At 65.6% G+C, this 57,550-nt stretch carries 45 protein-coding genes, 2 tRNA genes, 2 pseudogenes and 1 riboswitch (1 of these 50 running past the window's edge); of the genes and pseudogenes, 17 read left to right on the top strand and 32 right to left on the bottom strand.

What is annotated here, in order from left to right:
* On the top strand, positions 1-186 hold a 186-nt coding region (locus tag NG701_RS10425; protein WP_252567164.1), incomplete at its 5' end, for a hypothetical protein.
* Positions 187-347: 161 nt separating this feature from the next.
* Here NG701_RS10425 and NG701_RS10420 read toward each other — a convergent pair.
* Genes NG701_RS10420 through NG701_RS10410 form a run of 3 tightly spaced genes read right to left on the bottom strand, consistent with a single transcriptional unit; the run spans position 348 to position 7,913 of the window.
* Positions 348-4,037, bottom strand: a complete 3,690-nt coding sequence (locus tag NG701_RS10420) for a 1,4-alpha-glucan branching enzyme (RefSeq protein WP_252567162.1) — start codon at positions 4,035-4,037, stop codon at positions 348-350.
* A 1-nt stretch (position 4,038) separates the two neighbouring features.
* Positions 4,039-5,835, bottom strand: a complete 1,797-nt coding sequence (gene treS, locus NG701_RS10415) for a maltose alpha-D-glucosyltransferase (protein WP_252567160.1) — start codon at positions 5,833-5,835, stop codon at positions 4,039-4,041.
* Entirely contained in the window at positions 5,832-7,913 is a 2,082-nt protein-coding gene (locus NG701_RS10410) for an alpha-1,4-glucan--maltose-1-phosphate maltosyltransferase (RefSeq protein WP_308292594.1), read from the bottom strand. Before NG701_RS10410 ends, treS begins: the two co-directional genes overlap by 4 nt.
* Before the next feature lie 152 nt (positions 7,914-8,065).
* On the opposite strand from NG701_RS10410, the gene glgP reads away from it, so the two are divergent.
* Entirely contained in the window at positions 8,066-10,684 is a 2,619-nt protein-coding gene (gene glgP / locus NG701_RS10405) for an alpha-glucan family phosphorylase (protein ID WP_252567158.1), read from the top strand.
* Positions 10,685-10,699: 15 nt separating this feature from the next.
* On the opposite strand, the gene NG701_RS10400 is transcribed toward glgP, so the two are convergent.
* The 8 genes from NG701_RS10400 to NG701_RS10365 all read right to left on the bottom strand — a co-directional run bounded on the left by NG701_RS10400 (position 10,700) and on the right by NG701_RS10365 (position 18,489).
* Entirely contained in the window at positions 10,700-11,056 is a 357-nt protein-coding gene (locus NG701_RS10400; RefSeq protein WP_252567156.1) for a barstar family protein, read from the bottom strand.
* Between the two features lie 8 nt (positions 11,057-11,064).
* The gene (locus NG701_RS10395) at positions 11,065-11,550 is read right to left on the bottom strand and encodes a guanyl-specific ribonuclease (RefSeq protein WP_252567154.1); all 486 of its coding nucleotides are present in this window, start codon (positions 11,548-11,550) and stop codon (positions 11,065-11,067) included.
* Positions 11,551-11,568: 18 nt separating this feature from the next.
* Entirely contained in the window at positions 11,569-13,680 is a 2,112-nt protein-coding gene (glgX, locus tag NG701_RS10390; RefSeq protein ID WP_252567152.1) for a glycogen debranching protein GlgX, read from the bottom strand.
* Positions 13,681-13,977: 297 nt separating this feature from the next.
* Complete coding sequence (gene rlmB / locus NG701_RS10385) at positions 13,978-14,967, bottom strand: 23S rRNA (guanosine(2251)-2'-O)-methyltransferase RlmB (RefSeq protein ID WP_252567151.1); 990 nt, start codon at positions 14,965-14,967, stop codon at positions 13,978-13,980.
* A 68-nt stretch (positions 14,968-15,035) separates the two neighbouring features.
* Positions 15,036-16,493 (bottom strand): cysteine--tRNA ligase, encoded by a 1,458-nt coding sequence (cysS, locus tag NG701_RS10380; protein ID WP_252567149.1) that lies wholly within the window; start codon positions 16,491-16,493, stop codon positions 15,036-15,038.
* A 73-nt stretch (positions 16,494-16,566) separates the two neighbouring features.
* Positions 16,567-17,064, bottom strand: coding sequence for a 2-C-methyl-D-erythritol 2,4-cyclodiphosphate synthase (gene ispF / locus NG701_RS10375; protein WP_252567147.1), 498 nt, complete (start codon positions 17,062-17,064; stop codon positions 16,567-16,569).
* A 2-nt stretch (positions 17,065-17,066) separates the two neighbouring features.
* Positions 17,067-17,873, bottom strand: a complete 807-nt coding sequence (ispD, locus tag NG701_RS10370) for a 2-C-methyl-D-erythritol 4-phosphate cytidylyltransferase (RefSeq protein ID WP_252567145.1) — start codon at positions 17,871-17,873, stop codon at positions 17,067-17,069.
* Between the two features lie 133 nt (positions 17,874-18,006).
* Positions 18,007-18,489: a CarD family transcriptional regulator gene (locus NG701_RS10365; RefSeq protein WP_026266570.1), complete on the bottom strand. Its 483-nt coding sequence runs from the start codon at positions 18,487-18,489 to the stop codon at positions 18,007-18,009.
* Between the two features lie 270 nt (positions 18,490-18,759).
* Here NG701_RS10365 and NG701_RS10360 point away from each other — a divergent pair, with 270 nt between their 5' ends.
* Positions 18,760-19,305: a hypothetical protein gene (locus NG701_RS10360; RefSeq protein WP_256475738.1), complete on the top strand. Its 546-nt coding sequence runs from the start codon at positions 18,760-18,762 to the stop codon at positions 19,303-19,305.
* A 107-nt stretch (positions 19,306-19,412) separates the two neighbouring features.
* On the opposite strand, the gene NG701_RS10355 is transcribed toward NG701_RS10360, so the two are convergent.
* Both NG701_RS10355 and NG701_RS10350 read right to left on the bottom strand, forming a co-directional pair.
* Positions 19,413-20,093 carry a response regulator gene (locus NG701_RS10355; RefSeq protein ID WP_056342479.1) on the bottom strand — a complete coding sequence of 227 codons (681 nt, stop codon included), beginning with the start codon at positions 20,091-20,093 and terminating at the stop codon, positions 19,413-19,415.
* The gene (locus NG701_RS10350) at positions 20,090-21,298 is read right to left on the bottom strand and encodes a sensor histidine kinase (protein ID WP_252567191.1); all 1,209 of its coding nucleotides are present in this window, start codon (positions 21,296-21,298) and stop codon (positions 20,090-20,092) included. Before NG701_RS10350 ends, NG701_RS10355 begins: the two co-directional genes overlap by 4 nt.
* 202 nt (positions 21,299-21,500) lie before the next feature.
* Here NG701_RS10350 and phoU point away from each other — a divergent pair, with 202 nt between their 5' ends.
* On the top strand, positions 21,501-22,154 hold the full coding sequence (gene phoU, locus NG701_RS10345) for a phosphate signaling complex protein PhoU (RefSeq protein ID WP_252567141.1): 654 nt from the start codon (positions 21,501-21,503) through the stop codon (positions 22,152-22,154).
* Positions 22,155-22,225: 71 nt separating this feature from the next.
* On the opposite strand, the gene NG701_RS10340 is transcribed toward phoU, so the two are convergent.
* Complete coding sequence (locus NG701_RS10340) at positions 22,226-22,972, bottom strand: phosphoglyceromutase (protein ID WP_252567139.1); 747 nt, start codon at positions 22,970-22,972, stop codon at positions 22,226-22,228.
* 99 nt (positions 22,973-23,071) lie between these two features.
* Between NG701_RS10340 and NG701_RS10335 the strand changes: the two genes are divergently transcribed.
* Positions 23,072-23,950 carry a class I SAM-dependent methyltransferase gene (locus NG701_RS10335; RefSeq protein ID WP_252567137.1) on the top strand — a complete coding sequence of 293 codons (879 nt, stop codon included), beginning with the start codon at positions 23,072-23,074 and terminating at the stop codon, positions 23,948-23,950.
* Positions 23,951-24,061: 111 nt separating this feature from the next.
* On the opposite strand, the gene NG701_RS10330 is transcribed toward NG701_RS10335, so the two are convergent.
* Both NG701_RS10330 and NG701_RS10325 read right to left on the bottom strand, forming a co-directional pair.
* Positions 24,062-24,412 carry a DUF2516 family protein gene (locus tag NG701_RS10330; protein WP_252567135.1) on the bottom strand — a complete coding sequence of 117 codons (351 nt, stop codon included), beginning with the start codon at positions 24,410-24,412 and terminating at the stop codon, positions 24,062-24,064.
* Positions 24,413-24,421: 9 nt separating this feature from the next.
* Positions 24,422-25,612, bottom strand: coding sequence for a trans-sulfuration enzyme family protein (locus NG701_RS10325; protein ID WP_252567133.1), 1,191 nt, complete (start codon positions 25,610-25,612; stop codon positions 24,422-24,424).
* Positions 25,613-25,665: 53 nt separating this feature from the next.
* Between NG701_RS10325 and tmk the strand changes: the two genes are divergently transcribed.
* From tmk to NG701_RS20985, 5 genes are all read left to right on the top strand, one after another.
* Complete coding sequence (tmk, locus tag NG701_RS10320) at positions 25,666-26,322, top strand: dTMP kinase (RefSeq protein ID WP_252567131.1); 657 nt, start codon at positions 25,666-25,668, stop codon at positions 26,320-26,322.
* Positions 26,319-27,461, top strand: a complete 1,143-nt coding sequence (locus tag NG701_RS10315) for a DNA polymerase III subunit delta' (RefSeq protein ID WP_252567129.1) — start codon at positions 26,319-26,321, stop codon at positions 27,459-27,461. Before tmk ends, NG701_RS10315 begins: the two co-directional genes overlap by 4 nt.
* A 21-nt stretch (positions 27,462-27,482) precedes the next feature.
* Complete coding sequence (locus NG701_RS10310; protein ID WP_252567127.1) at positions 27,483-29,048, top strand: alpha/beta hydrolase; 1,566 nt, start codon at positions 27,483-27,485, stop codon at positions 29,046-29,048.
* A gap of 108 nt (positions 29,049-29,156) precedes the next feature.
* Positions 29,157-29,229: transfer RNA gene (locus NG701_RS10305), tRNA-Thr, on the top strand.
* Positions 29,230-29,489: 260 nt separating this feature from the next.
* Positions 29,490-29,843 carry a zinc-binding dehydrogenase gene (locus NG701_RS20985; RefSeq protein ID WP_308292593.1) on the top strand — a complete coding sequence of 118 codons (354 nt, stop codon included), beginning with the start codon at positions 29,490-29,492 and terminating at the stop codon, positions 29,841-29,843.
* A gap of 40 nt (positions 29,844-29,883) precedes the next feature.
* Here NG701_RS20985 and NG701_RS10295 read toward each other — a convergent pair whose 3' ends face one another.
* Positions 29,884-30,381, bottom strand: coding sequence for a hypothetical protein (locus NG701_RS10295; RefSeq protein WP_252567123.1), 498 nt, complete (start codon positions 30,379-30,381; stop codon positions 29,884-29,886).
* Between the two features lie 55 nt (positions 30,382-30,436).
* On the opposite strand from NG701_RS10295, the gene NG701_RS10290 reads away from it, so the two are divergent.
* On the top strand, positions 30,437-31,420 hold the full coding sequence (locus NG701_RS10290) for a hypothetical protein (protein WP_252567121.1): 984 nt from the start codon (positions 30,437-30,439) through the stop codon (positions 31,418-31,420).
* Between the two features lie 39 nt (positions 31,421-31,459).
* Entirely contained in the window at positions 31,460-31,645 is a 186-nt protein-coding gene (locus NG701_RS10285; protein ID WP_252567119.1) for a hypothetical protein, read from the top strand.
* Between the two features lie 20 nt (positions 31,646-31,665).
* On the opposite strand, the gene NG701_RS10280 is transcribed toward NG701_RS10285, so the two are convergent.
* The 9 genes from NG701_RS10280 to NG701_RS10240 all read right to left on the bottom strand — a co-directional run bounded on the left by NG701_RS10280 (position 31,666) and on the right by NG701_RS10240 (position 41,434).
* Positions 31,666-32,145 (bottom strand): hypothetical protein, encoded by a 480-nt coding sequence (locus NG701_RS10280; protein WP_252567117.1) that lies wholly within the window; start codon positions 32,143-32,145, stop codon positions 31,666-31,668.
* Between the two features lie 8 nt (positions 32,146-32,153).
* On the bottom strand, positions 32,154-32,858 hold the full coding sequence (locus NG701_RS10275; protein WP_252567115.1) for a bacterial proteasome activator family protein: 705 nt from the start codon (positions 32,856-32,858) through the stop codon (positions 32,154-32,156).
* A 99-nt stretch (positions 32,859-32,957) separates the two neighbouring features.
* Positions 32,958-33,161: a YbdD/YjiX family protein gene (locus NG701_RS10270; RefSeq protein WP_252567113.1), complete on the bottom strand. Its 204-nt coding sequence runs from the start codon at positions 33,159-33,161 to the stop codon at positions 32,958-32,960.
* A complete protein-coding gene (locus tag NG701_RS10265) occupies positions 33,158-35,461 on the bottom strand; it encodes a carbon starvation CstA family protein (protein WP_252567111.1) in 2,304 nt (767 codons plus the stop codon). The genes NG701_RS10270 and NG701_RS10265 overlap by 4 nt, the downstream gene beginning before the upstream one ends.
* Positions 35,462-35,661: 200 nt before the next feature.
* Entirely contained in the window at positions 35,662-35,946 is a 285-nt protein-coding gene (locus tag NG701_RS10260; RefSeq protein WP_252567109.1) for a DUF1540 domain-containing protein, read from the bottom strand.
* Positions 35,947-36,085: 139 nt separating this feature from the next.
* Positions 36,086-38,983 carry a hypothetical protein gene (locus NG701_RS10255; RefSeq protein WP_252567107.1) on the bottom strand — a complete coding sequence of 966 codons (2,898 nt, stop codon included), beginning with the start codon at positions 38,981-38,983 and terminating at the stop codon, positions 36,086-36,088.
* 1 nt (position 38,984) lies between these two features.
* Positions 38,985-39,722, bottom strand: a complete 738-nt coding sequence (locus NG701_RS10250) for an ABC transporter ATP-binding protein (RefSeq protein ID WP_252567105.1) — start codon at positions 39,720-39,722, stop codon at positions 38,985-38,987.
* Positions 39,719-40,330, bottom strand: coding sequence for a PadR family transcriptional regulator (locus NG701_RS10245; protein ID WP_252567104.1), 612 nt, complete (start codon positions 40,328-40,330; stop codon positions 39,719-39,721). The genes NG701_RS10250 and NG701_RS10245 overlap by 4 nt, the downstream gene beginning before the upstream one ends.
* Before the next feature lie 120 nt (positions 40,331-40,450).
* Positions 40,451-41,434, bottom strand: coding sequence for an NAD(P)H-quinone oxidoreductase (locus NG701_RS10240; protein ID WP_252567102.1), 984 nt, complete (start codon positions 41,432-41,434; stop codon positions 40,451-40,453).
* Between the two features lie 109 nt (positions 41,435-41,543).
* Here NG701_RS10240 and NG701_RS10235 point away from each other — a divergent pair.
* The 3 genes and pseudogenes from NG701_RS10235 (at position 41,544) to NG701_RS10225 (ending at position 47,326) form a co-directional block, all read left to right on the top strand.
* A tRNA-Ser gene (locus tag NG701_RS10235) sits at positions 41,544-41,631 on the top strand.
* Between the two features lie 148 nt (positions 41,632-41,779).
* A pseudogene (locus NG701_RS10230) lies at positions 41,780-42,546 on the top strand (VOC family protein).
* A gap of 238 nt (positions 42,547-42,784) precedes the next feature.
* Positions 42,785-47,326 (top strand): ExeM/NucH family extracellular endonuclease, encoded by a 4,542-nt coding sequence (locus NG701_RS10225; protein ID WP_252567100.1) that lies wholly within the window; start codon positions 42,785-42,787, stop codon positions 47,324-47,326.
* A 159-nt stretch (positions 47,327-47,485) separates the two neighbouring features.
* Here the strand turns inward: NG701_RS10225 and NG701_RS10220 are convergent, their stop codons facing one another.
* From NG701_RS10220 to NG701_RS10200, 5 genes and pseudogenes are all read right to left on the bottom strand, one after another.
* Complete coding sequence (locus tag NG701_RS10220; protein WP_308291938.1) at positions 47,486-48,838, bottom strand: LLM class flavin-dependent oxidoreductase; 1,353 nt, start codon at positions 48,836-48,838, stop codon at positions 47,486-47,488.
* Positions 48,835-49,692 (bottom strand): annotated as a pseudogene (locus NG701_RS10215) (TauD/TfdA dioxygenase family protein); the annotation flags it as partial. The pseudogene NG701_RS10215 and the gene NG701_RS10220, both read right to left, overlap by 4 nt.
* Positions 49,693-49,730: 38 nt before the next feature.
* On the bottom strand, positions 49,731-51,023 hold the full coding sequence (locus NG701_RS10210) for an IS256 family transposase (protein ID WP_252567098.1): 1,293 nt from the start codon (positions 51,021-51,023) through the stop codon (positions 49,731-49,733).
* A gap of 116 nt (positions 51,024-51,139) precedes the next feature.
* Entirely contained in the window at positions 51,140-51,922 is a 783-nt protein-coding gene (locus NG701_RS10205) for a hypothetical protein (protein WP_252567096.1), read from the bottom strand.
* A 69-nt stretch (positions 51,923-51,991) separates the two neighbouring features.
* Complete coding sequence (locus NG701_RS10200; protein WP_252567094.1) at positions 51,992-52,759, bottom strand: NlpC/P60 family protein; 768 nt, start codon at positions 52,757-52,759, stop codon at positions 51,992-51,994.
* Positions 52,760-52,762: 3 nt separating this feature from the next.
* Positions 52,763-52,958: riboswitch (cyclic di-AMP (ydaO/yuaA leader) on the bottom strand.
* A gap of 133 nt (positions 52,959-53,091) precedes the next feature.
* Between NG701_RS10200 and NG701_RS21375 the strand changes: the two genes are divergently transcribed.
* On the top strand, positions 53,092-53,460 hold the full coding sequence (locus NG701_RS21375; protein ID WP_374208675.1) for a heavy-metal-associated domain-containing protein: 369 nt from the start codon (positions 53,092-53,094) through the stop codon (positions 53,458-53,460).
* Positions 53,461-53,946: 486 nt separating this feature from the next.
* Here NG701_RS21375 and NG701_RS10195 read toward each other — a convergent pair whose 3' ends face one another.
* Positions 53,947-55,941, bottom strand: a complete 1,995-nt coding sequence (locus NG701_RS10195; protein WP_252567092.1) for an FAD/NAD(P)-binding protein — start codon at positions 55,939-55,941, stop codon at positions 53,947-53,949.
* Positions 55,942-56,016: 75 nt separating this feature from the next.
* On the opposite strand from NG701_RS10195, the gene NG701_RS10190 reads away from it, so the two are divergent.
* A protein-coding gene (locus tag NG701_RS10190; protein WP_252567090.1) for a prolyl oligopeptidase family serine peptidase crosses the window boundary here: on the top strand, positions 56,017-57,550 show its 5' portion. It continues 737 nt past the right edge of the window; 1,534 of the gene's 2,271 nt are visible here — the first part of the coding sequence; its start codon is at positions 56,017-56,019; the stop codon falls past the right edge of the window.

The following is a 57,550-nucleotide window of genomic DNA, read 5'->3' as shown; positions in this document are numbered from 1 at the left end:
ATCAACAAACTTGGCACACTATTGAGTTCTCAAACAACAGACACACCCGGCACCACCACAACCAACCATTCGGCCGTGGATCGCTCCGGAGCAACTTTTCAAACTTACCGGCTGGTCTCACTCTTGTCAAACCGGCATCCGCGACCTTCTCAGCCTGAGGCTTTCGTGTCGGTTTTTTCGGTCTGACTCCGTGGAGCAGCGCGGAAATAAACTCTACCACCACTTTGCCGGGATGGCCAACCAAGCCCCGAACAGCCCCGTGCACCCCCACCCTGAGGGCAGCAAAAAGCCCGGAATCTCAAGGAATTCCGGGCTTTTCGCCGCGCACTTAAGAGAGCGGGTTCACACTATTCGGTCAGCTTGGCCGCCAAAGGAACGGGCTTGAAGTAGGCCGCACCCAGGGGCGGCAACGTTACGGTCAACGATGCCGGCTGGCCATCAAGCCCTTCGTCCAGGGCAATCAGCTCACTGCCATTCAAAACACCTGAGCCGCCATAGGCCGCAGCATCAGTGTTGAGCACTTCGGTCCAGGCCCCGGCAGCCGGAACGCCGAGGACATAGCCAACATGCGGACCGCCGGAGAAGTTGATGGCGCACACCAAGGGATTGCCGTCCTTGTCCCAGCGGACAAACGTCAGGACATTGCGGTCGGCGTCCCCACCGTTGATCCACTGGAAACCACCGGGCTCGTTATCCCGCTCGTACAGGGCCGGCGTCGAGCTGTAGAGCTCGTTGAGGTCCTTGGTGAGGAGCTGCAAACCGCGGTGCGCCGGAATGTCGGCCAGGTACCAGTCCAGTCCGTGCTGCTCGGACCATTCAGCCTCCTGGCCGAATTCGGTGCCCATGAAAATGAGCTGCTTGCCCGGGTGCGCCCACTGGTAGGCAAAGAAGGCGCGCAGGTTGGCCAGTTGCTGCCAGCGGTCCCCCGGCATCTTCCGGAGCATGGAGCCCTTGCCGTGCACTACTTCGTCGTGGCTGATAGGAAGCAGGAAGTTCTCGGTGAACGCGTAGACCATCGAGAACGTCAACGTACCGTGGTGCCACTTCCGGTTGACCGGGTCCTCGGAGGCGTACTTGAGGGAGTCGTGCATCCAGCCCATGTTCCACTTGAGCCCGAAGCCCAGGCCGCCGTGGCTTGTGGGGGCGGTGACACCGGGGAAAGCCGTGGACTCTTCGGCGATCATCACCGCGCCGGGGTGGGTCTTGTAAACGGTGGCGTTGACTTCCTGGAGGAAGGAAATGGCTTCCAGGTTCTCGCGTCCGCCAAAGCGGTTGGGCGACCACTGCCCGTCTTCACGCGAATAGTCCAGGTACAACATCGAGGCCACCGCATCAACGCGGAGTCCGTCGATGTGGAACTCATCAAGCCAGTACAGCGCGTTGGACACCAGGAAGTTCCGCACCTCTGTGCGGCCAAAGTCGAAGATCAGCGTTCCCCAGTCGGGGTGCTCGCCCAGGTTCGGGTCGGCGTGCTCGTACAGAGGTTCGCCGTCGAACTGAGCCAATGCCCAGGCATCCTTGGGGAAGTGCGCCGGAACCCAGTCCAGCAGCACGCCGATTCCGGCCTGGTGCAGGGAATCCACCAGGAACCGGAATTCGTCCGGATGGCCAAAGCGCGACGTCGGCGCAAAGTAGGACGTCACCTGGTAGCCCCAGGAGCCGCCGAAGGGGTGTTCGGCCACAGGCATGAACTCAACGTGCGTGAAGCCCAGCCACTTGACGTAGTCCACAAGCTCCTTGGCCAGCTCGCGGTAGCCCAGGCCAATGCGCCAGGATCCGAGGTGGACTTCGTAGGCGCTCATCGGCGAATTGTGCGGGTCACGCTGGCCGCGAGACTCCATCCATTCGGCGTCCTTGAACGCGTAGGACGGCTCCACCACCCGGGACGCCGTCAGCGGCGGGACTTCGGTGCCGAAGGCCAGGGGGTCTGCCTTTTCGACCCAGTGGCCGCTCTTGGTCTTGATCTCGAATTTGTAGCACGCCCCTGCTAAAACGCCGGGAAGGAAGACTTCCCACACGCCTGAGGAGCCCAGCGAGCGGAGCGAATTTTCGCGGCCGTCCCAGGCGTTGAAGTCGCCTTTGACGCGGACCGCCTGCGCGTTCGGCGCCCAGACGGCAAAGGAGACGCCGTCAACATCGCCGAGGGAGGACTTGTAGTGCTGGACGTGCGCGCCCAGGACTTCCCAGAGCTTCTCGTGCCGGCCCTCGCCGATCAGGTGCAGGTCCACTTCACCCACGGTGGGCAGGTAGCGGTAGGGTTCGTCCACGGTCAGCGGCGCGGCACCAGGATAGGTGACCTCCAGCCGGTAGTCGGGCACGTGGCCGGCCTGCAGCGGTTCGAGGACTGCCACCCATACACCGTTGCTTTCGTGGGTCATGGGCACTGCACCCACGGCAGTCACCACGCTCACTGCCTCCGCGAGGTGCTTAAGCGTCCGAACCGTCACATGGCCATGGTCGTCCAGGTGGGCGCCGAGCACTGAGTGCGGCGCGTGGTGTTCGCCGTTCGCCACGCGGGCCAACGTGTCCGGGTCCACGTGAAGAGGCACCCGGGGCCGGTCTGTACGTGCTGAGCCTGTCATTTTGATACCTTCCGATGCTGCCCCGGCCTGATCGCCGGAGCCTTTAACGCTGAGGAGCCGCCTGGACGCATTCGTTGGAATGGCCAGCCAGTCAGGTCTGTTCCGTAATTCATATACGACTTCGTAGAGGGCCTTGTCCAGCCACAATGCCACAAAGAGCGGTGAAGTCCGGTCGATGGTGCCGGGTGTGACTGCGGCATACCCGGCAAGGAACGCGTCCGCGCAATCATCGACCCAGGACGCCGGAACGCGGGCACCCTGATATTCGCGTTCTGCCGCGCCTGCCGCGTAGTCGAAGGAACGCAGCATTCCCACCACGTCCCGGAGCGGAACATCGGGGAAGTTGCGTTCGGCGATGGGCCGCAGTGGCTCACCTTCAAAATCAAGGATGGCCCACCGGCCGGGCTGGCCGCCGTGGCCGGGGACCTGCAGGATCTGGCCGAGGTGGAGATCGCCGTGGATCCGCTGCAGCGGCCCTGCCGGCACGCCGTCGAGCTGGCCAAGCAGAGCCCCTAGTGCGTCGTCGTAAGGCCCGACGGCGGCACTGGCTTCCGCCCATGCCTGCCGGACCCGCTGGGCTACTCCGGGCGCAATGAGCTGACCCGGCGCCGGTTCAACCGCTGTGCCGAGGGCTTCCGCCAGCCGGCGGTGGACCGTTGCTGTGGCAGCGCCAAGGGCATGCGCCTCGGCGGTGAAATCGGCACCGGTGCGCGCGGCATCCACGGCAAGGCGCCAGGCATCGCGGCCGCCGGCGAGGAATTCGTGGGCTACGGCAAGCTCGCCTTGCGATGGCGCCTGTGCCGGGAGCCCCGGTGATGCCGGCGCTTGCCATTCCCCGCGGACCCACCCGAGCGTGGCCGGAACCTCGAGGGTGCCCTGGGCCGTCAGCGCCGCCCCTACCTCGACCTCAGGGTTGATCCCTTCGGAAAGGACGCGGAAGAATTTCACGATCGCGGCGGACTCGCCGTCGTCAACAATGACAGAGCTGTTGGACTGCTCGCCGGACAGGACTTTGACCATTCCGTGGGCGGTAGGCAGTCGGTGCTCCGACCGGGTGCGGTGGCCAGTCGCCGAGCCGGTGCCCGAGCCTGCTTCGGACCGGATCAGCTCCAGCCAGGAGGACACAAAGGAAGGATCGTGCACGGCGTCGTAGATCCAGGCCATGCCGGTCTCGGGAGCTTGGCCGACCAGTGCCCGCTCCGCTCCGGCAAGCGGACTTGCCCGGTAACTCAGCGGGACCTGGACCACGTCAGTCCGGAGACCGCCGTCGGCCGTCCGGGAGGAAACAGCCAGCAGGAAGATCTCCAGCCGGGCCTGCCCGGCGGCATCTTCAAGGCTCAGGCTGCCCGCCTGTGCCAGCGAAAAATCGGCTGTCTTCACGGGGAACCACCGCTGGCGCGGAAGCCATTCGCGAAGGACGGCGCTCAGTGTGGCTGTGAGGGTGGGCTGGGCCATGTCAGTTCTCGATGGACAGGATGGGCAGTGCCTGCGTGTACGGGGAGGCTGGATTGGACGTCGCCGAGCGGACCCGCAGCCAGAAGAAATCATGGCTTCCCAGCGTCAGCGTCAGTGATCCGTCGTCGTCGATCCCGGGGAACGGCTGCCCGCCGAACACATCGCGCAGCCCGCGGCCGGCAAACTGGGGAATCCGCAGTTTTGCCGCCACGGGGTGCTGCGAAAGGTTGAAGGCGCACAGAATGGTTTCGCCGGGCAGCCCTGCAGTGTTGTCATCCGAAAGTTCCCGGAGATACGCCACCACGGCGTCGTGGTCCGCTTCGACATGTTTGAACGCGCCCAGCCCGAAGGCAGGGTGGTTCTTGCGGACGCTGAGGATCTGCCGGGTCCAGCGGAGCAGGGAACCGGAGTGGGCGGCCTCGGCTTCCACATTGGCCATGCCGTAGCTGTACACCAGCGACTGGATGACCGGCAGGTAGAGCTTGCCGGGATCAGCGTTGGAGAATCCTGCGTTCCGGTCCGGGTTCCACTGCATGGGGGTGCGCACAGCATCGCGGTCATCGAGCCAGATGTTGTCCCCCATGCCGATCTCGTCCCCGTAGTACAGGAACGGGCTGCCAGGCAGCGACAGCAGTAGGGCATTGATCAGTTCGATCTCGGCCCGGGAATTATCCAGCAACGGTGCAAGCCGGCGCCGGATCCCGATGTTGGCGCGCATCCGGGGGTCCGGCGCGTACCAGCCCAGCATTGCCGCACGCTCGTCGGCCGTGACCATCTCCAGCGTCAGTTCATCGTGGTTGCGCAGGAACGTTCCCCACTGCGCCCCTTCGGGGATCTCCGGGGTGTCATGCATGGTCTCGATGATCGGAGCGGCCTTCTGGTCCCGCAGGGCGTAGTAGAGGCGCGGCATGATGGGGAAGTGGAAGGCCATGTGGCATTCGGGCTCTTCCGCTGTTCCGAAGTACTCCACCACCTCGTTGGGCGGCTGGTTGGCCTCGGCGATGATCACGCGGCCCGGGTAGCCTTCATCCACCATGGCCCGCAGCTTGCGCAGGAAGTCATGGGTGGCCGGCAGGTTTTCGCAGTTGGTCCCTTCTTCCTCGAAGAGGTACGGGATGGCGTCCGCCCGGAAACCGTCGATGCCCTGGTCCAGCCAGAAACGGACCACGTCAAAGAGCGCTTCGATGACCTTGGGGTTTTCAAAGTTCAGGTCAGGCTGGTGGCTGAAGAAGCGGTGCCAGAAGAATTGCCGGCGGATGGGGTCGAAGGTCCAGTTGGACTCCTCCGTGTCCACGAAGATGATGCGGGCGTCCTGGTACTTCTCGTCAGTGTCGCTCCACACGTAAAAGTCGCCAAAGGGACCGTCCGGGTCCTTGCGCGATTCCTGGAACCAGGGGTGCTGGTCCGAGGTGTGGTTCAGCGGCAGGTCAATGATGACCCGGACGCCGCGGGCATGGGACTCGGCCACTAGCCGCTTGAAGTCGCTGATGGTGCCGAACTCATCCAGGACGGAGTTGTAGTCCGAAATGTCGTAGCCGCCGTCACGTAGCGGCGACTGGAAGAACGGCGGCAGCCACAGGCAGTCCACGCCAAGCCACTGCAGGTAGTCCAGCCGGTCGATCAGGCCGGAAAAGTCGCCCGAACCGTCGCCGTTCGCATCCGCGAAAGCCCGCACCAGCACCTCATAGAACACAGCTTTCCGATACCAGAGCGGATCGTGGGCCAGGCCAGGGGCGTTCAGCTCAAACGTACTCTTGGGGGTGAAATGCTGGCTGGAACTCTGCGGGTTAAAGCTCACTGATGCAATCTCCTCACGCTCAGGATGTGGGCGGGTTCAACGTGCGCATCCAGGCGGACGTAGTTGTATTCGCCCCATTCCCAGGATTCGCCGGAAATGAGGTCATCCACCCGGAACCCGCCGTTGGGCGACAGGTCCTCGGGGTCAAGTTCCAGCGCAGCCAGATCCAGTGAAATGGTGCTCTCCCTGATGCCGTGCGGATCAACGTTGACCACCACAATGATGGTGTCTTTGGTGCCGTCCGGCAGGGTTTTGTGCTTGGAGTACACCACCGTGGCGTCGTCGGTGCTGTGGTGGACCGTGAGATTCTGCAGGTCCAGCAGCGCCGGGTGGTTGTGCCTGATCGCGTTGAGCCTGGTCAGGTACGGCGCCAGGGTCCGGCCTGAGGCAGCGGCAGCGTCCCAGTCACGGGCTTTGTATTCGAATTTCTCGTTGTCGATGTACTCTTCCGCTCCGGGGCGGGCAACATGTTCATAAAGTTCGTAGCCGGCATAAACGCCCCACAGGGGGCTGGCGGTGGCGGCCAACGCCGCACGGATCTTGAACGCCGCCGGACCGCCGAACTGCAGGTATTCCGTGAGGATGTCCGGCGTGTTGACAAAAAAGTTGGGCCGGAAGTATGCGGGCGATTCGTGGCTGACCTCCGTGAAGTAGGTTTCCAGTTCCTTTTTGGTGTTCCGCCACGTGAAGTAGGTGTAGGACTGCTGGAAGCCCGCCCGGCCCAGGGCGTGCATCATGGCAGGGCGCGTGAACGCTTCCGCGAGGAACACCACGCCAGGGGTCTTTTTGTTGACCTGGCCAATGAGCCATTCCCAGAACCACACCGGTTTGGTGTGCGGATTATCCACCCGGAAGATCTTCACGCCATGGCTGACCCACAGCAGCACGACCCGCAGGATTTCCTTCGCAAGCCCTTCCGGATCATTGTCGAAATTGAGCGGGAAAATGTCCTGGTATTTCTTGGGCGGGTTTTCCGCGTACGCGATGCTCCCGTCAACCCGGGTAGTGAACCATTCCGGGTTGGACTCCACCCAGGGGTGGTCCGGCGCGGCCTGCAGCGCCAGGTCCAGGGCGACTTCCAGGCCAAGTTCGTTGGCGCGGGCAACAAAGGCGTCGAAGTCCTCGAACGTGCCCAGTTCCGGGTGGATGGCGTCGTGGCCGCCCTCCTTGGCGCCGATGGCCCAGGGCGAGCCGGGATCATGCGGGCCGGCAATCAGGGTGTTGTTGGGGCCTTTGCGGTGCTGGATACCGATGGGGTGGATCGGCGGCATATAGAGAACGTCGAAGCCCATTTCCGCCACCGCGTCCAGCCGCTTCGCCGCGGTCCGGAAATTCCCGGACGTCCACGCCCCGGTGGTGGCGTCCCTGACGGCGCCTTCGGACCGGGGGAAGAATTCGTACCAGGCTCCGCGGCCTGCGAGATCGCGCTCCACCAGCAGCGGGAACTGCTCGGAAACGGTGATCAGTTCGCGGATCGGCTGGCGGTTCACCACGGCGGCCACGTCCGCGCCGAAGCCGGCTCCCAGACGCTCCTCATCGGTGAGGGACCCGTTGCCCAGGATGGAAGACGCCATGCGCAGGGTACGCCGGTCCGACGCATTGCGGGAGGCGTCGGCGGCCGCTTCCGAGAGCAGCGCCGATCCTTCGGCGAGCATTAATTCGACGTCGATGCCTGCCGCCACCTTGACTTCGGCGTTGTGGTGCCAGGTTCCGTAGCGGTCGTGCCAGGCCTCGATGAAAAACGTCCAGTTTCCAACGGCCGACGGCGTGAGGATGCCCTCCCAGCGGTCGGTACCGAGGCCGCGTTCCCCCTTGGGCGGCGCCAGCCTGACGCGCTGGCGTTCCTTCCCGCGGGGATCCAGGAGGACCGCGCTGACACCCAGTTGGTCATGCCCCTCCCGGAAAGCGGTGGCGCCCACCACAATTCCCTCCCCCGGCAAGGCCTTGGCAGGATACTTTCCGCCCTCCACCACAGGCTGCACGGCGGTGATCGGAAAACGGCCGAATCTTAGCCCGTCGGTGATTTGGCCTTTCGGCTTTTTCTTTGAGGCGGCAGGGGTTACTGAGTTAGTCGTCACAGGCTCGACGTTAGCGAGAAATGGTCCAGATTGCTAAGCCTGCGCTGCTTTTTGTCGCGGCGATTCGTCTTATCCGCCACGCCAACTGTCATTTACCTAAAAGAAAGCCAAAGCAGTTCCAGACGTTGATGTTGTCGGTTAGTGTGGCGCAGGTGAAGGCAATCCGCAGATTTACCGTCAGAACTGTCCTCCCGGAACCCATCAGGCCGCTGGCCCGGTTGGCCACCAACCTGCGCTGGTCCTGGCACCGGCCCACCCGTGAACTTTTCGCTGGCCTGAACCGCCGCATCTGGGAGGAATCCGACCAGGATCCCATCAGTTTCCTGGGCCGGGTCAGCCGCGAAGAGTTCCAGCGCCTCGCCGCCGACCAGTCGGTGGTGGACCAGGTCCGCGCCGCCGCCGAGGACCTCGACCGGTACCTTGAGCAGCCCCGCTGGTACCAGAGCCTGGGCGAGGATGCCCCGGCCGCCATTGCATACTTCTCCCCCGAATTTGGCATCACCGAAGTCCTGCCGCAGTACTCCGGCGGCCTGGGCATCCTGGCCGGCGACCACCTCAAGGCCGCCTCGGACCTGGGTGTGCCCCTGATCGGGGTTGGCCTGCTGTACCAGGCAGGCTACTTCAAGCAGTCCCTCTCCCGCGACGCCTGGCAGCAGGAAACGTACCCGGTACTCGACCCTGACGGCCTCCCCCTCACACTGCTTCGTGAGCCGTCCGCCGATGGCAACGGCCGTCCCCTGCAGATCTCGCTCCCGCTCCCCAACGGGCGCCGGCTGCTGGCACACATCTGGCGTGCCGACGTCGGACGCGTTCCCCTCTTGCTGCTGGACTCCAACGTTCCCGGCAACGACGACGCCGCCCGCGGCATCACCGACCGCCTCTACGGCGGCGGCGGAGACCACCGGCTCCAGCAGGAGCTCCTGCTGGGCATGGGCGGAGTCAAGGCGCTGCGGGCGTACCAGCAGCTGACCGGAACCGCGGCGCCCGAGGTGTTCCACACCAATGAGGGCCATGCCGGCTTCCTGGGGATTGAGCGCATCCAGGAACTGATGGCCGGCGACGCCGCCCTCAGCTTCGACGAAGCCCTCGCCGCCGGCCGGGCGTCCACGGTCTTCACCACCCACACTCCCGTTCCGGCCGGCATCGACCGTTTCGAGATTTCCCAGATCCACCACTTCTTCCAGGCCGGGCTTGCGCCCGCGGTACCCGCGGACCGGATCCTGGAGCTGGGCCGGGAAAACTACGCCGACGGCAATCCGTCAGTCTTTAACATGGCGGTGATGGGACTCCGTCTGGCACAGCGGGCCAACGGCGTCGCCAAGCTCCATGGAGAGGTATCCCGCGGGATGTTCTCGGCCCTGTGGCCGGGGTTCGACCACTCCGAGGTGCCCATCACGTCCGTTACCAACGGCGTCCACGTGCCCACCTGGGTCGACGGGCGCATCTCCCGGCTCGCGAGAGAACAGTTCGGCACCGAGGCCGAAGCCCTGGGCCGCTGGGACCTCGCCTATAACGTCAGCGATGCTGACGTCTGGGCGCTGCGCCGTGAAATGCGCACCGCGTTGGTGGAGGACGTACGCCGCCGGCTCAGGGCTGCGTGGAAGAAACGCGGCGCCGCCGACGCCGAGCTTGGCTGGACCGACAGCGTCCTGGACCCCGATGTGCTGACCATCGGCTTCGCCCGGCGCGTCCCCACCTACAAGCGCCTGACGCTGATGCTTCGCGAGCCGGACCGGCTCAAGGCGTTGCTACTGCATCCGGAGCACCCGATCCAACTGGTGATCGCCGGAAAGTCCCACCCGGCAGATGATGCCGGGAAGAAGATGATCCAGGATCTGGTCCGCTTCACCGACGACCCCGAGGTCCGCCACCGCATCGCCTTCCTGCCGAACTACGACATCGCAATGGCCAGGACGCTTTTCCCGGGCTGCGACGTGTGGCTCAACAACCCGCTCCGCCCCCTGGAGGCGTGCGGCACATCGGGCATGAAGGCCGCCATCAACGGTTCGCTGAACCTTTCGGTGATGGACGGCTGGTGGGATGAAATGTACGACGGCGAGAACGGCTGGGCGATCCCCACCGCCAACAACGACGCGTCCCCCGAAGAGCGGGACGACATCGAGGCGGCGGCGCTGTACGAACTCCTGGAAACGCAGGTGGCGCCGCGCTTCTACGGGAACACGGTGTCTGACAGCGCAGGTGCTGCCGGGCCGTCCACCACGGGCACCGAGAAAGTCCCGACGCACTGGGTGTCAATGATCAAGCACACGCTGTCCCACCTAGGACCGGCCGTTTCCGCGGAGCGCATGCTGCACGACTACGTCAACGTGCTCTACCGGCCCGCGGCCGAGGCCGGACGCAGAGCCGTTGCCAACTCCTACGCGCAGGCCCGTGTGCTGGCGGCATGGACTGCCAAGGTACGTTCGGCGTGGCCTCTGCTGCACGTCGAACATGTGGACTCCGTAGGCGTTTCCGAGGACCCGCAGATCGGGGACACCCTGCAGGTGAACGCCTACATCGCGCTGCACACTCTCTCACCGGAGGACGTGTCCGTGGAGGTGGCTTATGGCCGTGCCGAGGAAAGCGACACCCTGGCGGACATCACCCTGATGGAGTTGAACTCGAAAGAGGACCTCGGCGAGGGACGCCACCTGTTCAGCGGCTCGCTGGTCATCGACCGCTCCGGTCCCTTTGGCTACACCGTCCGCGTCCTGCCACGGCACGAGGCATTGGCTTCCAAGGCGGAGCTGGGGCTGATCGTCAACGCCTGAGCACCAGCGTCATACCTAGAGGAGCACGGCCGTGACCGCGAGGTCACGGCCGGCGTAGCTTTCGGCATCCTGGAGGACCTCGCAGATGATCCCGAAGGACCGGTCCCCACGGAACGCTGCGGCCACCTGCCAGAGGACCGTGACCGGGGAACTGCCGTTCTCGCCGATGCTGTCCGCGAAATCGTGCAGGGAATCGTTCAGGGCGTCCATGTTCACGCCGTAGTGCTCAGGGAAGGCGAGCACTTCGCCGAAGGTTTCCAGAACAGCCTTCTTGCTGTCGGCAGCGGGGACCACCAGGCTGCGGCGGCCGGCGTCGGCGACCTGTTCCTGGAGTTCTTCGATGGTCCAGGTATCGGCGGAGTAGATTTTCATGAGGGTGTTCAGCTGCCTTCTGCGATGAATTTGAACGAGTCGTAGTGGTCCTGCGTGTAGTACTTCTCGCCCTCGGAACCGGTGACGATGCGGCGGGCTCCCCTGTCGGATTCACCCGGAGTGGGCACGGTGTACTCGCGGTAATAGCCTGAGCCCTGCCGCGGGAGAATGCGCTCGAAGTTGCCGAACGTCTTATTGTCCTGGCTGTAGCGGTAGGGGCCGCCGGCACGGATGGTGGCGAGGGTAGTCCGGGCTTCGGCCGGCAGTTGGGATTCCTTGATCGCGGGCAGCCCGGACGGGTTGGCGGGGACTACCGCCGGGGCCGGAACCTCCGCAGGGCCCGGGACGGGAGCGCCCGGGACCGGGGCCGCGCTGGAACTTGCTGCCGGAGTCGTACTTCCCGTTAAAGTCTCAAGGAGTCCGGGGCCGCCGAAAGCGAACACCGCTAGGGCCAGCAGCCCGGTCAGCAGCAGGGCAATGGAGCGGTTGCGCAATTTTGGTCCCCTCCGCAGTTAAGTGCGGTAGATGTTAATCGAGTTCGCCTCGATGCTGTCCGTCTCGCCGGACGCCACGCGGCTGCCCTGTCGAAGCTCGTGAAGCGGCGACGTTGTCAGCCGGAGTTCGAACATCCTGCGGGGCGTTCCGTCGTCGTTCTTGAGTTCCGGAAGGGTGATTTTCACGTCGGAGCCGCTGCCGTTGACCACCACGAGGCCCGCCAGCGTGCCGTCATCGGAGCCAAGCAGGAGCTGCATGACCCGGTGCCGGGGATCATTCCACTGATCCATGGACATGGGCTGTCCCGAGTGATCAAACCAGTAGATATAGGACTGCTCATCCCGAGCCGGAAAATCATGGGGTTGGCTTGCCAGGAACTCCTTGCGCAGCCGGACGTAGCGCTTGGTGCTGCGGAGCATCTCTGCGGATTCCGGCGTACGCGTCCAGTCGAGCCAGGCCAGTGGGTTGTCCTGGCAGTAGGCGTTGTTGTTTCCCTGCTGCGTGCGTGCCAGCTCGTCGCCGGCCGTGATCATCGGCACACCGAGCGAAATCATCAGGGACGCCATGAGGTTCCGCCGGGACTGCGACCGCTGCGCCAGGATGCTCTCGTCCTCGCTCCTGCCTTCGAAACCGTGGTTGTAGCTGCGGTTGTCCCCGTGCCCGTCCCGGTTCTGCTCGCCGTTGGCCTCGTTGTGTTTACGGTCGTAGGACACAAGGTCGTTAAGGGTGAAGCCGTCGTGTGCCGTGATGAGGTTAACCGACGCCAGCCTGGAACGGCCCGATGCTTCAAAGAGACCGGCAGACCCGGACAAGGCATCAGCCAGCCGCGCCACGGACCCGCCCTGCCCGCCGGCTTCGATGGCCGCCCGGTCCGCAAGCCAGAAGGAGCGGACGCCGTCCCGGAAGTGGTCGTTCCAGTCAACCCAGCCGCCCGGGAACCGTCCCGTCTGCCAGCCGCCGTAGCCCACGTCCCAGGGCTCGGCGATCAGTTTTACGTCAGACAGCACCGGATCGGCGGCCACAGCCACCAGGAACGGGTGGCGGGGATCAAACTCGTTGTCCGCGTTCCGGCAGAGCGTCACGGCCAGGTCGAAGCGGAAGCCGTCGATGTGGAATTCGTCCACCCAATACCGGAGGGAATCCAGCACCAACTGGACCACCCGGGGCTGGCCGAAATTCAGGCTGTTGCCGCAGCCCGTTGTGTCGATGTACTTCCCGTGGCCATCCGTTCGGTAGTACGTGTCCTCACCGAGTCCGCGGAAGCTGATGGCCTGGCCGGCCGGGCCGCCTTCGGCAGTGTGGTTATAGACGACGTCGAGAATCACTTCAAGCCCTGCCGCGTGGAGCAGCTTGACCATTCCCTTGAACTCGTCCTGGACGGCGTGCGGTCCGGAGTTCTGCGACGCCTGCGTCGCATAGGCCGCGTGCGGTGCGAAAAACGCGGCCGTGTTGTAGCCCCAGTAGTTGGTCAGGCCGAGGTTCTGCAGGTGCAACTCATCGAGGTGGAAGTGCACCGGGAGCAGCTGGACAGCGGTTATGCCCAGGCTCTTGAAATGCTCGATGATGGCCGGATGGGCCATTCCGGCGTAGGTGCCGCGCAGTTCCTCGGGGACATCGGGATGCAGCATGCTCTGGCCGCGGACATGGGCCTCGTAGATGATGGTGTTCCGCCACTGCGTCCGGGGCCGCTCGTCGGTGCCCCAGTCAAAATCGCCGGCCATCCGGACGCTCGTCAGGAATCCTTCCCGCTGGTCCACCGCCCGGCCGTAAGGATCGAGCAGAAGCGGCTGCCCGCCGTCGTCGTCCAGGTCCACGATGGGGACCGCCAGCGGCAACGGGTCCGCCTTGGACGTGGCGCGGAAACCGTACAGCGATCCGTACGGGAAATCCTCAACAATTCCGTGGTGCACGCCGTGGGTGACGTTGGGCAGGGTCTGCAGATGCCACTCGCTGCCGGGGGCCTTGTAGGCAATCTCAAGGTTCTCCACGGCCGGGGCGTACACGGCGACGTTGGCGCTGGACTGCACGCCGTAATCCGCTCCCGATCCCGGGCGCGGGACGCTGACACCGAGCGGATATGCCGAAGAGGCATCCCGGGTGGAAGCGGTATCGAAAAGCGGCATGACCATCACGTCCATGGTAGCGGCCAGCGGCTGTTGAACTGCACTGGCGCTTTTATGACGTCACCCGGACCCACCACGCTCCAACGCTCTCGCAGTTTTCGCGCCTTAAACCGAAACGCTGTCTCACCGGGTGAGAGAGCGTTTCTGTTTAGGTTGCAGGAACTGCGAGAGCGTTGCTGTTATACCCGCCAAAGGTGGGAGAGCGTTCGCGGAACGGCGGGCATCCGGAAGCGTGCGTCAGAGCGACGAAGGAGCAGCACGCGGAGGATGTCCGCCGTGCCGCCCCGCGCCGCGGCTCAGCTACTACTTGACGGCGCGCTGCCTCGAGATTTCGTACAGCGAGATACCAACGGCCATGGACGCGTTGAGCGATTCCATGGCGGAGTTGATCGGGATGGAGACGATCTGGTCGCAGTTTTCGCGGACCAGGCGGCTCAGGCCCTTGCCCTCGGAACCGACCACAATGCAGACGGGCTCGGTGGCCAGCGTGAGGTCAGGCAGCGAAACGTCGCCGTCGCCGTCGAGCCCCAGGACAAAGATGCCCATGTTCTTGAACTGCTTCAGGGCACTGTTCAGGTTGGCGGCACGTGCCACGGGAACACGCACGGCAGCGCCGGCGCTGGTCTTCCAGGCCGAGGCTGTGACGCCCACGGAGCGGCGTTCCGGGACGATGACGCCGTGGCCGCTGAAGGCCGAGACGGAGCGGATGATGGCACCAAGGTTGCGCGGGTCCGTGATGCCGTCAAGGGCAACGAACAACGGGGCGTTGGATACGTGGCCCTTCTTCCAGCGGTCCACGGTTTCCTCGGCCAGGTCATAGGCGTCCTGGTACTCGTAAGGCGGGATCTGCAGGACCAGGCCCTGGTGGATGGCGTCGTCCGTCATGCGGTCAAGTTCGGGCTTGCCGGTCTCGAGCAGCGGGATACCGCGTTCGGCGGCGATCTTCAGCGACTCCTTGACACGGTCATCCATTTCAATCCGGATGGCGATGTGCAGGGCCTTCGCGGGGATCCCGGCGCGGAGGGCTTCCACCACGGAGTTACGGCCGGTGACGACTTCCTCGGTGGCGCGGCCCTTGGGGCCCGTGCGGGAGGCGCCGGCGCTGCGGGCGCCCGTACCGCGCTTGGCGGCCGAACGCTCGGACAGCTGCTTGCTCTTGTGCGCCTTGTGGTAAGGGCGGTCCTCCGCCTTGGGCGTGGGACCCTTGCCTTCCAGGGCCTTACGGCCATGACCACCGGTTCCGATGGTTGGCCCCTTCTTTGCTTTGACCGACCGGCGACCGTTGTTGGCCATGATTTTCCACCCTTGATTGTTTGACTGAGTCTGCTTACCAGTCTACTGAATCAAGTAAAATCTCCGGTTCAGTCCCGTTGCAGGCTCCAGGTAGCGCCATTTGGGCCATCTTCGACGACGACGCCGGCCGCCTTCAGCGTGTCGCGGATGGCGTCGGAGGCAGCCCAGTCCTTGGTGGCCCGGGCCTGGGTGCGGGCAGCGAGCTGGGCTTCCACCAGGACGTCGAGGGCGGCCGACTCCCGGGCGTCCGACGCCGGGCCGGAAGCCACCGCATTCAGGCCCAGGACCCGCAGCATGTCATGCACGCTGTGCAGGGACTGCTGTGCGTCCTCCAGCTTCCCCTCCGTCAAGGCAGTATTTCCGGCACGGACTGTTTCGTGGACCACGGCGAGGGCCTGCGGCACGTTGAGATCGTCATCCATGGCGTTCTCGAACGCCTCGGGAACCTTGCCATAGGTGGCGAAGGTGTAGTTCCCACCAGCGGCGAGCACCCGAACGGCGCGGCTGATGAAGCCGTCGATGCGTTCGACGGCGGCGGCGGCCTCTTCGAGCGACGTGGGGCGGTAGTCCAGCACTGAGCGGTAGTGGGCCTGCCCGAGGTAGTAGCGGACCACCCGCGGTGACGCGAGGTCCAGCATCTCCGAAGGGCTGATGGTGTTGCCGATGGACTTGGACATTTTTTCGCCCTGGTAGGTGACCATGCCGTTGTGCATCCAGAAGTTGGCGAAACCGTTCCCTGCGGCCTGGGACTGGGCCATTTCGTTTTCGTGGTGCGGGAAGCGCAGGTCCAGTCCGCCGCCGTGGATATCAAATTCGGTGCCGAGGTACTTGGTGACCATGGCCGAGCACTCGAGGTGCCAGCCCGGGCGGCCGGCGCCCCAGGGCGAGGCCCAGCTCGCCGTCGTCGGCTCTCCTTCTTTGGAGCCCTTCCACAGCGCAAAGTCTCGGGGGTCCTTCTTGCCCCGGGGATCCGCATCCGGGGCGCCCTGCATGTCGTCAATGTTCTGGCGCGTCAGTGTCCCGTACTTGTCCCAGGACCGTACGTCGAAGTAGACGTCGCCGGAATCGTCCAGCGCCGGGTAGGCGTGGCCCCGGTCGATCAGCTGTTGGATCAGCGCATGCATTTCGGGGATATGGCCGGTTGCCCGTGGCTCATAGGTGGGGCGGGAAACGCCGAGCGTGTCGTAGGCCTGCAGGAACGCCTGCTCGTAGCGGTAGGCCAGGGCCCACCATTCCTCCTCGCGGACAGCGTCCGGTCCGGCTTCGAAGTCCGGTCTGAACGATTCGGCAGACTTGGCGAGGATCTTGTCGTCGATGTCCGTGACGTTGCGGACCGCGGTGACCCGCAGCCCCCGGTACTCAAGCCAGCGGGTGAGCTGGTCAAAGGCGATCGCCGAGCGGATGTGGCCAACGTGCGGCATGCCCTGCACGGTGGCTCCGCAGTAGTACAGGCTCGCTTTTCCCGGGACGAGGGGAACGAAGTCACGGACTTCGGCGGACGCGGTGTCATAGAAGCGGAGAGTCACCGCTCCAGATTAGCGGAAAAGGCCTGCGTGCCGGCCCCCGCGGGTTATCCGGCCTGCGCAGCGCCGGGTTGAATCACCGGGGATAGACCAAAGCGGTGGCGACGGCGGAAATTCCCTCGCCCCTGCCGGTGAAACCGAGTCCGTCGCTGGTGGTGGCCGTGACGCTGACCGGCGCCCCGGCCGCGTCGCTCAGCACGCGTTGGGACTCTTCCCGCCGCGGGCCGAATTTGGGCCGGGTAGCCACGAACTGCACTGCCACGTTGCCGATCTCAAAGCCGGCCGCACGGACAATCCTCGCCGCCTCGGTCAGGAGCGTGACGCCGGAGGCTCCGGCGAACTCCGGACGGTCGGTGCCGAAATGCGTGCCGAGGTCCCCGATGCCGGCGGCCGAGAACAGGGCGTCGGCGGCGGCGTGGGCCACCGGGTCCCCGTCCGAATGCCCGGCCAGTCCACGCTCGCCTTCCCAGAACAGCCCGCCCAGCCAGAGCGGACGGGGAAGGTCAGGGGACGCGTAGGCATGGACATCCAGGCCGATACCCGTACGCGGCAGGATCATCTTGGCTTCACTCATGCCTAACCCTCCACCCAGCGGATGCCCAGCGGGCCTTCCAGCAGCCCCTCGGCAATGATCAGGTCCAGCGGTGTGGTGATTTTTAATGACTGTGTGGAGCCATGGACGGCGTGCACGGGAACTCCCAGGAGTTCCACCAGCATGGCGTCGTCGGTGACCGCCGCAGCCTGTTTCTCGTCAAAGTCCGCCGCCGCCTGATGCGCCTGGATCAGTGTGGACAGGCGGAAGCCTTGGGGCGTCTGGACCGAACGGAGTTCCTCCCGCGGCGCGGTCCCGGTCACGAGTTCCGGGGCGATCCTGCTGTCCTCACCGCTCGTGGGAGCAACCATCTTCACCGTATCCACCACCGGTACCGCAGGAATCACTGCAACGGCGCCGGCCGCCAGCGAATCAACGACACGGTGGAAGACATACTCGGGCGTCAGTGCCCTGGCGGCGTCATGGACCAGCACCGCTTCGGTGCCGTCGAGCAAGGCGGCCAGCGCCGACCGGACGGAAGCGGCACGGGTGGCGCCGCCGTCGACCGTTGTCAGCAGGGGAAGCGGGTTCTCCTGGTTGCCATCGTGCCCCGCCCGGAGTTCCTCGGCGAAGGCCGCGCACAATTCCTGCAGGACCACATCTCCGGGCGGCAGGGCCACACAGATCTGGCGTGCGACGCCGGCGGCAGCGACGCCCCGGAGGGCATGGGTGAGGATGGCGTCGCTCCCCAGCGGCACGCGCGCCTTGGGCATGCCGTAACCCAGCCGCTCGCCGGAACCTGCGGCCACAATGACGACGGCTGTGACGGGGCGGGGAAGTCCGTTATTCATGCGGTCCAGCCTACGTGCCCGCTTGCCCGGCGTGCCGAATCCCACCCGCGCGACGCGCCTGCCGATGCGGACTGGACCGAAAAAAGGCAAAAAGAAACCCCGGAGGCACTTGCGTACCCCCGGGGCTCAATTCTTAGGAAGCCAGGACCTCGTCGAGAACGCTTGCAGCCTTCTCTTCATCAGTCTTTTCAGCCAGTGCAAGTTCTGAAATCAGAATCTGACGGGCCTTGGCCAGCATGCGCTTCTCACCTGCGGAAAGGCCCCGATCGTGATCACGGCGCCAGAGGTCGCGAACAACCTCTGCTACCTTGATGACGTCACCGGAAGCAAGCTTCTCCAGATTTGCCTTGTATCTGCGCGACCAGTTGGTGGGTTCTTCAGTGAACTCGGCCCGGAGAACATCAAATACGTGCTCCAGACCTTCCTTGCCCACTACGTCACGGACCCCAACAAGGTCAACGTTCTCTGCTGGAACTTCAATGGTCAGATCACCCTGAGCCACCTTGAGCTTGAGATACATTTTCTCTTCGCCCTTGACAGTGCGCATCTTGATTTCTTCAATTTTTGCAGCACCGTGGTGAGGGTAAACTACTGTCTCGCCGACCTCAAATACCATGTGGACATTCCCCTTTCCCGCAGACCAGTTTATCACGATTCAGGCATATGACTGGCCTCGAACCGGCCCCGGAACCCCGGAAATACGCGGAAAATGGGCAGAATAGACCCCCTTCCACCCCTTGACGAATGCGGATAATAGTGCATGCGCGGCCTGCTGCCAAGGGCAATATGACCGTGCGGAATCCTCGTTTGGGCCGGTTTGCCGCTAGGCTATGGCTGAATAATGTTTCAAGACTCTCGAGGAGTACGTGACGTGCGTTTCACTGCGATGAACCGGGCCCAGGGCGGCAAACTGGCACTGGCGGCAGGATCCCTGGCCCTCGCCCTGGCGACGATGACCGGCTGTGGCTACATCAACCCCCAGCAGACTTCTCACCAGTACGCGGCGTCGGACGGTATCCGCGCCGACCTGGGTCCGCTGCAGCTGCGCAACATGCTGATTGTCTCCGCCGGCGCAGACAAGCCCGGCCGCCTGCTCGGCGCCGTTTACAACTCCTCTTCACAGGACGTCAAGCTCACCGTCAACGGGGCCGAGGGTTCACAGACGCAGGTGCCGGTGAAAGCCAACTCCTACACCCTGCTCAACGACTCCACAGATGAAGCCATCCTCAGCACGAGCGGCGGCATCGCCGGCTCCCTCGTCGATGTGAAGATCACCGAAGACGGCACCAACGTGAGCAAGACTGTCCGCGTGCCTGTCCTGGATGCTTCCCTCGCGGAGTACAAGGAGTACCTGCCTGCCGGCAGCGAACCGACCGGATCCGCCACACCCAGCCCGTCGCCGTCGGCCACCGGCACTGGTGCGGCCCACTAAGCAGCAACAAAGCACAAAAAGGAGGGGCTCCCCGCAGGGAGCCCCTCCTTTTTGTGCACTTGAAGTCTGCTGCGCCTGATGCCCGGCGTGCCTTACGGCGGAGAGGCCTACGGCTCGAACTTGTAGCCCAGGCCGCGGACGGTTACCAGGAAACGCGGTATGGACGGGTCGGGCTCGATCTTGCCGCGCAGCCGCTTAACATGCACGTCCAGGGTTTTGGTGTCCCCCACGTAGTCCGAACCCCAGACCCGGTCGATCAGCTGGCCGCGGGTGAGTACACGGCCGGAGTTGCGCAGCAGCATTTCCAGCAACTCGAACTCCTTCAGCGGCAAGAGGACCTGCTGGCCATCCACGCTGACCACATGCCGTTCGATGTCCATCCGGACAGGGCCGGCCTGGACTGTGGCCGAGATCAGTTCCTCAGGTTCACCCTGCCGGCGGAGTACGGCCCGGACGCGGGCCACCAGCTCGCGGGAGGAGTAGGGCTTGGTGACGTAGTCGTCAGCGCCAAGCTCCAGGCCAACCACCTTGTCAATCTCGGAGTCCTTGGCCGTCAGCATGATGACCGGAACGCTGGAGCGCTGCCGCAGCTGGCGGCAGACCTCCGTACCTGACAGGCCGGGGAGCTGCAGGTCCAGCAGCACCAGATCCGCCCCGTTCCGGTCGAATTCGGTGATGGCGTCGAGGCCGTTGTCCACCACTTCTACCTCGAACCCCTCCTTGCCCAGTAGATAGGACAACGGATCACTGAACGATTCTTCGTCTTCGACAATCAAAATCCTGCTCAAGCGCTAGCTCCTTGCTCATGTACGCCGCGTTCTTTGCCACGCTCGGGTTCGGCTGGTTCTTTGACACCTGCGGTATCCGGTGCGTCCTGGCTTTCCATCTCAGGCAGCCGCAGGGTGAAAGTGGAACCCTGGCCGGGCCGTGACCACAATGTCACTTCACCGCCGTGGTTGGAGGCAACGTGTTTGACGATGCTCAGGCCCAGGCCCGTTCCGCCCGTGTGGCGCGAACGCGCCGCATCCACCCGGTAGAAGCGCTCAAACACGCGCTCCTGGTCCTCCGGGGTCAGCCCCTCGCCCTGATCCGTGACCGACACTGCGATCAGCCCGTCCTTTGACCGGACGCCCACGCCCACCCTGGTGTTCTCCGGGGAGTAGCGGATGGCGTTGTCGATCAGGTTACGCAGAGCGGTAACCAGCAGGTCCCGGTCACCAAAGACGGTGGCCTCAACCCGCTCCCCCACCACGATCCGGATGTTCTTGCTTTCAGCGGGGAGCTGGGAACGGTCCACCGCTTCGGTGATGACCGCATTGATATCCACGGCCTTGCCCTCCTGGGACACGCTGGCACCTTGGAGGCGAGACAGCTCGATGATGTCCTGGACCAGGGCGGCCAGCCGGCTTGACTCCTTGTGCATGCGCTTGGCGAACCGGCGAACTGCTTGTTCGTCGTCGGCCGAGGACTCCAGTGCCTCGGCCAGCAGGGAAATTGCGCCCACCGGGGTCTTCAGCTCGTGGGACACGTTGGCCACGAAGTCGTTGCGGATCTCTTCCGTGCGGGTAATTTCGGTGCGGTCGTCGGCCAGAAGCACGATATATTCCTCGCCGAGCATGGCCGCCCGGACCTGCACGATGATGGTGCCGTGGCCCAGCGGACCGCGCTGCAGCTCCAGCCGTTTTTCCAGGATCACGCCATCGCGGCGCACCCCGGCCGTCATGTCCAGAAGTTCCTTGTGAACCACCGTATGGCCGCGCACCAGGCCATACGCATAAGCTGCCGGGCTGGCGCGCACTACACCGTCCACCGCGTCAACCACCACAAAAGCCCGTCCGACGACGGCCAACACTTCCGCGGCGCCGGCCGGCAAAGCGAGTTCGTCCACGTCGACGTCAACAAGCTTGCGCTGCTTTTCACTGATCCTGAAGGCGAGCACGCCAAAGGTGCCGAGCGACAGGCCGACCAGGCCGGCGATGACACCGATGAGCATAGGATCCACAACTCCAGCTTAGGCCGTGGTTCCTGTCGAGACGGTGCGTCATGGCCCATTACGGGGACGGTTCAGCTAACGTTCATCTACAACCGACTAATCGTTTACCGCACGCTGACAGAGTTATACGCTGGAGTGCCGAATGGCGACATGAGTTCCGTCTGCCACCCGAGGGGCGGAGTTCCAAAGAAAGGACGCCCACGTGCGTAAGGTTTTTCAGGAAGAGCTGACCCAGGTGGGTGAGCAGCTGGTGGAGATTTCGAAGTTGGTCAGCGAGGCATTGGGGAAGGCTGCGACGTCCTTCCAGGTTGCCGACGTAGACCTGGCAGAGGACGTCATCGCCGCGGACGCCCGTATCGACTTTTTGCAGACCAGCCTGGATGAGCGCGCCATCGACATCCTCGCCCTGCAGGGGCCGGTGGCCAGCGATCTGCGGATGATCGTGGGCGCCCTCCGCATGAGCGCTTCCCTGGAGCGGATGGGGGACCTGGCCCGCCACATCGCCCAGCTGGCCCGGCTGCGCTTCCCGTCCACCGTGATCCCTGCTTCCATGACGGAAACGTTCAACAAAATGGCCGAGCAGGACCAACTGATCGCGGACAAGCTCATCGTGCTGCTGGAATCCCGGGACCTCGAAGTGGCCCGCGACATCCTCAAGGCCAACAACACCATCGACGATCTTCACCTGAGCGTCTTCAAGGCGATCGCCGCTCCGGACTGGGCCGAGTCCCCCGCCACCACCGTGGATGTGGCCCTGGCCAGCCGCTACTTCGAACGGTTCGCCGACCACGGCGTGTCCGTGGCCCGCAAGGTCACGTACCTCGTCACCGGCGAATGGCAGCCGCAGCGCTCCTAGCCGCTCCCTAAACCACATACGACGGCGGGCCGGTCACCTGAGGTGACCGGCCCGCCGTCGTTCGTTAAGTTCTATTTCTTGCCCTGGTTCGCCACTGCCAGGATGGCTTCCGCAGCGGCGTCCGGGTCCAGGTAGGTGCCGCCCGGCTTGACCGGCTGGAAGTCCTCGTCCAGGTCGTAGACCAGCGGGATGCCCGTGGGAATGTTCAGGCTGGCGATGGCGTCGTCGCTGATGCCGTCCAGGTGCTTGACCAGGGCGCGCAGCGAGTTGCCGTGGGCGGTAACCAGGACGGTCTTGCCAGCTTTGAGGTCTTCCTTGATATCCGATTCCCAGTACGGCAGGAGGCGGACCAGGACATCCTTGAGGCACTCGGTGCGGGGAAGCGCGTCACCGAGGTCCGCGTAACGGGGGTCGTGGGCCTGGGAGAACTCGGAGTCGTCGTCCAGGGGAGGCGGAGGGGTGTCGTAGGAGCGGCGCCATTCCATGAACTGCTCCTCGCCGTATTCGGCCAGAGTCTGTGCCTTGTCCTTGCCCTGCAGGGCGCCGTAGTGGCGTTCGTTCAGGCGCCAGTCCCGCTTGACGGGGATCCAGCCGCGGTCGGCCTTGTCCAGGGAAATGTTGGCCGTGTTGATGGCCCGCTTCAGGAGCGAGGTGTAGAGGACATCCGGGAGAAGATCGTTCTCAACCAGGAGCTCACCGCCGCGTGCTGCTTCCTCGCGGCCCTGGTCGTTGAGGTCAACGTCCACCCAGCCGGTGAACAGGTTCTTGGCGTTCCATTCGCTGTGGCCGTGGCGCAGCAGAATCAGCTTGTAAGTCATGATTTTTATCCTAGCCGAGGCACAGCGCCGCCCGCCTTGCGTTACAAGGGGCGACACTTCGCACGGAAACGTAGGGAACCGCAGGGATATGGTGGGGCGGTGGTGCAAAAAGCTGAACGGGTGGCGAACGCCCAGATCTCGGGCAGGACCCCCGGCGGGCCGGGCAGACCCGCCAGGCCAGGCAGGCCGGTCGGAAACGTCACACGGGGCACCACCAATCCCAACCGGATGCGGCGGGTGGACCGATGGCTCACCGGCCCCCAGGCCTGGCGTCTGCGCGCTGCCGAAGACCCTCTCGTGGTTGACCTGGGCTACGGCGCAACACCGGCCACCGCCGTCGAACTCTTTGAACGTCTCCGCGCCGTCCGGCCGGACGTCCGCGTGTGCGGAATCGAAATCGAGCCTGAGCGCGTCCGGATCGCCAAGGCGCTCGAGAGGCCGGGGCTGAGCTTCCAGGTGGGCGGTTTCGAGTTGCCGCTGCCCGGACGCCCGGTACTGGTCCGCGCCTTCAACGTCCTGCGGCAGTACGAAGAGGCTGATGTGGCGGGGATCTGGCGGCTGGTCCAGGGCCGGCTCGCCCCCGGCGGGCTCTTTATCGACGGGACGTGCGATGAGATCGGGCGGCGGGTGACGTGGGTGGCCCTCGACGCCGAGCGGCCATTGTCACTGAGTATGTCCGTGCGGTTCGGCAGCTTTGACCTGCCGTCGGAAATTGCCGAGCGGCTGCCGAAGGCGCTGATCCACCGTAACGTTCCGGGCGAGTCTGTCCACCGGCTGATGCAGGCCATGGACCGGGCCTGGCTGGAGTCGGCGCCGCTGGCGTCATTCGGGAACAGGCAGCGCTGGCACGCCATGTGCAGGGCACTGCTCGACGGCGGGTGGCCGGTTCAGGACGGCCCGGCGCGGTGGCGCCTGGGCGAACTAACGGTGGCCTGGGAAGCTGTGGCGCCGGGGGCCCCCGCCGGCAGGGTTCCCTGAGTGAGCTTGCGAACTGAGGTGCCGGTGGTTGGGCCCACGCCGGCAGGGTTCCCTGAGTGAGCTTGCGAACTGAGGGTGCCGGTGGGGAGTACGAACGACTGTAAGGCTGGGTTACCAGCCGCCGTAGGGCCCCTTATTACGGCTACCGCCGCGGCCTGCGTCCTTGACCGCTGGCCGGACGTCTGCGAGGTAAATGGACGCTGCCACCACGGCGGCGAGCCCAAAGAGGCCAAGCGTGCCGAAGATTCCGCCGCTGCTGAAGAGTGAGATGACGCCGATCAGGGTGGCGCCGCCGGTCAGTGCCAGCCAGAACATCTTGGTCCGCTTGCCGGTGGCTTCAAATGCAGCCGACTTGTGCCGGACGCAGTCCAGCAGCGCCCACACCTCAAGTCCCAGTGCCACCAGGGCAAGGGTAAAAAACACTGCCTGTTCAACAGGCCGAATAATCAGTTCACCGTCCACCGTCCAAGCCTAGCGGCCCAGCGAGTCGAGCGCCTGCTTCAAATCGGCCCAGAGGTCCTCAATATTCTCAATGCCGACGCTCAGGCGCACCAGATTGTCCGGGACGCTCCGCGGCTCAGCGGCGTGCCGGCGGCGCCGTTCGATCAGCGATTCCACCCCGCCCAGGGAGGTGGCCGGCAGCCACAGCTGCAGCGCGCGGACCAGTTTGTCCGCGGCGTCTGCTCCGCTCAGCCCGGCAACCGGCGCGATCTGCACGCACACAATCGAACCGAAGCCCGACATCTGGGTCTTGGCCCGCACGTGGCCGGGGTCCGTGGGGAGCCCCGGGAACCGGATGCTAGCGATCAGGGGGTGCGTACTCAGGCGTTCCGCAAGGAGCGCGGCGGAAGCCTGCGATCGTTCCACACGCAGGGCAAGGGTCCGGAGCCCGCGCAGTGCCAGCCATGCCTCGAACGGCCCGGCGATACCGCCATGAATGATGCGGTGGTGCAGCAGCGCTGCCCGGATGTCCGGGTTGGACGTCACCAAGGCGCCGAGGACGACGTCGGAATGTCCGGCCAGATATTTGGTCACCGAGTGAAGAACGACGTCGGAACCCAAGCTCAGCGGCTGCTGGACCAACGGCGTGGAGAACGTATTGTCCGTCACCACAATGGCGCCCACCCGGTGGGCCGCCGCCGTGAGTTCGCGGATATCGGCGATGCCCAGCATCGGGTTGGTGGGGCTCTCAAGCCACAGCATCCTGGCCGCTTTCGCGTCCGGTCCCTGCGGCGCGAGCTGTGCTTTGACTGCGTCAGTGTCCGTGATGTCCACAGTCCGCAGTTCCAGGAAGCCCTTCTGCGCCAGCTCCGTGGCCATCACCAGCGAACCCGCGTAGCTGTGCGAAGGCATCACAAGGACGCCGCCGGCGGGCAGCAGGGACAGTGCCGAACTGACGGCCGCGAGTCCGGACGCGTAGAGCAGGCCGGGCAGTTCAGATCCTTCAAGCTGGCCCAGGGCCTCCTCAAATGGATCCCAGGTGGGGTTGGAATAGCGGCCGTAGCCCCGGTCCCCGTCGCCCAGCGCTCCCGTGCCGAAGTACGTCGAGGACAGCACGATGGGCGGGTTGACGGGCTCGTCCCGCTCACGCGGCGGCCTGCCGGCGGCAACCACCACGGTTTCGGCCGACAGGGACGCTGCGTACTGTTCCGAGAGACTCATGGAGAAAGCGTACTTGGACGTGCGGCGGCGTCCGAAGTCGGTAGTCTTGAGCAGTGACCACCAACAGCCCTGGACTTTTCATCGCCTTCGAGGGCGGCGACGGCGCCGGCAAGTCCACCCAGGCGGCCCGGCTTGCCGAGACCCTGGAAACACGTGGCCTCACGGTCCTGCGGACCCGCGAACCCGGCGGGACGCCCATTGGCGAAAAACTGCGTTCCCTGGTCCTGGACCACGGCCACGGCCACATCGACGCCCACACCGAGGCCCTCATCTTTGCTGCCTCCCGCGCGGCCCATGCCAGCCAGGTCATCCGCCCGGCATTGGAACGCGGCGAGGTTGTTCTGACGGACCGCTACATTGATTCCTCCGTCGCTTACCAGGGGGCCGGCCGCGATCTGGGCACCGACGCCGTGCGTACCCTCAACGAATGGGCGACGTCGGGGCTGCAGCCCGACCTCACGGTGTTGCTGGACGTGGATCCCGCTGACGGCCGCCGCCGCCGCACAGCCGGCGACGCCGCCGAAGACCGCCTTGAGTCAGAGGCCGATGCATTCCATTCAACAATCCGCGGGGCGTTCCTCGAACTGGCCGCCAGCCGGCCGGATACGTATCTTGTCCTGCCGGCGGATCTGCCCGTCAACGAACTGTCCGCGCGGATCCTCACCCGCGTGGATGACCTGCTCGCGTCTGCAGGCCGGGGCGCCGCATGACTGTCTGGGACGACCTTCAGGGCCAGCCCGCCGTCGTCGAACAGCTCCGCCATGCCTCGCGGGGCGAGGGACTGACCCATGCCTGGCTGTTCACGGGCCCGCCCGGATCCGGGCGTTCCAACGCCGCGAAGGCCTTCGCGGCCGCCCTCAACTGCGATCAGGACGACGTGGCCAGGCGCGGCTGCGGGGAGTGTCCCGCCTGCCTGACCATCCTCGGCGAGACCCATTCGGACGTGACGTACGTCAGGACCGAGAAGGTCACCATCACCATCGATGAAGCCCGCGACCTGGTATCCAAAGCGGGCAACCGGCCGTCGTCCGGGCGCTGGCGGATCATTGTGGTGGAAGACGCCGACCGCATGGCCGAGCGGACCACCAATGTGCTGCTGAAGGCCATCGAGGAACCCACGCCGCGGACCATCTGGATGCTGTGCGCGCCGTCGCCCGCCGATGTCCTGGTGACCATCCGTTCGCGCTGCCGGGCCGTGGCATTGCGGCTGCCGCCAGCCGCCGACGTCGCCGCTTTGCTCGTCAAGCGCGACGGCGTGGACCCGGCGCTGGCCGAACGCGCTGCCCGCGCGGCGCAAAGCCATGTGGGGATCGCCCGCCGGCTGGCGCAGGACCCTGAAGCGAGGGAACGCCGGCTGGAAACGGTGAGGTTCCCCCTGGGTCTGCGCGGCGTGACCGCGGCGGTGATGATGGCCGACAAGCTGGTGAAGATCGCCACCGCCGAAGCCAACAGTTCAAATGAAGAGCGCGACGCCGCCGAGAAGGCTTCGCTGCTGGCCACCCTGGGGGCCCCGGAGTCAGGGACGCTTCCGCCGACCATGCGCAGCCAGGTCAGGCAGCTTGAAGACGACCAGAAACGGCGGGCCAAGCGATCCATCACGGACTCCCTGGACCGGACGCTGACGGACCTCCTGTCGTTCTACCGGGACGTGCTGATCATCCAGCTCGGGAACGCCGTGGAGCTGGTAAACGTTGAGCTCAGGGGTGAGCTGGAGGAATTCGCCGCCCGGTCTGCCCCGGACACCACCCTCGCCCGCATGGACGCCATCAACAAAGCCCGCCAACGCATCACCACCACCAACGTTGCACCGCTGTTGACCATTGAGTCCATGGCAGCCAGCCTGATCTAGCAACTACTAGGAGACCGCTCGATGACTGCACGCCCCCTGCCCGCACGCTCCCGATCCCTGGTGATCGGGCTGCGGGCTGCCGGCGCCCTGATCCTGGCCCTGACGCTGGCCTCGTGCGGCCTCTTTGGCGGGGACACCCCGGACGCGGCCCCCGCTACGGCGAAGGCAGACCCTGCTATCGTGGCGTCCGCGCCCGCCGGCTTGGACACCTTCTACGCCCAAGAGGTTGTGTGGGAGCCCTGCGAAAACGGCTTCCAGTGCGCCAAGGTCACCGTGCCGATGGACTACGCGAAGCCGGACGGCGACACGATCCAGATAGCTGCGCTGCGGGCTCCCAGCACGGGCAAGAAAACCGGCAGCCTGCTGGTCAACCCGGGCGGTCCGGGCGGGTCCGGCTACGACTTCGTCAAGGATGCGGCCGGAACGCACTTCTCGCAGTCTGTCCGGGCCAACTATGACCTGGTGGGCTTTGATCCGAGGGGCGTCAAACGCTCCGCCCCTGTTACGTGCCTGACGGATGCCGAACGGGACGCATCCCGGGCAAAGGTCTACGCCCTCGATACCGATGCAGGGCTTGCCGCCGCGTTGACCGATAACAAGGCAATCGCCGCGCAGTGCGCCGCCAAGACGGGTCCGGTACTGGGCCACGTCGACACGGTCAGCGCGGCCAAGGACCTGGACATCCTGCGGGCCGTGGTCAATGACTCGAAGCTCAATTACCTGGGGTACTCCTACGGAACGTTCCTCGGTTCAACCTACGCCACGCTGTTCCCGGACAACGTGGGCCGTATGGTCCTGGATGGCGCCCTGGATCCGTCCATCAGCAACGAGGAGCTGACCAGCGGCCAGGCCGTGGCCTTCGAAAAAGCCATCAGGGCCTACGTGGCCAGTTGCCAGCAGGAATCCTCGTGCCCGCTCAGCGGGAACGTGGACAGCGGAGTCCAGCAGATCCGCGACCTCATCACCGCCGTCCAGAACACACCTTGGCAAGCCAAGGACGGCCGCCTGGTGAACGCCACGATGTTCGTCAGCGGCCTCATCACTCCGCTGTATAACGACCAGAGCTGGCCCGCCCTGACCCAGGCCCTCGAAGCTGCACTGAACGGTGACGCCAGCCTGATGCTCCGTCTGGCGGACCTCGGCGCTGACCGCGGCGCCGACGGGAAGTACACGTCCAACTCCACCTTCGCCTTCGGCGCCATCAACTGCCTGGACTACCCCATGGTGTCCGATACTGCCGCCATGCGCGCGGAACAGCAACAGCTTATGCAGGCCTCCCCCACCCTGGGCTACTTCTTCGCCTACGGCGGCACCAACTGTGTGGACTGGCCGTATAAGAACCTGCGGACCCCCGCCCCGGTGGAATACACCGGCGACGCTCCCATCGTGGTTATCGGAACCACCGGCGACCCTGCCACCCCCGTGGAATGGGCCGCATCCCTGCGCAAACAGCTGGGCAACGCCTCCCTGCTGACCTGGCAGGGAGAGGGCCACACCGCCTACGGCCGGGCCAACAGCTGCCTCGAAGACGCCGTTGACAAGTACCTTGTGGACGGAACGGTTCCCGCCGACAACACCGTCTGCTGAGGACTTCTGCTGAGGTGTTTGGGGCGCCCATTTTGACCCGGGCGCAGGGACTCTATTACAGTTGACTCTTGCATGAACCGCCCGGTTACGCCGGGCGATTTGTGCGGTGCTTCCTTAGCTCAGTCGGTAGAGCGTTTCACTCGTAATGAAAAGGTCATCAGTTCGATTCTGATAGGAAGCTCGGGATAAACCCCCTAGAAACCAAGGTTTTTAGGGGGTTTTTCGCTGGTTAAGCTCCGACAGCCCGCCGCATTGGACTGCGCCGCTGCGGGAAGTTTCCCTGTGGTCCACCGAAATTCATCCCGCCGTCATCCTCAACTGCTAATGTCCGGCCATGGACGAACTATTGCTGGTACCAGGTTCTGCCGCTGCACGTGATCTGTCGAACCGGTCGGGGTACGACGTCGCCTTCCTGGGCATAACATCCTGGCGTTAAAACGCGTGACGATAAAACGTGATCATGGACTGTATCGAGAATGCTCCGTTCGAACGAGTGGAAAAGGTGATCAAACCGGGCGGGTCGCTCCTCCTCGTCATATTCGATCTCAAAGGCGCCGTCCTTCGCACCGGTCCGACGATGGCGCACCGGCAAAAGTTGCCCTGATCGGCAGCAACCACACAGAGGAGGACTTGTCATTCCTGGTAAACCTTGCGGCCTCCGGCCAATACCAGGCGGTGATCGACCGGACCTACGAACTCCCTGAAATCGCTGCAGCGCACCGCATGGTCGACACCGGCCGCAAGAGGGGAGATATCGTCCTGCGTGTGTCTCCGGTCAATGACCTGAACGCTTGACGGACTGCCTGCCAAAGCGCATTGAGTGGCCAGAGTGCCCTCAGCCGTTCGGGATCGTGAGCTCGACCGGCGAAGCTTCCAAGGGACCGCCGCATTGGGCTGAGCCGCCCACTCGCTTCCAGTCCAGGTCGGCTTCCTTCTCGGCGAGGACCTCGCCCGTTGCAGACAGCGCTTTTGCGGTCACGTGGTCCGGGGAGCTCATGCTGACGGTGAACCGCCAGGTATCGGCGTCGATCCTTTCAGCGTTAAACGGGGCCATGGTCGGCTGGGCTTCCGGGGTGGGCGAAGCCCTGGCATCCAGCGGTGTTGTCACGACAATCCGGGGTGTTGCAGTCCCAGGCTCCGGTCGCAGCTCCGAACATGCGCCATCGGCGCACAGCTGCACGGTATCCACACGCGAGACGGCACCCGCCAGTTCAACCGTGATGGAGTTGACCCACCCGATGGCCGGACAGGCGGTTGAGCAGCCAGCCACCGGAATGCAGACTGCCAACATCAGAACCGCCGGCCGGACAAGGAGCCCCCACACTCTTCTCATGCGGCCAGTCTAGGCGGCGGGAATGGGAGCCTTCGCTGCCCCTATGATGGCGTGCATGGATGACAGGGCGCTGGCGGCTATCGCGTTCGAACTGTACGCCCTGCCTTTCGAGGAATTTGTGGCTGCCCGGACCGCCGCAGCCAAGGCAGCCGCCGGTTCCGGGAAGGAGCTCCCGGCCGCCGTCAAGGCCTTGCCAAAACCGTCAGCGGCGGCCTGGGCCGTCAACATGCTGGCCATCCATGAGCCAGGAGTGCTCGCGCAGCTTTCCGAGCTCGGCCAACGGATGCGGTCGGCCCATGCATCCCTCGACGCCGCCGCCCTCCGGGAACTGGCGCGGGAGCGCCGCAGACTGCTGGGGACCGCCGTCGACACCGCCCGCTCCCTTGCAGAACGTCAGGGGCGCAGCATCAGCGCCACCATCGCCGCCGACGTCGAGCGCACCCTGCAGGCGATGACGGCCGACGAAGGTGCCACCGCCGCCGTCCAGAGCGGACTGCTGGTCCAGGCACTGTCCGCCGACGGCGTGGACACTGTTGATCTCGATGGGGCCGTAGCAGTGCCCGGGGCAGTGCCGGCGCCGCGCGCCACCACACAGGGCCGTCCCATACAGCCACCGTCCACTGTGCCGGAAAAAGAAGAAGAACGGACGACGGCGGAACCTAGCACACGCAAACCAGCGGACCAGCCGCTCCTCAAGGCTGTCCGGGAGACTCCGCGGCCGGCGTCCCCCTCGGCCCTGGAGAAGGCCAGCGCTGCCTTGGGCGAGGCCAAGGCAGCAGAGGAGGAGTCGGCCCGGCTGGCCGCGGACCGGCAAAGGCAGCTGGCAGACACGGAGGCCGAAGTCGCGGACCTGACCCGCGAAACACGCGAGCTCCGCGACCGGCTCAAAGCCGCGGAGGAGCAGCTGGAATGCGCCAGGAAAAACTTGGGCACGGCGGCAGCCGAGGCCAGGCAGGCGGCCCGGGCAGCCGATAAGGCCAGGCGTTCGGCCATGCTCGCGCAGGAGCGGGTGCTACGCGTGGGCGACACGCGGGACTGATGAACGGTTATTGTCAGACGCCGGTTGCAGACTGGATTTATGGAAAACCAACTTGCACAGGAATTTCACGTCACGTACTTCGACGCCGATTGCGGCCGGATCAGCAGTGAAAGCTTCGATTCCCTGAAGGACGCCGAGCGTTTTGCCAGCCGGAACTGCGGCAGCGAGGAATCGTGGGCCGTCATCGACGCTGTTGCCGTGGGGCAGGCCCGGATCGCCGCCTGACGCTTAGCCTGAAATACCGCTCAGCCGGAACGGCTTTCGGGCTGGCCGCCGGCTGCAGCGTCCTCGGCGAGCCGGCGTTCGGCGTCAGCCACCTGCTCGAAAACTGATTCCGCGCGGCGGCGTACCGAGGCCGCCCCCACCGGCACGGGACCGACGGCGAGCCGCAGCATGGCTGCAGCCTCGGCGGTGGTAGCCAGTGAATTGCCTGCCTTCGACAGCGACCGGTGCACACCGGCCAAGTCTCCAGGAATGTCCAGCCCCTCACTGGGCGAACGCCGCTGGGCCTCGACGCAAACAACACGGACACGTTCCAGGAGCCCCGCCAGTTCGTTCGCGACTTCCACGAGTTCCGCATAAAGCTGCTCTTCTTCGACACCTTCGAGGACCTGGTGATAGCGGTCCAGGCCACGGTGGAAACGATCGTGGGCGCGGCGCCAAAGGCCCTTGCCCAGCTCAGCATCGTCCTTGCGCCCTTGGCGGGCGGCCGTAAAGAATCCCATGCAGGACCCTAGAGGTACTGGCCGGGACCGTGGTCCGGGTCCTCCGGCCGGCCTGACGGCACCGGACCGGAATGCTGGCCGGCGGCGGCCCTCTGCGGCTCGCCGTTCTCCCCGATAACCACACCAGGGGCGATCATGGTGCCCGGCGGAAGCTGCTTCAGGTGCATCTGCGCGGCGGCCTGCTCACGTGCGGCATGCTGGGCGGCGATGGCCGTCTGGATGCCGTGGAAGAGGCCTTCCAGCCACCCCACCAGCTGCGCCTGGGCGATCCGAAGCTCGGCGTCGGACGGTGTGGTGTTCTCCGGGAAGGGCAGGCTGATCCGTTCCAGTTCTTCAACGAGCTCCGGTGCCAGCCCGTCCTCCAACTCCTTGATGGAACGTTCGTGGATCTCGGCCAGGCGTTCGCGCGCGGCGTCGTCCAGCGGTGCCGACTTAACCTCTGCCAGGAGCTGCCGGATCATGGTGCCGATCCGCATGACTTTCGCGGGCTCGTCCACGAGGTCCTGCAGGTTGCTGCGCTTGGCCTTGCCCCCGAGTGACGTGCTTGAAGCCGCCGGGCCGGTTGTGACCGGACCAGCTGCGCCGGGACCGGCGCCGGGACCGGCGCCGGCTCCAGCCGGGCTGCCCGAAGCCGGCATGGCCGGTTCGCCGTTGTCGAGGGTCCTGCCCTCAACGGGGACATCATCAGGCTGAGTGTCTGTCGGATCGCTCATGCGTTCATACTCTCACGAGCCGAGGACGGGCAGTCCAGGTGATGAAGCAGCCCAGTTGATGCAGCCGGCCAGCCGATGAAGGCTGGCCGGCCGTCAGCGTCAGCAGCACCGGCCCTGCGGGTTGGAGTCCTGGCGGTCCGTCCGGTCCCGCCAGAACTCGCGTTCCGTCAGCGGTGGCTCCCCGTGTCCGGCCGCGTGGTAGTGCTCCAGGTACTTGGCGTACGCATCAGCACCGAGCACGCCGCCGAGGTACCGGGCGAAACTCCGGAACCATGTTGCGACCGCGGCCAGACCGGGGCTCATTTGTGGTGACCTGCCCTTTCGAACCGCAGCTCGGCCGGCAGCTTGTTCCACTCGGCCAGCAGCTCACGTTCTGCGGGTGTGGGGATCAGGCTGGCGGGCGCGAAGACCTTTGACGGCCGGGCCTCATCCTCGTTGTCGATGTTCGGGATCCCTGCGGAATGGTTGCGGAAGGCCTTAATGGTGGCCACCAGCGCCATGGCGATGACGATGATGCTGAGCACCACAAAGATGACGGACAGCCAGCCCTGGATCGCGGTGTTGCGCACCACGGCTTCCATGGCGGCAACGCTCTTGGCTGAGCCGAACTCGGTCTTGCCATCCGCGAGTGCCTTGCTGAAGGCTGCATTGTTGGCGAAGTAGCCGACGGCGGGCGTTGAGGAGAAGATCTTCTGGTAACTCGCGGTGATGGTCACCACCGCCGCGAAGGCCAGCGGCACTGCAACGATCCAAAGGTACTTGAATGTCCCCCGCTTGGCGACGATCGCCAGGCACACGGACAGCGCGATCGCGGCCAGCAGCTGGTTGGCGATGCCGAACAGCGGGAACAGCGTGTTGATGCCACCCAGCGGATCGGTCACGCCCATGAGCAGCACTGCACCCCAGGCGGCCACCATAACGGCGGTGCACAGCCAGGCTCCCGGCCGCCACGAGTGCTCCTTGAACTTCGGGATGAAGTTGCCGATGGAGTCCTGCAGCATGAAGCGCGCAACGCGTGTACCGGCGTCGACCGCGGTGAGGATAAACAGCGCCTCGAACATGATGGCGAAGTGATACCAGAACGCCATCAGGGCCGTGCCGCCGATGAACTGCTGCATGATGTGGGCGAGGCCGACGGCGAGCGTGGGCGCACCACCGGTCCGGGACACAATGCTTTGCTCGCCGACGTTGGCTGCCGTTTCCGCGAGCATGGCCGGGCTGACGTTGACCCCGGAAAGGCCAAGGCCGTTGACCCAGGCCGCCGCGGTTTCCACCGTGCCGCCGGTCAGGGCGGCCGGGGAGTTCATGGCGAAGTAGAGCCCGCGGTCAATGGAGATGGCCGCGACCAGCGCCATGATGGCCACAAACGACTCCATCAGCATGCCGCCGTAGCCGATGAAGCGGGTCTGGCGTTCCTTCTCGATCAGTTTCGGGGTAGTGCCCGAGGAGATCAGGGCGTGGAAGCCGGATAGCGCCCCGCAGGCAATGGTGACAAACAGGAACGGGAACAGGGCGCCGGGGAAGACCGGCCCGTTGTCCCTGCTGGCGAACTCGCTGAAGGCCGGGACAGTGATCTCCGGGCGGACCACGATGATGGCCAGCGCCAGCATCACGATCACGCCGATCTTCATGAACGTGGAGAGGTAGTCGCGGGGGGCCAAAAGCAGCCAGACCGGAAGGATGGCGGCGATGAAGCCATAGACAATGAGGCCCCAGGCAATGGTCACCTTGTCCAGGGTGAAGAACGCGGAACCCCATTCGGTCTCCGCCACCAGGCCGCCGCCGATGATGGCGGCCATCAGGAGCACAAAGCCGATCAAGGAGACTTCCATGATCTTGCCCGGCCGGATGTAGCGCAGGTAAACGCCCATAAACAGCGCAATCGGGATAGTCATACCCACCGAGAACACGCCCCACGGGCTTTCGCCCAGGGCGTTGACGACGACGAGCGCGAGGATCGCCACGATGATCACCATGATGAGCAGCGTGGCGATCAGTGCTGCCGTTCCGCCGATGACACCCAGTTCTTCGCGGGCCATCTGGCCGAGGGAACGGCCGCCGCGGCGCATGGAGAAGAACATCACGAGGTAGTCCTGGACGGCGCCTGCGAGCACAACGCCGATGATGATCCAGATGGTGCCGGGGAGGTAGCCCATCTGGGCCGCGATGATGGGCCCGACCAGCGGGCCGGCGCCGGCGATGGCGGCGAAGTGGTGGCCGAACAGCACGTTGCGGTCTGTGCGGACGTAGTCCTTGCCGTCAGCCTTGTATTCCGCCGGCGTGGCGCGGCGGTCATCCGGCTTGGTGATGAGGCGTTCGATCACCTTGGAGTAGAAACGGTAACCGATCAGGTAGGTACAGACGGAGGCAAAAACGAACCAGATCGCGTTGACGGTCTCGCCCCGGACGATGGCCAGCATGAACCAGGCGACGCCGCCAAGCAGGGCGATGGCTGCCCACAAGGCGATCTTGGCCGGGGTCCATTTCTTGTCCTCAGCCTCGCGGACGGCCTCGTCCACGGCCGTTGGCGGAAGCTTCGGATCGGCGGTCAACGGGCCGCTTCCTTTCGCTGCACGTACCGGTTCGTCAGGCCTGCTGGCCATGTCTCCTCCTTGAGATTTGGTGCTTCTGTGAGTTGCTCAAAGGCACCCTACCAATGCCGCACCAACGAGGAGGCGGCATCGTGCCCGCGCCGCGTGTCATTGCGGTGAACGGCGGACGGGAGGCGCCGAGCGCACAGAAGCCCCCGTTCAGGGTTTCCTGGACGGAGGCCTTCGTGATTAGTCCCGGGCGGGAGCCGTGGCTACGCGTGTGCGTAAGTGAGGCAGTCCGCGTTGTCAGCACCGGGGCCCACATGGACTTCGGGGGCGTTGCACATCAGGTGGTCGTTGTGGATGCACTCGGAGCGCTGGCAGGCTCCGACATCTGCCAGGACCTTGGGCAGCCCGCCGTGTGTGCCGGTGTCGATGAACGTGGCGCAGCTGGCGTGGTCTTTGCTCCCGCCAACCGTGATGGCGTGGGCCGTACAGCCTTCGTGGTCATTAAACGAGCAACGGGTAACACTGCAATCGGCAACATGTGTTGTCATAAGAGGTTCCTCCGTACTTCGGCCGTCCGGGACGGACGGCGTCCTGAGTCCCACGGTAGGCCTGTTGCGTCCAATCAAAAAGACCCAACTGTGTGACCTAATTCCGACCCGCCCCCACTCAGCTGCCGCGGCAGACCCCTCAGGTCCCCACCTCCCGGCGGGACACCGGAAGCCTCGCCCGGGTAAACAGCCAAGCCAGGGCCGCACCGGTGAGCGGCACTGCGATCAGCAGCGCCACGAGCTGGAGCCAGGGAACGACGGCGGTCCCCCCTATCCCGGTCGCGGTCACCAGCAGCACGGCGGGCACTATCCCGGCAACACTTCCCAACACGGTTCCGAGCCCCGCCGTCATCAGTGCCTGCGAACCTGCGAGCGCCTTCCGCAAACGCGGGGCGGCACCCACACCGGCAAGGGTCACGTGGTCTTTCCGCGAGTCGGCCATGGACAGGCCCGTGGTGATGCCTGCCGCGCTGAGCGTGATGAGCGCACCCAGGCCCACGATGGACCAGAGGATCAGCGAGGCGTCCTGCTCCGCTCCGCGCTCCACATACGGGGTCCCGAAGCGGTCCTTGTAGATGCCGGCGAGCGCTTCGGACATTTTGTCCATCTGGACGGCATCGGGGTAGGCGCTGAACTGGATCAGCAGTTCGCTGTCATCCACACGCATGCCGGCCGCCACCGCAGCCTCCGGGGACACTACGCCGTAGTATTGCACCTTCACTTCGGGCTCCAGCACGGCCGCAGCCACTTTCGTCCGCCCCGTCTCCTCGTAGCCCTGGAAGGCGCCTGTGGCGGGGTCGGCGCGCGCGGGCTTGCGCACGTCACGCGCCACCAGCGACGCCTGCCCGTCGCGGACGAACACGGGGTTGCTAACTACCATTCCCCCGGCCGCCAGCACGTCGCGGGCTTCCGCCGTGGGCGCCGTTCCGAACAGCCTTTCCACGTCATCGGCAGTTCCGACGATGATGGAGTCAACACTTCCCTGCGTCTCGTACGGACGCATCGCTCCCCGGCAGCGCCAATCCTCCGGATCCAGGACACGCTGGCCGGCCGTAACAGGGCATGCGTTACCTTCGGGTGTGGCCAGCGAGTATTGGAGGCAGCTCGTCGTCGGCGTCTGCGCGGGCGACGCGTCGGCCAGTTCGGGCCGCATATCGCAGTTCCGGATGGCGGCTGTGCGCAGCACGCTGGTCCATTCGACGGTATCCACCGCTCCATTCAGGGCGGACACCACGGCAGCAGGATCAATCCGCGCCGGGTCCGGCATTGTGCCGTCAGCCAGTGGAGGCTGCCACACGGACAACGGCAGTACTGCCTGGTTCTTCAACGCGGACCAGTAGTGGTTTTGCTGCTCGCTCGCCTGCTGGCTGGCGGCCAGCACCATGCCGGCACTGGCCAGGGTGGCAGCGGCAAGGACGGCGGCAACAGCGGGTACAGTTCGGCTGCGGTTGCGGGAAGAGTCCCGGGCGGCCATGCGCGCAGCCAGCGGAAGGCGTCCGGCACGCTTGGCAAGGAGGGCCACCATCTTGCCGGTCAGCAGGACCAGGGCCGTAACGCCCAGTACCGCGCCACCCAGCAGGAACCAGGCAATCACCGGCGTCCTTGAGCTGAACACGTCCGGGTCTTCGCTGCTGACGGCAAACCACGTGCCGCCGGCAAGTGACACGGCGGCCACGCCCAGCAGGACAGCACCCACCACGGTGGACGCCTTGCCGGCCGACGCCGGCGCCCGCCCCGATTTGAGCGCGCCCAGAACAGCCTGGCGCGCCACCTGCCGCGCCGGGGCCAAGGCAGCCAACAGGCACGCCACAAAGCCCATGATCATCACCAGGACCGTCAACAACGCGTCCGGATGGAAGCCCGGGAAACGGACCGATCCGTTAAGGCGCGCAACGAACACCACCCCGGCGGCTGCGGCCAGTCCCACCGCAGCGCCAGCCGCTACGCCAAGGCCGCCGAGCCACAGGCCAGCCGCCATCACCACCGAGCGGATGGTGGGGCTTTCGGCCCCCGTCGCGGCGAGCAGGGCCAGCTCCCGGACCTGCCCCTTGGCGCCCACGGCAAACGCGGCTCCCGCCAGCAGGCCCACCTCCAGCAGTGCGAGGGCACCCAGGAGCGCCCCGGCCGCGTAGGTGGAGAGCGGCAGCGACGCGCTGGACGAGGTCCCTGCGCCTTCCGGCCCGCGTTCGTCTTGAGGCGGCGGGTTCAGCACAACGGACCTGGACAGCACGGTGACACCCACGGCGTTGGCCGCCAGGATCTGGCTCCAGGTCACCGGCTCGGAACCCACCAGGTAATACATGGTGGCCTTGATGGCCGACGCGGTTGGCGCCGGACCAGTGGAGGCTGGCGGCGCCGGGGTGCCCACGCTGCCCTGGCCGGGCTTGAGGTAGACGATGGAGTTGCTGTCCGAATAGCCCGCATCGCGGAGCGTTCCGACCGCAACAAACGTCCCGGCCGACGTCGCCAGTTCCTCCCCCAGTTCCAGCCCGAACCGCTCCAGCAGCCCCGGCGATACGAGCATCTCGGCATCAGTCCCGGGGGCCCTGCCGTCCAGCAGGGTGTATTTTCCGGCAAATGCCGGGGCTATGGCGTCCACTGCCCGGCCCACCACACGCACGTGCGCCGCACCCGACTCGGCGGTGAGGTCGAGGGTGGATTCTGTGAGCACGTCGTAGCCGGCCGGAATCGCGTCCTGCGGATCACTCGGCGTGAAGTCAGGGTTGCTGTCCCAGTCGTTCGTGGTGATCTGCAGCTCTTCGACCGGGTGCTGGACCATGACGCCGTTGGCCATGGGCATGGGCCGGAACCGCGCCTGGGTGGTGCCGAGCTGGTACTGCACGCGCTCGGCTGCGGTCTCCTGCGTGCTCTGGACCAGTGTGGCCGCCCCGGTCATTCCCGCCACGGGGAGCATGATCAGCAAGATGATCAGAAGGGAACGCCCTTTGTGGCGGCGGATATCGCGCCGCGCCATCCGCACGGCGACGCGGAAAGCCTGCCGGCGCCCGCCGGGCGCCGGATCGAGGGTGAGTGCCACGTCAGTTGCCGGCCTGGGCGAGTAGCATGGCGGGATCGTGCATGGCAGCTGCCTGGTCCACGATCCGGCCGTCCCGGAGGAACACCACCCGGTCAGCCCACGCGGCATGCCGGGCCTCATGGGTCACCAGCATCACGGCCGCACCGGCATCGGCACGTCCGCGGAGCACTTCCATCACGCCGTGGCCGGTGGTGGAATCCAGGGCTCCCGTGGGTTCGTCGGCCAGGATCAGCCGGCGGTCGCCCACGATGGCCCGCGCGATGGCCACCCGCTGCTGCTGTCCGCCGGACATCTGGTCCATAAAGCGGTCCGCGAGTTCCGGGATGCCCACCTGCCGCAGCGCATCGAGGGCCTGGCGTTGCGCCTTCCTGGTGGCCGTCCCGTCCAACTCCAGCGGCAGCGCCACGTTCTCGGCAGCCGTCAGGGTGGGGACAAGGTTGAAGTCCTGGAAGACGTAGCCAACGGCGCGGCGGCGCAACCGGGCGAGTTCGTTCAGTCCCAGCCCGCCCAGGGGTGTTGATTCCACAAAGACACCGCCCGACGTCGGCCGGTCAAGTCCCCCGGCCAGCGCCAGGAGGGAGGATTTCCCGGAACCTGACGGACCCATCACTGCGACGAACTCTCCGGCTCTGATACTGAGGTCTACCTCGCGCAACGCGGCGACCGCCGTCGCGCCTTCACCGAACGTCCTGCTGACCCTGGCGAGTTCCAGGACCTGCTGCGGCCCCTGGACGCTCACCGGCGGATGTCCGCGATGAGGGGGGCAGCCTCTTCCACAGTGACCCCGTTGGACGATTTACGTGGTGTGGCCTGGCCCGCGGTCTGCGCCTGCTGCAGCATCCGCGCCTCGCAGAGGTCCAGCCAGCGGACCTCCGCTTCCGTCTGGAAGATCAGCGAGTCCAGCACCAGCAGCCAGGCGGTATCCGCCGCCCGCTGGTTGGCGGCCGTGTCGCGGCGGGCCTTGGTGTAGTCCTGCAGCGCCCGGATGGACGCCACCCGCTGGGCCTGGATGATGGCCTGCACATCCACGCCCGGCAGCGTGACCGCGAGCGCCAGTTTGATGGCCAGCTCGTTCCGGGGCGGGTTGTTGCGCTCCACGGGGGCGGCAAACCAGTTCTGAACTTCCGCCGTGCCGGCGTGGGTGATGCTGTAGACCACGTGGCCTTCGCCGTCACTGCCGTCATTGCTGACCAGGCCGTCGCGTTCCAGCCTGTCCAGCGTGGTGTACACCTGCCCGATGTTCAGGGGCCAGGTGGACCCGGTGCGGTTCTCAAACTCAACCCTGAGCTGGTAGCCGTAACGCGGCTGGTCCTGCAGCAGGGCAAGGAGGCTGTGGCGGATGGACATGATGCTCCTAGCGGTGGCGTCAGCGTCGGTATGCACGGACCCCCAAGACCCATGCATACCGCGTATAGAGTGAGGCTAACCCAGTCCGCGGCGCAAAGCAATACTCAGTATCTACCCGGCCTACATAACCAGCAGGATCTTGCCCACATGGTCGCCGCTGTCGAAGTACCGGTGGGCGGCCGCAACCTGGTCCAGCGGGAAGGTCTTGGCCACCAGCGGGCGAATCCGGCCGTCCGTGATGAGGGGCCACACGGATTCGCGCACGGCGTTCATGATGGCACCCTTTTCCGCCACCGGGCGCGGCCTCAGGGCCGTGGCAACCACTGCCGCGCGCTTCCGCAGGAGCTGGCCGAGATCCAGCTCACCCTTGGCCCCGCCCTGCAGGCCGATGACAATGAGCCGGCCGTAGTCCGCGAGCGCATCAACGTTCTGCGCCAGGTACTTGGCACCCACAACGTCGAGGATCACGTCGGCACCCTTCCCGCCGTTCTGCCGCCGGAGGCTTTCCGGAAAGTCCTCTTCCGTGTAGTTGATGGCGATGTCCGCGCCCAGGAAAGCCTTCGCGGTCCCCACCTTTTCCGCGCTTCCCGCAGTGGTGGCCACCTTGGCCCCGAATGCCTTGGCCAGCTGGATGGCCATGGTGCCGATCCCGCCCGTGGCGCCGTGGATCAGGACAGTTTCACCGGCCTGCAGCTGCGCCGTCATGATCAGGTTGGAGTAGACCGTGGCTGCGACTTCCGGCAGCGACGCAGCGGTGACCACATCAACGCCGTCGGGAATCCGCAGGACCTGCTCCGCCGGCACCGCAACCTGCTCCGCATAGCCTCCGCCAGCCAGCAGCGCCACCACCTTGTCCCCCACGGAGAATGCCTTGGTGACGCCGGGACCGAAACCGGCGATCCGCCCCGAGACTTCCAGCCCCGGGATCTCGGACGCGCCGGGCGGGGGCGGGTAGAAGCCCCTGCGCTGCTGCACGTCCGCCCGGTTCAGGCCGGCGGCGACAACGTCGATCAACACCTCGCCCTGCCCGGGCACCGGCGCGTCCACTTCGCGGACTTCCAGAACCTCCGGACCACCGGGTTCTGCAATGTAGACGGCTTTCATGGAGAACTCCCGTTTTCTAGCTGATTCGTGCCCCAGAACCAGTGTGCACCGGACGCACGGCAGACTCTGTTTTGTTGCAGCCAACTGCCTATGAAACACTACTCGTTAGGGAAGGTTGTCCGAGCGGCCGAAGGAGCTAGTCTTGAAAACTAGTGTGCGGTAACCCCGTACCAAGAGTTCGAATCTCTTACCTTCCGCGAATGGAACCCCGGTACGCCACATGATGGCGGACCGGGGCTTCTTCGTTTAACCGGCACAGGGTCCGCCGGAGCTGAACCATTGAAACTGTCGGAGCCCGGACATAGGGTCGTTCCTGTTGCCACCCATCGACAGTAAGAGCCCATCATGCCTTCACCCGAGATCACCCCCGGCGCACCCTGCTGGATCGACCTCATGACGTCAGACATCGACAAGGCACGCCAGTTCTATGGCGAACTCTTCGGCTGGGAGTACGAGACCGGAGACGAGGAGAAGTACGGCGGTTACACCACCGCACGGAAGAACGGCAAGACCGTGGCCGGACTCATGCAGAAGGACGAGGACCAGGCAGGCATGCCTGACGTCTGGTCCACGTACCTGCGCTCGGACGACGCCGAGGCCACCGCGTCCGCCGTCGCGGCCAACGGCGGCCAGGTCTACATGCCGCCCATGGATGTTCCGGAACAGGGCCACATGGCCATCTTCGGCGACGCCGCCGGCGCGGCAATCGGCGTGTGGCAGCCGCGCGAGATGAAGGGATATGAGCTCGTAGCCGAGCCCGGCGCTGCCGCATGGCACAAGCTCCACACCAAGGACTACGACGCCGCCGTGAAGTTCTACCGGGAAGTATCAACTGGGACACGGATGTTATGAGCGATACACCGGACTTCCGGGACACCGCCCTGGGCGCCGGGGACTCCGCCAGGGCAGGCAGCATGGACGCCTCCGGGTATCTGCCGGCTGACGTTCCGTCCAATTGGCAGATCTACTTCAACGTCGAAGATGCGGACGCTTCGATTGAGAAGGCCGTTTCGCTCAGAGCCACCGTCATTGACGGGCCGGAGGACTCGCCGTTCGGCCGCCTCGCCTCGCTGGCCGATCCCACCGGCGCAATGTTCAAGATCATCACATAAGTAAATTCCTTCGACGAAATACCGGCCGACAGCTTCCATTGAAGCTACCGGCCGGTATTGTTTTGCCCCACGGACGTTTCGCCGAATGCACTCACCATCAACCTTGCGTTCATTCGGCGCTGCTTTGCTGTGCCGGACACCACCTCATGACGCGTGGATTCCGGTCACTATCCGTCGGTACAACCCGGACACACTCCATCGGGTCCCCTACCGGGACACCCCTATGAAAGTAGAGCGGATGCACCATTCACCTTGGAAATTAGCGCTGGGAACAGCGGTATCTGCGGGGCTTATCGCCACTCCGTTGGCAGCGGTCCCCGCCTTCGCCGTCGACGCAGCACCTGCCGGCACTTCACCGGTTGTCATCAACGAGGCCTACCTGAGCGGCGGCAGTTCCGGCGCAGCGTACAAGAGTAAATTCGTTGAGCTCTACAACACCTCCGACGCCGCGGTGTCCCTGGACGGCTGGTCAGTCCAGTACCGTTCAGGCACCGGAACTGCGGCGCCCACCAGCGTGGCTGCCCTCACCGGTTCCATCCCTGCCAAGGGCCACTACCTCATCAAGGGCGGCAGCAACAACGGCGGGGTTGAGGGTGCAGACCTGCCGGCTCCGGATTTTGTGGCGACCTCCCTGAACTTCAGCGGCTCCGCCGGCACCATCGTCCTGGCGAAGCAGGCCACAGCCGCCACGCTCGCCACCGGCTCGGTTGTTGAACCGGCCGGCGTGGCAGACCTCCTCGGCTACGGTTCCTCCAACACCTTTGAAACGCAGGCCGCCGTAGCGCCCGCCAGCAACACCGACGTCAAGAGCCTGAACCGCAGTGCCGGGACGGACAGCAACAGCAACCGGGCAGACTTCACGCTGAACACCGCCGTCACGCCGACGGCGGCGGGCGGCACCGTGGATCCTGATCCGGATCCAACGCCGGACCCGGGCCCGGGCACCAAAACGATTGCCGAAATCCAGGGCACCGGTACGGCCAGTCCGCTGGCCGGCACTGCCGTGACAACACGCGGCAAAGTCACCGCGGCCTTCCCCACCGGCGGTTTCGCCGGCTACTACGTCCAGACCCCTGGTACCGGCGGCGACCTCACCCCGGCCAGCCACACGGCGTCGGACGCTGTTTTTGTCTACTCCCCTGCCACCGCAGGATCCGTGCAGATCGGCGACTTCGTGGAAGTCACCGGCACGGTGTCCGAGTTCTTCGGCATGACCCAGGTCAGCGTGGCGGATGCCGCCGGGCTGACCAAGCTCAGCGACGCCGCGGCCGAGGTGAAGGCCACCGTCTTCACGCTCCCGGCGGCCGAGTCCTTCCGCGAGGCACTTGAGGGCATGCTGCTGGCACCGCAAGGGCCGGTCACCGTCACCGACACCTACTCGCTGAACCAGTACGGCGAGATCGGCCTCTCCGGCGGGACCACCACGCTGGTGCAGCCCACCGCCGTCGCGCGTTACGGCTCGGCCGGATACCAGGCCGCCGTGGCGGACAACGCTGCCCGTGGCATCAAGCTCGACGACGGCTCCACCACCAATTTCCTCAAGGACGCCGCCACCAAGGCCCAGGTGCTGCCGTACCTGACGGCCGCGGACCCGGTCCGGGTGGGCTCGCCGGTGACGTTCGCTACCAACGTGGTGCTCAGCTACGCCAACAACGCCTGGAAGTTCCAGCCGCTGACCCATCTCACCGAGGTCAACAAGGGCACGGTCCAGCCGGCCAGCTTCGGCGCCACCCGGACCGAGGCTCCCGCCAGCGTGGGCGGCAACCTGAAGATCGCCTCCTTCAACGTGCTGAACTACTTCCCCACCACCGGCGACACCCTCACGGGCTGTTCCTTCTACAAGGACCGCGACGGCAACCCCATCACGGTCCAGGGCGGCTGCGATGCCCGCGGCGCGGCAAACGCGGAGAACTTCCTCCGCCAGCAGGACAAGATCGTCGCCGCGATCACCAAGACCGGCGCCGACGTGGTGTCCCTCATGGAAATTGAAAACTCCGCCCAGTTCGGCAAGGACCGCGACGACGCCCTGGCCAAACTGGTGGACGCCCTCAACATCGCGACCCCCGGCATCTGGGACTACGTGCGGACACCCGCCAACGCTCCCCCGCTGGCGGACGAGGACATGATCCGCACCGCGTTCATTTTCAAGAAGGCCGCGGCTGAACCTGTGGAAGAGTCCATCATCCACAACGACACCGTCGCCTTCGCCAACGCCCGCAAGCCGCTGGCGCAGGTGTTCAAGCCGGTAGGCGCCGGGGACGACAAGAAGTTCATCGCCATCGCCAACCACTTCAAGTCCAAGGGTTCGGCAGCAACGCCGGATGACACGGACAAGGGCCAGGGCGCGTCCAACCTCGCCCGCACCGCCCAGGCCAAGTCGCTCCTGGACTTCGCCGCCGGGCTGCAGGCAACCAAGGGCACGGACAAGGTTTTCCTGATCGGCGACTTCAACTCCTACGCCCAGGAAGACCCGATGAATGTCTTCACGGACGCCGGCTACGTCAACCAGGACGGCAAAGCGAAGAACGCCGACGGCTCCGCGAAGCACTCCTACCTTTTCGGCGGACTGGTGGGTTCGCTGGACCACATCCTGGCCTCCCCGGGCGCTGATGCAGTGGTCACCGGTGCGGACATCTGGAACATCAACTCCGTAGAGTCCGTGGCGCTGGAGTACAGCAGGTATAACAACAACGTGACCAACTACTATGCGCCGGACCAGTACCGCGCCAGCGACCACGATCCTGTGGTGGTGGGCCTGGACCTGCCTGCCGGCCCGGTCACGCCGGCCAGTGTTGAGCTGAACTTCCTGGGCATCAACGATTTCCATGGCCGCATCGACACCAACACGGTGCTGTTCGCCGGCACCATCGAGAAGCTGCGCGCCGCCGCCCCCGGGGCCACGGCCTTCCTGTCGGCCGGCGACAACATCGGGGCATCACTGTTCGCCTCGGCTGTTGCCAAGGACCAGCCCACCATCGATGTGCTGAACGCGCTGGAGCTGGACGCTTCCGCCGTGGGCAACCACGAGTTCGACGGCGGCTGGGCGGACCTGCGCGACCGCGTCATCGCGGGCGGCACCAACGCCACGTTCCCGCTGCTCGCGGCGAACGTATACAAAAAGGGGACCACCGAACCGGTCCTGCCGGAATACACGGTGCTGGACATGGACGGAGTGAAGGTGGCCGTCATCGGCACCGTCACCCAGGAAGTCCCGTCCCTGGTGACGCCCGCCGGGATCGCCGATCTTGAATTCGGCGATCCCGTGGACGCCATCAACCGCGTGACTGCCAAAATCACGTCGGAGAACCTCGCCGACGTGATCATCGCGGAAAACCACGACGGCGCCGGGTCAGGGACGCCGGACGGCGCCACCCTCGAGCAGGAAGTGGCAGCGGGCGGCCCGTTCGCGAAGCTGGTCACCGAAACCTCGGCCGACGTGGACGCCATCTTCACCGGCCACACACACAAGGAATACGCCTGGAACGCACCGGTCCCCGGGACCGACAAAAAGACCCGTCCGATTGTCCAGACCGGCAATTACGGCGAGAACATCGGCCAGATCCAGCTCACGGTGGATACGGCCACCATGGAAGTCACCGCCTCGAAGGCCGGGAACGTCAAGAGGACCACAGATGCCGCCGCCGGCCTCGTAGCCGCTTACCCGCGGGTTGCAGCGGTAGATGCCATTGTGCAGAGGGCCCTGGCCGACGCCGCCGCGATCGGAAACCAGCCGGTGGGTGCGCTGACCGCTGATATCACCACAGCGTTCACCGCGGACCCCGCCGGCGGACCCGCCAAGCGCGATGACCGTGCCAGCGAATCCACGCTGGGCAATCTGGTGGCCGACTCACTGTTGGAGTCGCTCCAGCCTACTGAGCTGGGCGCCGCGGAAATCGGCGTCGTCAATCCCGGCGGCCTCCGCAATGAGCTGTACTACGCCCCGGACGGCACCATCACCTACGCGGAGGCCAACTCGGTCCTGCCGTTTGTGAACAACCTGTGGACCACGTCCCTGACCGGTGCGCAGTTCAAGGCACTCCTGGAGCAGCAGTGGCAGACCAATGCTGACGGCACGGTCCCCAGCCGCGCCTACCAGCAGCTGGGCCTGTCCAAGAACGTCAACTACACGTACGACGCAACCCGCGCCGCCGGTGACCGGATCACCTCCATCCGGGTGGCCGGTGCCCTGATCGATCCGGCGAAGTCCTACCGGATCGGGACGTTCAGCTTCCTGACCACCGGTGGCGACAACTTCCGGGTCTTCAAGGACGGCACCGGCACCAAGGATTCGGGTCTGGTGGACCGGGACGCCTGGATCAGGTACCTGCAGGCCCACAACCCCGTGTCGCCGGACTTCGCCCGGCGGACGGTGGCCGTAGTGAACACCACGGCAGCCGAGGTCAAGGCCGGGGACGCCATCACCCTGGCGGTTTCCAAACTGGACCTCACCTCGCTGGGCAGCCCGATCAATACCTCCCTGGCTGCGGTGTTCACCGACAGCGCCGGGACCGTGACGGGCTTCGGCACCATCCCGGTTTCTGCGGGCGCTGCCGCCATGAATCTCGTCGTTCCTGCTGGTGCTGCCGCGGGGACCGGAACCCTGACGCTCACGGCCGCCGAGTCCGGCACCGTGGTGAAGGCTGCTGTCCAGGTCGCTGCCAGCGGACCGGTGCCGCCGGTCTGCACGGCACCGGTACCGCCCACCAAGTGGTACGACGTCCTGGGGTGGATCCGTTACGGCGTTGCCTGGATCCAGTACCAGCACTGCCTGCGCGGCTAAGCGCGGGTCAGTATTAACCAGAGGTGCCCCGCCCCGACTGAATCAGCTGGGGAGGGGCACCTTCGCTTTCCCCGAGTTTTGTCCAGATAATCCGGTTTCCCGGCGGCTCAGAGGCCATTATCTGGACAAAAACTCTCGGGGTGGGTCGGGGTGGGGGCGTCAGGCGGGCTGCGGCACCCGCTCAAAGGAGTTGGCCGGGACGGCCAGCCCAAAGTGCCCCCGCAGCGTGCGCCCGGTGTATTCGCGCCGGAACAGCCCGCGGTCCTGGAGGATGGGAACCACATGGTCCACAAAGATGTCCAGGCCGGCGGGCAGCACGGGCGGCATGATGTTGAACCCGTCGGCGGCGCCGGACTGGAACCAGTGCTGGATGGCATCGGCCACCTGCTCCGGCGTTCCCGCGAAGGTACGGTGCCCGCGGCCCCCGCCGAGCCGGCCGATGAGCTGCCGGACAGTCAGGTGTTCGCTGCGGGCGAGGTTCACCACCAGCGTGTAGCGGCTCTTGGCGCCCTCGATCTCGTCCTCCGACGGGAGGTCGGCCGGCAGCTGGCCATCCAGTTTCAGGGATTCCGGCGAGACGCGGAGCAGATTGGCCAACTGCCGTACCGCGTGCTCCGGCAGTATCAGCTCGTCCAGCTCCCGTTCCAGCTTGAGGGCCTCAGCCTCAGTGGCGCCGATGACCGGAACAATCCCCGGCAGGATCTTGATGGACCGCGGGTCCCGGCCCGCCGCCGTCGTCCGTCTTTTCAGGTCGGCGTAGAAGTCCTGGGCAGCCGCCAGGGTCTGGTGCGCCGTGAAGACCGCCTCCGCGTACCGCGCCGCAAAGTCCTTGCCGTTCTCGGAAGAGCCGGCCTGGACAATCACCGGGTGCCCCTGGCCGGATCTGGGCACATCCAGGCCGCCCTCCACCTGGAAATGCGGGCCTTGGTGGTTCACCGGATGCACGCGCGAACTGTCCGCCCAGACGCCGGCGTCCTTGTCCGCCACCACGGCGCCATCCTCCCAGCTGTCCCAGAGCTTCTTGGCCACATCCAGGAATTCCGCAGCCCGCTCGTACCGCTGCGAGTGGGCGGGCTGGCCGGCGAGGGAGAAGTTCCTGGCGGCCGCGTCTCCCGCCGTGGTCACCACGTTCCAGCCCGTCCTGCCGCCGCTGATGTGGTCTACGGAGGCGAAGCGCCGCGCCAGGTTGTACGGCTCGTTGTAGGTCGTGGAGGCGGTGGCGATCAGGCCGATCCGCTCCGTGACGGCTGCGATGGCGGCGAGCAACACGGTGGGTTCGAGGCTGCCGTACGGCCGCTGGGCCACGTTTCCGTGCAGCACCGGGGAATCGGCGAAGAAGATCGAGTCCAGCTTGCCGCGCTCTGCCGTCTGGGCCAGCCGCTGGAAGTGGGCAACGTCCGTGCCGGCGAAGCTGTTGCTCTCCGGCAGCCGCCACGACGCCTCGTGGTGGCCGGTGCTCATCAGGAAGGCGTTCAGGTGCAGCTGCCTGGAGCCTCCCGCCGTGGCACTCACGCTCGAACCTCGGCTGCTTCGCGGGCAACTGCCTCAGGAACGACGACGGTCTCGGAGTATGTGGACGAGTCGCCCTTGATGGACGTGCTGCTGCGCCCATCCACGCCCCGGGGAAGGTCACCGGCGATGGTCACGCGATTGAGCTGGCGGGGCTGGCCGTCGTAGTTGTCCGGGGCGTAGTGCTGCGTGATGCGGTTGTCGAACAGGACCAGCTGGTTCGGCTCCCAGTTCACGCGCACCACGTTCTCCGGGCGGGTGACGTAGGCCTGCAGGAGGCGCAGGATGTCCTTGGACTCGGTGTTGGAGAGGCCAACAATCCGCAGCCGCTGCGCGAAGCCCCCAATGAACAATCCGCGCTCGCCGGTCAGCGGGTGGACCCGCACTACAGGGTGGGCGGATTCGAAGTGGATCCTGGTGAACTCCTTGCGCCGTTCGTCGGCGTTGGCGTGTTCCAGGTTCTTGGGCACGGAGTAGTCGTAGTCGTTGGTGTGGATGGCCCAGAGGGTGTCGGTGAAGTTCCGCAGCTCCTCCGGCAGGTCCTGGTAGGCCCCGGCCGATGACGCGATCAGGGTCTCCCCGCCGTAGCCCGGCAGGGTGATGCTGCGCAGGGTGGAGGCCTGCGGCGGATTGACCACAAAGGTCACGTCGGTGTGCCAGTTGTTGGCACTGCCGTTTTCGCTGTCCACCGGCAGGACCGCGGGTTTTCCGTCCACGGAGGCCACCGTGGGGTGGGCCTTGGTGAGCGGACCGAAGCGGCTGGCGAAACGCACCTGGTCTTCGTCAGTGCGGATGTTCGCTTCCCGGAAGACCAGGGCCTTGTGCATGTTCAGGGCGTCCCGGAGCTGCGCCACGGTGGGGACTATCTCATTAACGGTGTATCCGGCGGTTTCTTTTAGTAGCTTTCAGCTGCCGGGAATCGGTCGCTGAAAGTGATGGCGAAGGCGTTCAAAGCGGGCTTCCAACGCACGGCCCATCGGGTCTTGCCGGCACCGGTCGGATCGAGGGATCTGGTGACCAGATACAGGCACTTTAGCGCAGCCTGCTCGATGGGGAAATGACCGCGTGCTTTGACGGCGCGCCGGTACCTGGCGTTGAGCGATTCGATGGCGTTGGTCGAGCAGATCACGCGCCGGATTTCCACGTCGTAGTCCAGGAAGGGGGTGAACTCTTCCCACGCGTTCTCCCAGAGCCGCACGATCGCCCCGTATTTCTTGCCCCAGCGCTCCGTGAGCTCCTCAAACGCCGCCCGCGCGGCCGCGGCATTCGGCGCCGTGTAAATGGGCTTCACGTCCCGTTTGGGGGCGTCCCAGTCCTTCTTCGAAGCCAGCCGGAAGGTGTTCCGGATCAGGTGGATAATGCAGGTCTGCACGGTCGTCAGCGGCCACACATTCGTCACGGCTTCGGGCAGGCCTTTGAGGCCGTCGCAGACCAGGAAGAAGGTGTCCTTCACGCCGCGGTTCCTGATGTCGGTGAGTACGCTCATCCAGAATTTCGCGCCCTCGCCGCCGGTGCCGGCCCAGAGTCCGAGGATGTCTTTCTCCCCATCGAGGGTGACGCCGATGGCGGCGTAGATGGGGCGGTTGGCGACCTGCCCGTCGCGGATCTTGACCACGATGGCGTCGATGAAGATCGCCGCGTAGACCTCGTCCAGCGGCCGGTTCTGCCAGGTGGCCATCTCCTCGAGCACCCTGTCGGTGATCCGGGAGACCGTCTCCTTGGACACGGACGCGCCGTAGATCTCGGCGAAATGGGCGCTGATTTCTCCCGTGGTCAGGCCCTTGGCGTAGAGCGAGAGGACAATCTCATCGACCCCGGTCAGGCGGCGCTGGCGCTTCTTGACGATGACCGGCTCGAACGTCCCGGCCCGGTCCCGCGGCACGTCCACCTGTACGGGTCCGGTGGTCTCCGTCAGCACCGTTTTCGGGCGAACCCCGTTGCGGGAGTTGGCAGTCTGTTTGCCGGCCATATCGTGCTTTTCATATCCGAGGTGCTCGGTCATTTCCTCATCGAGCGCGGTCTCGATCACGGTCTTCGTCAGCTGCTTGAGCAGACCATCGGGACCGGTCAGGGACAGGCCCTGCTCCTTCGCCATTCTGACAAGCTCGCGGGCAGCGTCAGCCTCGGATATTTCTGTCTTCTTCTCAACGGTTTTCGTACTCGGCACAGCCTCAAGTGTTGCGGCCATATCGGCCTCCTCCCCGCCAGGCTTACCGCCCGGCGTGTCGAGCCGGATACACCATTATTTCCACAGTCCCGGAATAGGAGCGCACGAATGTGCGGTTGAGCATGCCGGGCTTCGGGTTAGTGGCTGTGCGACGTGTGGGTGTCGGGTGCGGGCGCTGCGGGGGCGTCCGTTGGCTTGTCGCGGGTGCGATCTTCGCTGGTCGGAGCCTCCGCGGGTGCCTGCGACGGTGCCGGCGTGGAGTCGTGGCTGTGGCTCTCGGAGTCGAGAGTGCTTGCGAGGGCGGACATGCCGAACCACGTCAGCGCGGCGACCAACACGACACCTGCGGCAAACGGGCTGACCAGGTGGCGCAGGCCGCCCTTGGCGTCCTTGGCGATGAACGCGACGTACGACATCAGCAGGCCGATCGGAGTCATCCAGGCGCTGCGCTCGGGGAACTGTTCGAAGTGCTGGATGCCACCGCCGACCAGGCCGACGCCGAAGGAGAGCAGGAGCGAGAACGCGACGAGCGAGATGGCCCGGCTCAGCGGCGGGCGCTCATCGACGAGCACGAACTCGTTGACGATGGTGCCGAGGAGGAACACGAACGCACCGACGACGCAGATGATCGTGTACAGGCCCGGGTTGACCGGATAGTGCACGACGGCGCCGGCGATAAGGGCCGCGCCTATGAAGTAGAGCATCGCGCCGATGTAGCGCGAGTAGAGCGAGGGAGTCCGTTTCGCGAGCTCTGCCTCATAGGAGGCAACGTCTTCGCGGCTGAGGTCGTTCTGAACGGTCATGTCTGGTGAGTCTTTCGTTTTCGGGCAGCAGGCAGCCGTAGCTCCGATACCGGAGGTTGGTGCAGCGTGGCGCTGCGCGTGCTGCTCAGCAGGGCAGAATTGAGCGTCATGTCTCATTTCCTTGGAAGTGGGGCTTGGCCGGACACTCTAAACAGATGGGACACGCCACCGGCCTTTAGTGGTTTGTTAGCCTGCGCGGACGAAGGTGACGGCACCCTTGGACGTCATCCACGTAAGGGGGTGGACTGCGGTTTCGTTCTTGCCGTTCAGGCCTGAGCTGAGGACCTGGCCGTTGCCGACGTAAATTCCTACGTGGCCAGGCTGCATGACCATGTCACCGGGCTGGGGGTCGGTGACCACGGTGCCGTAGTTCATGAACTGCATTGGACCCAGGTCCCCGACGGGGATGCCAGCGGCATTGAGGGCGTTTTCGACCAGCCGCGTGCAGTCCTGGATCATGCCGATCTGAGCGTAGGCGGAGGACACCATGATGGAGTTAGTGTCACCAGCTGCGGGGGCGGGAGCCGGAGCGGGCGCAGGCGGGGTGACGGTGACTTTGGCCGAGGCGGGTGCAGGGGTCGTTACGGCGGCCGCGGGTACCGCGGCCGCCGCGGTTTCCACGACAGGCTTCGGGGCTTCCGCTACGGGAGCGGGCGTGGTTTCCACGACCGGGCGCTCGAAGGAAATCTGGATGGTGGCATCGGCGGTCAGTGGGGCCTGTACCTGGCTTGCGACCTCGAGGTTGGCGGCCGGTTCAGCTTCGCGCTGGGCGGGAGCGTCGGCTGCCTGGGCGGCAGCAATACCACTGGTCAGCACGAGACCGGAAGCCGCTGCGAAGACGGCGGCCTGGCGGCCTGCGCCGCCGGCATTCGCGGTAACGGACTTGGTCAGTGCGGCAAGAGTGCTGGTCTGGGGGACCGCGCGGCGGCGGCCGTGAGTTTTGCGCATGGGCATGTAAGGGCCTCTCCCACTGCCTGCGAGGTTAGCTGTCGGATTCGGGTGGGAGGCACCCGGCCGCGTCAGGCGCAAAAGTGCACCAGGCACGGCTTCACCCCAAGACCTGCCAGAAGCAGGCCAATAATGGGTTCCCCGTCTCTGCCGGACGAAAAGCGAACGGATCCCGGGCAGCGGCAGAGTTAGGCAATCTGTTCGGGAGTGCCGCCTCAAGGAGAAACCGGCACGACTTACCGTACTTCAGACCAGCAATGTTTGTCACATTCCGATAACGGCGTGTCCGCCGTGGCACGGGATGCGCACTTGCTCTTTATACCCGGCCGGGGTATAGGATGCGTTTTCTTGGGTTGTCAGTGACATGGAAGTCCGGGCTGGTGTTGCCGTACCCGCTTGCACGGCCGTTCACCCCCCAGTACACCCTCGATTCTTCCTCAAGAGATAGAGCCGGGCTTCCCCTTGTTTCTTCCGCTGCCGGGTGCGGCTGCTGCTCAACCGGAGCTTCTTCGGCACCGGCAGTGGTATCCAGTGGCAGCACAGTCGAGTTTGCTGTTGAAGGGCTGACGTGCGGGCATTGCGTCCAGACCGTTAAAAAGGCTGTAGCGGCCGTTGACGGTGTCGAGTCCGCCTTTGTGGATCTCGTGTCCGGCGGGTCGTTCCCGGGTGATTGTCTACGGTATGGCCGAGAGCTTTGCTGTGTGTGAGGCCGTGACCTCCGCCGGCTACACGCTTTCCAGCAATTGACATCAAGGCCCCTGGCAGAAGACCGGTTAGGCGAGCGGGGTGTCTTTTGACGGGGCGAACGCGTCCCCGGCGCTGGACCTGTTCTGTCTACGACGTTTTGGCTGCTGTCCTGTCGGATTGTACGTGTCCGCTCCGGCCCGCCTAGCCCCTCCTTCGTCGGGGCCTGCGCCGCACGAATTTCCCTGCGGCGCTCCTTCGTCGCTGATTTCACCTGGGAATTTCCCGCCCCTTGCCCTGCGGGTAGACAGGCCTCCGTCGGCCACAGCTCCGCAAGCTTCGCCAGCAGCCAAAAATACGGGGGGAGAGGGGACGCTGGCCGGTCACCACGAGCCGCCCCGCCCACCGGCAAAACAACTTGGTCGGCGCCCGCACCCGTTTCCAGCCGCTTGACAGACATAGAAGCGTCGGGGGAAGTGAGGACGAATATTTCGTTGCGGCGGGGATCCTCAGTGTCCCAGGATCGCGTGCGCGATTTCGTCGGCGTCGCGGAGTGTCCGCTGCCCGCTGGCGTACGTGGGGCCGCCCGGCTGGAGCGCTTCCGCGGCGATGGCAGTGCCCCACTGGGTGGCCGAGAGCTGCAGGCCCAGCACATAGAGACCCTCGGTGACCGAGCCGTTGGCCGCCACCGGCCGGTACGGGTGCGGCGCAACGTCCAGCCCGGTGGCCTGCACCGGCGCACCTTCCGCCGTCATCATCAGCCGGGGCCGTACCATCCCGTCGGCGAGGAGCTGTTCCAGCAGCGGTGAGTCGTTCGCGGACACGCGGTTGGCCGGCGCAAGGGCCTCCACCATGGTCTTCGCCGCCACCGGCGGGCCGTTCACCCAGGGTGAGGCGGCGGTAAAGCGGCCTGTCCGGCGGTCCACGCCGAACCGGGGGTCGGGACCCACAAAACTGACCACGCCGGCGCGCGCCAGGGCAGCCAGCTGTTCAGAGCGCAGCGCGGGCGGCCCGCTGGCCAGGCCCTCCACAAACGACTCAAACCAGCCACGCAGGCCGGCCACCCAGGACTCATCGGTGATGCCGCCGTCGGCCACTGCCGTTTTCAGCACCGCGCGTCCATGATGCAGGGCGCCGATGGCCATCTTCACCGGATCCTCCTCGCCCAGGGCGGAGCGGCGGGCGTCATCAAGCAGGTACTCGACGACGGCGGCATCCAGTTCGGCACGTGATCCGAAAGACCTGCCCGCAAGCGGGGACGCGAGGCCCCGCAGATCCAGCCGGTGCCGCGGGCCGACGTGCACGGCCAGGACGCTCTCCACCGCGGCCTCCCAGTTGGCGGCGCTGTGGGCATGCGGGCGCAGCGCCTCCTCCAGCGCGGCCAGGAACGCGGACGCGTCAGGGACGGCCGCCGGCTGCGAGCGCACCAAGGTGGCGTAATAGGCCCAGAGGGTGTCGCGGTGCAGCAGGGGCCAGAGATCGTGGTCGAAACCCGGGCGGATCCCGGTGGCCGCGAACCGCTCCAGCGCGGCCACGGTCAGGTACCGCAGGGTGACCGACGCCGGGTAGTAGCCGGCCAGCGCGGCCTTGGCCCGGTACGGGGTGCCGCGGCGGGACGCGGCAATGATGAGCGGCTCCTGGCCGGACGGCTGATACTCAAGCCGGGGTCCGGCGTCGATGAATTTTCCGCCGCGGCCTTCCGTGAGCTGGCCCATCGCGTCGAAGAAGTTCAGCCCCATGCCCCGGACCAGGACTGGTTCGCCGGCCGGAATCGCGGCCCAGTCGACGTCCGCCGGGACCGCTGGCGGGAAGTAGCTCAGGCCCAGCTGTGCGGCCGATGCCTGGAGTTCCCGCTGCTCAGGGTTAAGCCGGGACGAAAGGTGCCCTAGTGCCAGGACCACGGAATCGACCTTGAGCGAACCGCCGCCGGCGAGTCCGACGTCGAACGTTCCGGTGCTTGGGGTTGTCTCGCCTGGGGTGCTGTCCCCTTGCGTCCTGGGTGTTCCGTCGCCCGACGGCCGCACCGAGACGGCGGTCGTTTCGTGGAAACTGACGGTGACGCCGTCGGGCAGCTTTTCCGTCAACTCATCCAGCGTGCAGCGCAGGTAGCGGCCGTACAGCGCCCGGCTGGGGAAGTCCCGCGATCCCAAGGCAGCCAGTTCGGACCGCTCGTCCAGCGTCAGGACCTGCATCGGCTCACGCTGCTGCCGGGCACGCCAGCGGTCGAACGTGGTGCCCGCGACGGGCGGCGCCAGCCGGGTGTCCTCAGGGATGACCGTGGGATAAAAGGACTGGGTGTTCATGAGGTACAGCCGGGACTGTCCGGGCTGCCACACGTGCCCCGGACCCGCCGGATAGGGGTCGATGACGTCGATATGGAGAGATGCTTGGCCGGAGTGGGCAGCAGCGTGGGCGGCGGCGTGTGCGAGCAGGCGCTCCAGCACACTGGTTCCCCGCGGTCCGGCGCCGATGATGGCTGTCCGGATGCTCTTCGATTTACCCACGGCATCCAGAGTATCGGCATGCGCCGCAGGCACTTGACTTGCTTGCGGCGCGAAAATGTTGTTTGGATGGGGCGCATGACCACCACTGCAGCTGATCAAACGCCCGGTTCATCGCCCGCCCCCGAACCCACTGATGAGAACGTCTGGCTGGAGGAGATCTACGGCGAGGCACCGCTTGCCTGGGTCCGGGAGCAGAACGCCCGCACCGAGGACCTTTTGGAGGACGCCGATTACGTAGGCCTGGAAGGAAGCATCCTGGAGGTGCTGGACTCCACGGACCGGATCGCCATGGTGGGCAAGCGCGGCGAGTGGTACTACAACTTCTGGAAGGACCAGGCGAACCCGAAGGGGCTGTGGCGCCGCACCACCTGGGAAAGCTACCTGACGGATTCCCCCGCCTGGGACGTGCTGCTGGATGTGGATGCCCTCGCCGCCGCCGAAGGTGAGGAGTGGGTCTTCCACGGTGCCACGTTCCTGCGCCCCGCCGCTGGCGACCCGTACCGCCTCGCGCTGCTGGCGCTCTCCCCCGACGGCGGCGACGCCAGCCGCTACCGCGAGTTCGACGTCGGGACCCGCACTTTTGTTGACCCGGCCGACGGCGGCTTCGACCTGCCGACGGCGAAGGGGAACGTCTCGTGGCTGGATGCGGACACGCTGCTGGTCGCCTCCACGGCCGGGGACCTGCCGCGGACCGCATCCTCGTATGCCCGGACGGCTATCACCCTGCGACGCGGCGAGGCCCTCTCCGCGGCTGCCCGGCTTTTTGAGGTGCCGGAGGACCACATGATGGCCGTGGTGGCGCACGATTCCACTCCCGGTTTTGAGCGCACGTTCGCTGTGGACTACATCGACTTCTACAACCGCAGCACGTTCATCCGCTGGGACGACGCGTGGCTCGAGATCGATGCGCCGACAGATGTTAACCTCAGTGCGCACCGCGAGTGGCTCCTATTCCGGCCGCAGCAGGACTGGTCAGTTGAGGGCACTACATACCCCGCCGGGTCCTTGTTGGCCGCGAAGTTCGAGGACTACCTTGCGGGGGCGCGAGATCTCTTTGTGCTGTTTACGCCGGATGCGCACACTTCGCTGCAGTCTTGGAGCTGGACGCGGAATTTCCTGCTGCTGAACCTGCTGCGGGACGTCTCGTCAGAGATCCGGGTGCTGGATCCCTCTGTTCCCGGCGTTGCGGCCGACGGGGGCGCGTCCGACGGGGCTGCGGCCGACGGGGGTGCCTGGGCTTCGTCGCTGCTGGATGCCTGCCCGCCGCTGCACGACGTCAACGCCTACGCGGTGGACGACGAAGATGAAGGACCGGCCGACGGCGGTGCGGGCGACGACTTCTGGCTGGTCGCCACCGGATTCACCACCCCCAGCACACTGATGCGCGGAAGCCTCACGCGGGATCCTGCCGGGACCGCTGACTCCGGCGGGGGCGTTGCCGGGACGGCTGGCGTGGTGAGCAGCCATGCGGCAGTCAAGGCGTCGCCGTCGTTCTTTGATGACGACAAGTACGAGGTGCAGCAGCACTTCGCCGTGTCCGCGGACGGCACCCGGGTCCCGTACTTCCAGGTGGCCTCGCGGGACCTGGTCCTGGACGGGCAGAACCCCA

This window comes from Pseudarthrobacter cellobiosi (genome assembly GCF_023913815.1).
Lineage (GTDB): Bacteria > Actinomycetota > Actinomycetes > Actinomycetales > Micrococcaceae > Arthrobacter > Arthrobacter cellobiosi.
This window is presented reverse-complemented; position numbering and strand designations above follow the sequence as displayed.

Coding starts and splice junctions, on each gene's coding strand:
- NG701_RS21375 (WP_374208675.1), top strand. CDS start 53,092: ATGCGTTTTCTTGGGTTGTCAGTGACATGGAAGTCCGGGCTGGTGTTG.
- NG701_RS10325 (WP_252567133.1), bottom strand. CDS start 25,612: ATGAGTCTCTCGGAACAGTACGCAGCGTCCCTGTCGGCCGAAACCGTG.
- NG701_RS10400 (WP_252567156.1), bottom strand. CDS start 11,056: ATGAAAATCTACTCCGCCGATACCTGGACCATCGAAGAACTCCAGGAA.
- NG701_RS10360 (WP_256475738.1), top strand. CDS start 18,760: ATGAACCGGGCCCAGGGCGGCAAACTGGCACTGGCGGCAGGATCCCTG.
- NG701_RS10260 (WP_252567109.1), bottom strand. CDS start 35,946: ATGACAACACATGTTGCCGATTGCAGTGTTACCCGTTGCTCGTTTAAT.
- ispD (WP_252567145.1), bottom strand. CDS start 17,873: ATGAATAACGGACTTCCCCGCCCCGTCACAGCCGTCGTCATTGTGGCC.
- rlmB (WP_252567151.1), bottom strand. CDS start 14,967: ATGGCCAACAACGGTCGCCGGTCGGTCAAAGCAAAGAAGGGGCCAACC.
- NG701_RS10285 (WP_252567119.1), top strand. CDS start 31,460: ATGGAAAACCAACTTGCACAGGAATTTCACGTCACGTACTTCGACGCC.
- NG701_RS10270 (WP_252567113.1), bottom strand. CDS start 33,161: ATGAGCCCCGGTCTGGCCGCGGTCGCAACATGGTTCCGGAGTTTCGCC.
- NG701_RS10280 (WP_252567117.1), bottom strand. CDS start 32,145: ATGGGATTCTTTACGGCCGCCCGCCAAGGGCGCAAGGACGATGCTGAG.
- NG701_RS10295 (WP_252567123.1), bottom strand. CDS start 30,381: ATGAGAAGAGTGTGGGGGCTCCTTGTCCGGCCGGCGGTTCTGATGTTG.
- NG701_RS10210 (WP_252567098.1), bottom strand. CDS start 51,023: ATGGCCGCAACACTTGAGGCTGTGCCGAGTACGAAAACCGTTGAGAAG.
- NG701_RS10265 (WP_252567111.1), bottom strand. CDS start 35,461: ATGGCCAGCAGGCCTGACGAACCGGTACGTGCAGCGAAAGGAAGCGGC.
- NG701_RS10290 (WP_252567121.1), top strand. CDS start 30,437: ATGGATGACAGGGCGCTGGCGGCTATCGCGTTCGAACTGTACGCCCTG.
- NG701_RS10315 (WP_252567129.1), top strand. CDS start 26,319: ATGACTGTCTGGGACGACCTTCAGGGCCAGCCCGCCGTCGTCGAACAG.
- NG701_RS10340 (WP_252567139.1), bottom strand. CDS start 22,972: ATGACTTACAAGCTGATTCTGCTGCGCCACGGCCACAGCGAATGGAAC.
- NG701_RS10240 (WP_252567102.1), bottom strand. CDS start 41,434: ATGAAAGCCGTCTACATTGCAGAACCCGGTGGTCCGGAGGTTCTGGAA.
- NG701_RS10200 (WP_252567094.1), bottom strand. CDS start 52,759: ATGCCCATGCGCAAAACTCACGGCCGCCGCCGCGCGGTCCCCCAGACC.
- ispF (WP_252567147.1), bottom strand. CDS start 17,064: ATGAGTGAAGCCAAGATGATCCTGCCGCGTACGGGTATCGGCCTGGAT.
- glgX (WP_252567152.1), bottom strand. CDS start 13,680: ATGGTCATGCCGCTTTTCGATACCGCTTCCACCCGGGATGCCTCTTCG.
- NG701_RS10275 (WP_252567115.1), bottom strand. CDS start 32,858: ATGAGCGATCCGACAGACACTCAGCCTGATGATGTCCCCGTTGAGGGC.
- NG701_RS10420 (WP_252567162.1), bottom strand. CDS start 4,037: ATGGCCCAGCCCACCCTCACAGCCACACTGAGCGCCGTCCTTCGCGAA.
- NG701_RS10310 (WP_252567127.1), top strand. CDS start 27,483: ATGACTGCACGCCCCCTGCCCGCACGCTCCCGATCCCTGGTGATCGGG.
- NG701_RS10205 (WP_252567096.1), bottom strand. CDS start 51,922: ATGAGACATGACGCTCAATTCTGCCCTGCTGAGCAGCACGCGCAGCGC.
- NG701_RS10350 (WP_252567191.1), bottom strand. CDS start 21,298: ATGCTCATCGGTGTCATCGCCGGCCTGGTCGGCCTGTCGCTCGGCACC.
- NG701_RS10225 (WP_252567100.1), top strand. CDS start 42,785: ATGCACCATTCACCTTGGAAATTAGCGCTGGGAACAGCGGTATCTGCG.
- NG701_RS10365 (WP_026266570.1), bottom strand. CDS start 18,489: ATGGTATTTGAGGTCGGCGAGACAGTAGTTTACCCTCACCACGGTGCT.
- NG701_RS10245 (WP_252567104.1), bottom strand. CDS start 40,330: ATGTCCATCCGCCACAGCCTCCTTGCCCTGCTGCAGGACCAGCCGCGT.